The 56,512-nt window shown below is 66.7% G+C and carries 54 protein-coding genes (2 of these 54 only partly in view); 20 read left to right on the top strand and 34 right to left on the bottom strand.

The window, feature by feature from the left end; genetic code table 11:
• The 6 genes from narJ to BS38_RS0109795 all read right to left on the bottom strand — a co-directional run.
• Nucleotides 1-301 carry the start of a nitrate reductase molybdenum cofactor assembly chaperone gene (gene narJ / locus BS38_RS0109820; RefSeq protein ID WP_028270642.1) on the bottom strand. The gene continues 320 nt to the left of window position 1, outside the view, so the window shows 301 of its 621 coding nt (coding positions 1-301); the start codon lies at nt 299-301; its stop codon lies beyond the left edge, outside the window.
• A complete protein-coding gene (gene narH / locus BS38_RS0109815; RefSeq protein WP_028270641.1) occupies nt 298-1,971 on the bottom strand; it encodes a nitrate reductase subunit beta in 1,674 nt (557 codons plus the stop codon). Before narH ends, narJ begins: the two co-directional genes overlap by 4 nt.
• Nucleotides 1,971-5,681 (bottom strand): nitrate reductase subunit alpha, encoded by a 3,711-nt coding sequence (locus BS38_RS0109810; protein ID WP_028270640.1) that lies wholly within the window; start codon nt 5,679-5,681, stop codon nt 1,971-1,973. The genes narH and BS38_RS0109810 overlap by 1 nt, the downstream gene beginning before the upstream one ends.
• A gap of 211 nt (nt 5,682-5,892) precedes the next feature.
• Entirely contained in the window at nt 5,893-6,642 is a 750-nt protein-coding gene (locus BS38_RS0109805; protein WP_028270639.1) for a LamB/YcsF family protein, read from the bottom strand.
• A complete protein-coding gene (locus BS38_RS24855; protein WP_043438265.1) occupies nt 6,626-7,510 on the bottom strand; it encodes a hypothetical protein in 885 nt (294 codons plus the stop codon). Before BS38_RS24855 ends, BS38_RS0109805 begins: the two co-directional genes overlap by 17 nt.
• Nucleotides 7,511-7,635: 125 nt before the next feature.
• Nucleotides 7,636-8,226 (bottom strand): hypothetical protein, encoded by a 591-nt coding sequence (locus BS38_RS0109795; RefSeq protein ID WP_028270638.1) that lies wholly within the window; start codon nt 8,224-8,226, stop codon nt 7,636-7,638.
• Between the two features lie 72 nt (nt 8,227-8,298).
• On the opposite strand from BS38_RS0109795, the gene BS38_RS0109790 reads away from it, so the two are divergent.
• The gene (locus BS38_RS0109790; RefSeq protein WP_028270637.1) at nt 8,299-9,597 is read left to right on the top strand and encodes an MFS transporter; all 1,299 of its coding nucleotides are present in this window, start codon (nt 8,299-8,301) and stop codon (nt 9,595-9,597) included.
• Between the two features lie 66 nt (nt 9,598-9,663).
• Here BS38_RS0109790 and BS38_RS0109785 read toward each other — a convergent pair whose 3' ends face one another.
• From BS38_RS0109785 to BS38_RS0109760, 6 genes are all read right to left on the bottom strand, one after another.
• Nucleotides 9,664-10,128 carry a DUF2871 domain-containing protein gene (locus BS38_RS0109785; RefSeq protein WP_043438261.1) on the bottom strand — a complete coding sequence of 155 codons (465 nt, stop codon included), beginning with the start codon at nt 10,126-10,128 and terminating at the stop codon, nt 9,664-9,666.
• Between the two features lie 110 nt (nt 10,129-10,238).
• Entirely contained in the window at nt 10,239-12,599 is a 2,361-nt protein-coding gene (locus tag BS38_RS0109780) for a glycoside hydrolase family 65 protein (RefSeq protein ID WP_028270635.1), read from the bottom strand.
• 54 nt (nt 12,600-12,653) lie between these two features.
• Nucleotides 12,654-13,394 (bottom strand): HAD family hydrolase, encoded by a 741-nt coding sequence (locus BS38_RS0109775; protein ID WP_028270634.1) that lies wholly within the window; start codon nt 13,392-13,394, stop codon nt 12,654-12,656.
• A gap of 150 nt (nt 13,395-13,544) precedes the next feature.
• Nucleotides 13,545-14,573 carry a LacI family DNA-binding transcriptional regulator gene (locus BS38_RS0109770; RefSeq protein ID WP_028270633.1) on the bottom strand — a complete coding sequence of 343 codons (1,029 nt, stop codon included), beginning with the start codon at nt 14,571-14,573 and terminating at the stop codon, nt 13,545-13,547.
• Nucleotides 14,574-14,730: 157 nt separating this feature from the next.
• Nucleotides 14,731-15,348 carry an alpha/beta hydrolase gene (locus tag BS38_RS0109765; protein WP_028270632.1) on the bottom strand — a complete coding sequence of 206 codons (618 nt, stop codon included), beginning with the start codon at nt 15,346-15,348 and terminating at the stop codon, nt 14,731-14,733.
• Nucleotides 15,349-15,390: 42 nt separating this feature from the next.
• The gene (locus BS38_RS0109760) at nt 15,391-16,611 is read right to left on the bottom strand and encodes a beta-ketoacyl-[acyl-carrier-protein] synthase family protein (RefSeq protein ID WP_028270631.1); all 1,221 of its coding nucleotides are present in this window, start codon (nt 16,609-16,611) and stop codon (nt 15,391-15,393) included.
• A 271-nt stretch (nt 16,612-16,882) separates the two neighbouring features.
• Here BS38_RS0109760 and BS38_RS0109755 point away from each other — a divergent pair, with 271 nt between their 5' ends.
• The 7 genes from BS38_RS0109755 to BS38_RS0109725 all read left to right on the top strand — a co-directional run bounded on the left by BS38_RS0109755 (nt 16,883) and on the right by BS38_RS0109725 (nt 22,805).
• Entirely contained in the window at nt 16,883-17,140 is a 258-nt protein-coding gene (locus BS38_RS0109755) for a DUF6458 family protein (RefSeq protein ID WP_028270630.1), read from the top strand.
• Nucleotides 17,141-17,418: 278 nt separating this feature from the next.
• Nucleotides 17,419-18,228, top strand: a complete 810-nt coding sequence (locus BS38_RS0109750; protein WP_028270629.1) for a DeoR/GlpR family DNA-binding transcription regulator — start codon at nt 17,419-17,421, stop codon at nt 18,226-18,228.
• Nucleotides 18,225-19,223: a 1-phosphofructokinase family hexose kinase gene (locus BS38_RS0109745; RefSeq protein WP_028270628.1), complete on the top strand. Its 999-nt coding sequence runs from the start codon at nt 18,225-18,227 to the stop codon at nt 19,221-19,223. The genes BS38_RS0109750 and BS38_RS0109745 overlap by 4 nt, the downstream gene beginning before the upstream one ends.
• 2 nt (nt 19,224-19,225) lie before the next feature.
• Nucleotides 19,226-21,280: a PTS fructose transporter subunit IIABC gene (locus BS38_RS0109740; RefSeq protein WP_028270627.1), complete on the top strand. Its 2,055-nt coding sequence runs from the start codon at nt 19,226-19,228 to the stop codon at nt 21,278-21,280.
• Nucleotides 21,281-21,336: 56 nt separating this feature from the next.
• Entirely contained in the window at nt 21,337-21,615 is a 279-nt protein-coding gene (locus BS38_RS0109735; protein WP_028270626.1) for an HPr family phosphocarrier protein, read from the top strand.
• Between the two features lie 297 nt (nt 21,616-21,912).
• Nucleotides 21,913-22,536 carry an SRPBCC family protein gene (locus tag BS38_RS0109730; protein WP_028270625.1) on the top strand — a complete coding sequence of 208 codons (624 nt, stop codon included), beginning with the start codon at nt 21,913-21,915 and terminating at the stop codon, nt 22,534-22,536.
• Between the two features lie 2 nt (nt 22,537-22,538).
• Nucleotides 22,539-22,805: a DUF7218 family protein gene (locus BS38_RS0109725; protein ID WP_028270624.1), complete on the top strand. Its 267-nt coding sequence runs from the start codon at nt 22,539-22,541 to the stop codon at nt 22,803-22,805.
• Nucleotides 22,806-22,849: 44 nt separating this feature from the next.
• Here BS38_RS0109725 and ku read toward each other — a convergent pair whose 3' ends face one another.
• Nucleotides 22,850-23,905, bottom strand: coding sequence for a non-homologous end joining protein Ku (ku, locus tag BS38_RS0109720; protein ID WP_028270623.1), 1,056 nt, complete (start codon nt 23,903-23,905; stop codon nt 22,850-22,852).
• A gap of 40 nt (nt 23,906-23,945) precedes the next feature.
• Here ku and BS38_RS0109715 point away from each other — a divergent pair, with 40 nt between their 5' ends.
• Nucleotides 23,946-26,546 carry an ATP-dependent DNA ligase gene (locus BS38_RS0109715; protein ID WP_028270622.1) on the top strand — a complete coding sequence of 867 codons (2,601 nt, stop codon included), beginning with the start codon at nt 23,946-23,948 and terminating at the stop codon, nt 26,544-26,546.
• Nucleotides 26,547-26,717: 171 nt separating this feature from the next.
• Here BS38_RS0109715 and BS38_RS0109710 read toward each other — a convergent pair whose 3' ends face one another.
• Entirely contained in the window at nt 26,718-26,972 is a 255-nt protein-coding gene (locus BS38_RS0109710; protein WP_028270621.1) for a hypothetical protein, read from the bottom strand.
• Nucleotides 26,973-27,048: 76 nt separating this feature from the next.
• Entirely contained in the window at nt 27,049-27,300 is a 252-nt protein-coding gene (locus BS38_RS24850) for a hypothetical protein (RefSeq protein WP_051628825.1), read from the bottom strand.
• A 503-nt stretch (nt 27,301-27,803) separates the two neighbouring features.
• On the opposite strand from BS38_RS24850, the gene BS38_RS0109700 reads away from it, so the two are divergent.
• Nucleotides 27,804-29,408, top strand: a complete 1,605-nt coding sequence (locus tag BS38_RS0109700) for an MFS transporter (RefSeq protein ID WP_028270620.1) — start codon at nt 27,804-27,806, stop codon at nt 29,406-29,408.
• Nucleotides 29,409-29,557: 149 nt separating this feature from the next.
• Nucleotides 29,558-30,625 (top strand): FUSC family protein, encoded by a 1,068-nt coding sequence (locus BS38_RS0109695; protein WP_028270619.1) that lies wholly within the window; start codon nt 29,558-29,560, stop codon nt 30,623-30,625.
• A 9-nt stretch (nt 30,626-30,634) separates the two neighbouring features.
• Here the strand turns inward: BS38_RS0109695 and BS38_RS0109690 are convergent, their stop codons facing one another.
• The 9 genes from BS38_RS0109690 to BS38_RS24835 all read right to left on the bottom strand — a co-directional run bounded on the left by BS38_RS0109690 (nt 30,635) and on the right by BS38_RS24835 (nt 40,814).
• The gene (locus tag BS38_RS0109690) at nt 30,635-31,411 is read right to left on the bottom strand and encodes an SDR family NAD(P)-dependent oxidoreductase (protein ID WP_028270618.1); all 777 of its coding nucleotides are present in this window, start codon (nt 31,409-31,411) and stop codon (nt 30,635-30,637) included.
• A 115-nt stretch (nt 31,412-31,526) separates the two neighbouring features.
• Nucleotides 31,527-33,386 (bottom strand): IucA/IucC family protein, encoded by a 1,860-nt coding sequence (locus BS38_RS0109685; RefSeq protein WP_028270617.1) that lies wholly within the window; start codon nt 33,384-33,386, stop codon nt 31,527-31,529.
• Nucleotides 33,383-33,976 carry a GNAT family N-acetyltransferase gene (locus BS38_RS0109680; RefSeq protein ID WP_028270616.1) on the bottom strand — a complete coding sequence of 198 codons (594 nt, stop codon included), beginning with the start codon at nt 33,974-33,976 and terminating at the stop codon, nt 33,383-33,385. The genes BS38_RS0109685 and BS38_RS0109680 overlap by 4 nt, the downstream gene beginning before the upstream one ends.
• The gene (locus BS38_RS24845) at nt 33,973-35,412 is read right to left on the bottom strand and encodes a lysine N(6)-hydroxylase/L-ornithine N(5)-oxygenase family protein (RefSeq protein ID WP_051628824.1); all 1,440 of its coding nucleotides are present in this window, start codon (nt 35,410-35,412) and stop codon (nt 33,973-33,975) included. Before BS38_RS24845 ends, BS38_RS0109680 begins: the two co-directional genes overlap by 4 nt.
• The gene (locus tag BS38_RS0109670; protein WP_442853341.1) at nt 35,409-36,998 is read right to left on the bottom strand and encodes a pyridoxal phosphate-dependent decarboxylase family protein; all 1,590 of its coding nucleotides are present in this window, start codon (nt 36,996-36,998) and stop codon (nt 35,409-35,411) included. The genes BS38_RS24845 and BS38_RS0109670 overlap by 4 nt, the downstream gene beginning before the upstream one ends.
• Before the next feature lie 228 nt (nt 36,999-37,226).
• Nucleotides 37,227-37,658, bottom strand: coding sequence for an ATP-binding protein (locus tag BS38_RS0109665; protein WP_028270614.1), 432 nt, complete (start codon nt 37,656-37,658; stop codon nt 37,227-37,229).
• Complete coding sequence (locus BS38_RS0109660) at nt 37,658-37,987, bottom strand: STAS domain-containing protein (RefSeq protein WP_028270613.1); 330 nt, start codon at nt 37,985-37,987, stop codon at nt 37,658-37,660. The genes BS38_RS0109665 and BS38_RS0109660 overlap by 1 nt, the downstream gene beginning before the upstream one ends.
• The gene (locus BS38_RS24840; RefSeq protein ID WP_043438256.1) at nt 37,984-39,954 is read right to left on the bottom strand and encodes a glycosyltransferase family 2 protein; all 1,971 of its coding nucleotides are present in this window, start codon (nt 39,952-39,954) and stop codon (nt 37,984-37,986) included. Before BS38_RS24840 ends, BS38_RS0109660 begins: the two co-directional genes overlap by 4 nt.
• A 176-nt stretch (nt 39,955-40,130) precedes the next feature.
• The gene (locus BS38_RS24835; RefSeq protein WP_156037100.1) at nt 40,131-40,814 is read right to left on the bottom strand and encodes a hypothetical protein; all 684 of its coding nucleotides are present in this window, start codon (nt 40,812-40,814) and stop codon (nt 40,131-40,133) included.
• 128 nt (nt 40,815-40,942) lie between these two features.
• Between BS38_RS24835 and BS38_RS0109640 the strand changes: the two genes are divergently transcribed.
• The gene (locus BS38_RS0109640) at nt 40,943-41,680 is read left to right on the top strand and encodes a GAF and ANTAR domain-containing protein (protein WP_028270612.1); all 738 of its coding nucleotides are present in this window, start codon (nt 40,943-40,945) and stop codon (nt 41,678-41,680) included.
• Between the two features lie 27 nt (nt 41,681-41,707).
• Here the strand turns inward: BS38_RS0109640 and BS38_RS0109635 are convergent, their stop codons facing one another.
• The 7 genes from BS38_RS0109635 to BS38_RS0109605 form a co-directional block, all read right to left on the bottom strand.
• Nucleotides 41,708-42,064, bottom strand: a complete 357-nt coding sequence (locus BS38_RS0109635; protein WP_028270611.1) for a GNAT family N-acetyltransferase — start codon at nt 42,062-42,064, stop codon at nt 41,708-41,710.
• The gene (locus BS38_RS0109630; RefSeq protein ID WP_028270610.1) at nt 42,061-43,401 is read right to left on the bottom strand and encodes an acyltransferase family protein; all 1,341 of its coding nucleotides are present in this window, start codon (nt 43,399-43,401) and stop codon (nt 42,061-42,063) included. The genes BS38_RS0109635 and BS38_RS0109630 overlap by 4 nt, the downstream gene beginning before the upstream one ends.
• A gap of 103 nt (nt 43,402-43,504) precedes the next feature.
• The gene (locus BS38_RS0109625) at nt 43,505-43,897 is read right to left on the bottom strand and encodes a DUF1304 domain-containing protein (RefSeq protein ID WP_028270609.1); all 393 of its coding nucleotides are present in this window, start codon (nt 43,895-43,897) and stop codon (nt 43,505-43,507) included.
• 42 nt (nt 43,898-43,939) lie between these two features.
• The gene (locus tag BS38_RS0109620; protein WP_028270608.1) at nt 43,940-44,836 is read right to left on the bottom strand and encodes a class II fructose-bisphosphate aldolase; all 897 of its coding nucleotides are present in this window, start codon (nt 44,834-44,836) and stop codon (nt 43,940-43,942) included.
• A complete protein-coding gene (locus BS38_RS0109615; protein WP_028270607.1) occupies nt 44,836-46,302 on the bottom strand; it encodes a GntP family transporter in 1,467 nt (488 codons plus the stop codon). Before BS38_RS0109615 ends, BS38_RS0109620 begins: the two co-directional genes overlap by 1 nt.
• Before the next feature lie 98 nt (nt 46,303-46,400).
• Entirely contained in the window at nt 46,401-47,303 is a 903-nt protein-coding gene (locus tag BS38_RS0109610; protein ID WP_028270606.1) for an NAD(P)-dependent oxidoreductase, read from the bottom strand.
• A gap of 29 nt (nt 47,304-47,332) precedes the next feature.
• A complete protein-coding gene (locus BS38_RS0109605; protein WP_028270605.1) occupies nt 47,333-48,844 on the bottom strand; it encodes a four-carbon acid sugar kinase family protein in 1,512 nt (503 codons plus the stop codon).
• A 152-nt stretch (nt 48,845-48,996) separates the two neighbouring features.
• Between BS38_RS0109605 and BS38_RS0109600 the strand changes: the two genes are divergently transcribed.
• Nucleotides 48,997-49,707, top strand: coding sequence for a FadR/GntR family transcriptional regulator (locus BS38_RS0109600; protein ID WP_028270604.1), 711 nt, complete (start codon nt 48,997-48,999; stop codon nt 49,705-49,707).
• Here the strand turns inward: BS38_RS0109600 and BS38_RS0109595 are convergent.
• The gene (locus BS38_RS0109595) at nt 49,704-49,961 is read right to left on the bottom strand and encodes a metal-sensitive transcriptional regulator (protein WP_028270603.1); all 258 of its coding nucleotides are present in this window, start codon (nt 49,959-49,961) and stop codon (nt 49,704-49,706) included. The genes BS38_RS0109600 and BS38_RS0109595 overlap by 4 nt on opposite strands.
• Nucleotides 49,962-50,138: 177 nt before the next feature.
• Between BS38_RS0109595 and BS38_RS0109590 the strand changes: the two genes are divergently transcribed.
• Nucleotides 50,139-51,017 carry an SGNH/GDSL hydrolase family protein gene (locus tag BS38_RS0109590; protein ID WP_028270602.1) on the top strand — a complete coding sequence of 293 codons (879 nt, stop codon included), beginning with the start codon at nt 50,139-50,141 and terminating at the stop codon, nt 51,015-51,017.
• Nucleotides 51,018-51,094: 77 nt separating this feature from the next.
• Nucleotides 51,095-51,304 carry a dodecin gene (locus BS38_RS0109585; RefSeq protein ID WP_028270601.1) on the top strand — a complete coding sequence of 70 codons (210 nt, stop codon included), beginning with the start codon at nt 51,095-51,097 and terminating at the stop codon, nt 51,302-51,304.
• Between the two features lie 19 nt (nt 51,305-51,323).
• On the opposite strand, the gene BS38_RS0109580 is transcribed toward BS38_RS0109585, so the two are convergent.
• On the bottom strand, nt 51,324-51,521 hold the full coding sequence (locus BS38_RS0109580) for a hypothetical protein (protein ID WP_028270600.1): 198 nt from the start codon (nt 51,519-51,521) through the stop codon (nt 51,324-51,326).
• A gap of 85 nt (nt 51,522-51,606) precedes the next feature.
• Nucleotides 51,607-52,503 (bottom strand): helix-turn-helix transcriptional regulator, encoded by an 897-nt coding sequence (locus BS38_RS24830; protein WP_051628823.1) that lies wholly within the window; start codon nt 52,501-52,503, stop codon nt 51,607-51,609.
• 216 nt (nt 52,504-52,719) lie between these two features.
• Between BS38_RS24830 and BS38_RS0109570 the strand changes: the two genes are divergently transcribed.
• From BS38_RS0109570 to BS38_RS0109550, 5 genes are all read left to right on the top strand, one after another.
• Entirely contained in the window at nt 52,720-53,565 is an 846-nt protein-coding gene (locus BS38_RS0109570; RefSeq protein WP_197024924.1) for an aldo/keto reductase, read from the top strand.
• Between the two features lie 36 nt (nt 53,566-53,601).
• Nucleotides 53,602-54,573 (top strand): aldo/keto reductase, encoded by a 972-nt coding sequence (locus BS38_RS0109565; protein WP_028270598.1) that lies wholly within the window; start codon nt 53,602-53,604, stop codon nt 54,571-54,573.
• Nucleotides 54,574-54,637: 64 nt separating this feature from the next.
• Nucleotides 54,638-55,468, top strand: a complete 831-nt coding sequence (locus BS38_RS0109560) for an aldo/keto reductase (protein WP_028270597.1) — start codon at nt 54,638-54,640, stop codon at nt 55,466-55,468.
• Nucleotides 55,469-55,601: 133 nt separating this feature from the next.
• Entirely contained in the window at nt 55,602-55,865 is a 264-nt protein-coding gene (locus tag BS38_RS0109555; protein ID WP_011690132.1) for a GlsB/YeaQ/YmgE family stress response membrane protein, read from the top strand.
• Between the two features lie 219 nt (nt 55,866-56,084).
• Nucleotides 56,085-56,512: the 5' portion of a YtxH domain-containing protein gene (locus tag BS38_RS0109550; RefSeq protein ID WP_028270596.1), read on the top strand. The gene runs 64 nt beyond the window's last position; the window shows 428 of its 492 coding nt (coding positions 1-428); the start codon lies at nt 56,085-56,087; its stop codon lies off the right edge, out of view.

Here is a 56,512-nt window from a genome sequence, read left to right as displayed (position 1 = left end):
GCCGGTAGGTCTTCTTGAAGTTGCCCAGCACCTCGCCACGGCGCCGGGTGTCCCCGTCGGTCCAGTAGCTCAGGTGCAGGGCGTGCCGCTTGCCGAGGTCGAATTCACGGACGTAGTGTGCCTGCACCTCCATGGGCGGCGTGGATTCCAGCAGGTCCAGCACCTCGGCGAAGTCCGGCAAAGCACCGGGGAACTCGCCCAGCGCCGACCGCATGAGCGGCACCCTGCCGGTCAATTCCTCATCCGGATAAGACAGGCACCAGGCGGCCGCGAGGTAGACCACCTGCTGGCGCCGGCTCACGGCTGTTCCCCCGGGTGGTGCTTCTCCGGAAAAAGGCCCGGAGGCGCCCCGGTGCCGTCCCAGTTGAGCAGGTTCACCCGGCCGCGCAGGGTGGTCCCACCGGGCGCCTCGTCGGAGGTCTGCCGGTCCCGCAGGGCATTGAAGGTTTCCACCGCCACCGGGACCGGGCGGCCGCTGGCCTCGCCGAACGGGGAGGAATCCTGCATGCCGGGGCCGCCGTCGAAGTCCAGCGAGCAGCCCATCTCCTCCAGGTCGTGGGCCTGTTCCACGTGCGCCTTGGGAATGACGTAGCGCTCGTCGTACTTCGCGATCGCCATCAGCCGGTACATCTCGTACATGGTCTGGCCGTCCATGCCCACGGCCTCCGGGATGGAGTCATCGGGGTCGTTGCCCAGGCTGATGCCCCGCATGTAGGAGCGCATGGCCGCGAGCTTCTTCAGCACCGCGGTGACGCGGTCCGCATCCCCGGCGGTGAAGAGTTCCGCGAGGTACTCCACCGGGATGCGCAGCGCCTCAATGGCGCCGAAGAGGTTGCCGTGATCCTCGCCGTCGTGCCCCTGGTCCCGCAGCAGATCCACCACGGGTGAGAGCGGCGGCACGTACCAGACCATCGGCATGGTCCGGTATTCGGGGTGCAGCGGCAGGGCCACCTTGTAGACCTTGGCGAGGGCGTACACCGGCGAGCGCCGTGCGGCGTCGATCCAGTCCTCGGGGATGTCCTGGGCCCGGGCCGCAGCCTGGACGGCGGGGTCGTTGGGGTCCAGCAGCACGTCCATCTGGGCGTCGTAGAGTTCCTGCGGGTCGGTGACCGCGGCCGCCGCGGTGACGGCGTCGGCGTCGTACAGGAACAGCCCCAGGTACCGCAGCCGGCCCACGCAGGTCTCCGAGCAGACCGTCGGCAGCCCCACTTCCACCCGCGGGTAGCAGAAGGTGCACTTCTCGGCCTTGCCCGTCTTGTGGTTGAAGTAGATCTTCTTGTACGGGCAGCCCGTGACGCACTGCCGCCAGCCGCGGCACTTGTCCTGGTCCACCAGCACAATCCCGTCCTCCACCCGCTTGTAGATCGCGCCGGAAGGGCAGGACGCCATGCAGGACGGGTTCAGGCAGTGCTCGCAGATCCGCGGCAGGTAGAACATGAACGTCTGCTCGTAGGCGAACTTGATCTTGTCCTCGGACTCGCGGCGCACCTTCTCCACGATCGGGTCCAGATGGCCGTTCTCGGCGGAGCCGCCCAGGTCGTCGTCCCAGTTCGCGGACCACGTGATCTTCGTGTCCTTCCCGGTGATCAGGGACTTGGGCCGGGCCACCGGGAAGTCGTCGCCCAGCGGCGCGTCCACGAGGGTCTTGTAGTCGTAGGTCCACGGCTCGTAGTAGTCCTTGAGTTCGGGCTGGACGGGGCTGGCGAAGATCCCCAGGAGCTTCTTCACCCGGCCGCCGGCCTTGAGCACCAGCTTGCCGCGCTTGTTCAGCACCCAGCCGCCGTGCCACCTTTCCTGGTCCTCGTAGCGCCGCGGATACCCCTGGCCGGGGCGGGTTTCCACGTTGTTGAACCAGACGTATTCGGTGCCCGCACGGTTGGTCCAGGCCTGCTTGCAGGTCACGGAACAGGTGTGGCAGCCGATGCATTTGTCCAGGTTCATGACCATGCCCATTTGAGCCATGACACGCATCAGTACTGCACCTCCTGGGAACGACGGCGGACGGTGGCCACCATGTCGCGCTGGTTTCCGGTGGGGCCGAGGTAGTTGAACGCGTAGGCCAGCTGGGCGTAGCCGCCGATCAGGTGCGAGGGTTTCACCAGCAGCCGGGTCACCGAATTGTGGATGCCGCCGCGCCTGCCGGTGGCCTCGGACTTCGGGACGTCGATGGTGCGTTCCTGCGCGTGGTGGACGTACACCACCCCGGCCGGCATCCGGTGGCTGACAATGGCCCGGGCCACCAGGACGCCGTTGATGTTCAGGCACTCCACCCAATCGTTGTCCCTGACCTGGATTGCTTCCGCATCGGCCGGGCTCATCCAGACGGTGGGGCCGCCGCGGGAGAGCGAGAGCATCAGCAGGTTGTCCTGGTATTCGGAGTGGATGGACCACTTGGAGTGCGGGGTGAGGTACCGGACCACCACCTCCATGGCCCCGTCCCGTCCGAGTTTGGGCTCGCCGAAGAGCCGGTGCATGTCCAGCGGCGGCCGGTAGATCGGCAGGGCCTCGCCGATGTCGGTCATCCAGTCGTGGTCGAGGAAGAAGTGCATCCGCCCGGTCAGGGTGTGGAAGGGCTTGAGCCGCTCGATGTTGATGGTGAACGGGGCGTAGCGCCGGCCGCCGGTTTCGGAGCCGGACCATTCCGGCGAGGTGATCACCGGGACCGGGCCGGCCTGGGTCTGGGCGAAGGTGATGAACTTTTCCTCGGAGCCCTCGGACAGGTCCGCGAGCTTCCGCCCGGTGCGGACTTCCAGGTCCTTGAAGCCCTGCACGGACAGCGCACCGTTGGTGGTCCCGGAGAAGGCCAGGATGGCTTCCGCCATTTTCGCGTCGGTGTCGATCGCCGGGCGGCCGTCCGCGGCGCCGCCAAGCATCACGCCGTTGGAGCGGCTGAGCCGGTCCAGGGGTCCGGCGAGTTTGTAGGTGACGTTCTTGACCGTGAAGCCCAGTTTGTCGGCGAGGGGCCCGACGGCGGCCAGCTTGTCCGCGATGGCCGTATAGTCACGCTCCACCACCGAAAAAACGGGCATGTTCTGCCCCGGCACGGCTGGAATGTCCGTCTGCCGCCAGTCCCGCACGATCCCGCCGGGCTGGGCGAGCTGGCCGGGGGTGTCGTGCTGCAGCGGCACACTGACCAGGTCCCGGCGGACGCCCAGGTGGGTCTTCGCCTGCCGGGAGAACTCCTGTGCCAGCAGGTGGAAGGTGTCGAAGTCCGTTTTGGTTTCCCACGGCGGGTCAATCGCCGGGCTGAAGGCGTGGACGAACGGGTGCATGTCGGTGGAGGACAGGTCATGCTTCTCATACCAGGTGGCGGCCGGGAACACGACGTCGGACAGCAGCGTGGTGGAGGTCATCCGGAAATCAGCGGAGACCAGCAGGTCCAGCTTCCCCTCCGGCGCCCGCTCATGCCACCTCACGTCCCTGGGCTTGAGCCCCTCGGCGTGGTCCTTGCCCAGGACGTTGTTGTGCGTGCCCAGCAGGTTCCGCAGGAAGTACTCGTTGCCCTTGGCCGAGGAGCCGAACAGGTTGGAGCGCCACAGCACCAGGGTCCGAGGCCAGTTCTCCGGGGCGTCCACGTCCTCGATGGCCGGGGTCAGCGTGCGGTTCTTGAGCGCGTCCGCGATGTAACCCGGAGTGTCCGGCGCAGTGCCGGCGGCGACGGCGGCCTCCGCCTCGTCCGCGAGGTCCAGCGGGTTGCGGTCGAACTGCGGGTAGAACGGCATCCAGCCGAGCCGGGCGGACTGGGCCAGCGCGTCCGCGGTGTGCATGCCGTCCAGGGCTCCGGTGGACAGCGGGGACTTCAGCGCGTCCGCGGAATAGCCGTCCTGCCGCCACTGGTCGGTGTGCATGTACCAGTAGCCGGTGCCGATCATGGTCCGCGGCGGGCGCGACCAGTCCAGGGCATTGGCCAGCGACAGCCAGCCGGTGACCGGCCGGGTCTTTTCCTGCCCGACGTAATGCGCCCAGCCACCGCCGTTGCGGCCCATGCAGCCGGTGAGCATCACCAGCGCCAGCACGGCCCGGTAGGTGGTGTCGCCGTGGAACCACTGGCAGATCCCGGCGCCCATGATGATCATGGACCGGCCCTTGGACTGCTCGGCGTTGCGCGCGAACTCCCGCGCCACGCGGATGCAGGCCTGTGCGGGGACGCTGGTGATCTCCTCCTGCCAGGCCGGGGTGTAGGGCGTGGACGCGTCCTCGTAGCCGGCGGCCCACTCCCCCGGGAGCCCGTCCCGGCCCACGCCGTACTGGGCCAGCATCAGGTCGAACACAGTGGTGACCAGCTGGCCTTCCACTTCCAGGACAGGCACGCCGCGGCGCAGCACGCTCCCCTCCCCGCCGGCATCCTCGAAGCACGGGAGCAGGATTTCGGCGCTTTCCCCGGACACTTCACGGAGGGACAGGGCGGGGTCGATTCCCTCCAGGTCGAGGTTCCATTTGCCCTCGCCGCTGCCGGAATACCGGAACCCGAGGGAGCCGTTGGGCACCGCGGTCCGCCCGGTCTTCTTGTCGAACAGGACGGTGCGGAACGCCGCGTCCTCAGCCCCGGACTCCCCCGGGAGGTCCCGGGCGGTGAGGAATTTCGACGGCGTCAGGGCGCCGTCGTCGTTCTTCACCAGCCTGACCAGGAACGGAAGGTCCGTGTACTGCTTCACGTAGTCGGTGAAAAACGGCACGTCCCGGTCCACGAAGAATTCCTTGAGCATGACGTGCCCCATCGCCATCGCCAGGGCTGCGTCCGTTCCGGCCTGCGCGGGGAGCCATTCGTCGCCGAATTTGGTGTTGTCCGCGTAGTCCGGGCTGACGGTGACCACCTTGGTGCCGCGGTACCGGACCTCGGCCATCCAGTGCGCGTCCGGGGTCCGGGTCACGGGGACGTTGGAGCCCCACATCATGAGGTAGCGCGCGTCCCACCAGTCGCCGGACTCCGGGACGTCGGTCTGGTCCCCGAACACCTGCGGGCTGGCGACAGGCAGGTCCGCGTACCAGTCGTAGAAGGACGTCATCACCCCGCCGATCAGCTGGATGAAACGGGTTCCCACGGCGTGCGACACCATGGACATCGCGGGGATGGGCGAGAAGCCGGCGCAGCGGTCCGGGCCGTAGGTTTTGATCGTGTTCACGTGGGCTGCGGCCGCGATCTCGACGGCTTCCTGCCAGGAAACACGCACCAGGCCGCCCTTGCCGCGGGCCTGCTGGTAGCGTCGGCGCTTTTCCGGGTCGGCCGCTATCTCGGCGAAGGCCAGCACCGGGTCGCCGAGCCGGGCCTTGGCCTCGCGGTACATCTCGACGAGGACGCCCCGGGCGTACGGGAAGCGGACCCGGGTGGGCGAGTAGGTGTACCAGGAGAACGCCGCGCCGCGCGGGCAGCCCCTGGGCTCGTATTCCGGGCTGTCCGGGCCCACCGAGGGGTAGTCGGTCTGCTGGGACTCCCAGGTGATGATGCCGTCCTTGACGTACACCTTCCAGGAGCAGGAGCCGGTGCAGTTCACCCCGTGCGTGGACCGGACCACCTTGTCGTGGCTCCAGCGGTCGCGGTAGAAGATGTCGCCTTTGCGGCCGCCCTCCCGGAACACCGCCCTGCCGTCGTCGGTCTGGTCCCATTTGGTGAAGAATCGGCCCAGCTTCAACATTGCATCTGATGCGGGTCCATCTAACCCCGCATGGGGTCCGGCAGCCATGCCCTCAAGCTAGGTTGCCGCGTGAAGCTCCGGATAGGGCCGAACGGCACTAGCCCGCCCCCGGCTGAGCGCGAACGGACACTTCAGCACCGGTTGGTAGCGCGAACGGACACATAAGCCCCCGCCCCCGAGCGCCCGACGGGACCGCAAGTGTCCGTTCGCGCTTCAGGGAGGGCCGCAAGTGTCCGTTCGCGCTTAGTTGGTCTGAGGGCTAGGCGAAGGGTTCGAGCTCCACGCCGGCGGCTTCCAGGGCCCTGCGGACGGCGGCCGCCGTCTCCACCGAACCGGGGGTGTCGCCGTGGAGGCACAGCGAGTGCGGCTGCAGCCGGACCACGGTGCCGTCCACGGCCTCCACTTCGCCGTGAATGGCCAGCCGGACCGCGCGTTCGGCGATCTCCCCGGCGTCGACCAGGAGCGCACCGTCCGCTGAGCGCGGCACCAGCGATCCGTCCGGCAGGTAGGCGCGGTCCGCGAAGGCTTCATGGAACACGGGGTGGCCCGCCTCGGCGGCAAAGGACAGGAGTGCCGACCCCTGCAGGCCCAGGATCGGCAGCCCGGGATCGTAGGCCTGGATGGCGGCGATCACGGCCGAGGCCTGTTCGGCGTCGTGCACTGTGCGGTCGTACAGTGCGCCGTGGACTTTGACGTAGTCAACGGATGCCCCGACGGCGTGCGCCACGCCGTCGAGCGCGCCGAGCTGGTACAGCACGGCCCCGAAGAGGTCGTCGAAGGTCATGTCAATGGACCGGAGGCCAAACCCGGGCAGGTCGGGATACCCGACATGCGCGCCCACCCTGACGTCCAGCTCAAAGGCCGCACGGCAGGTGTCCAGCATGGTGACGGGGTCCCCGGCGTGCAGGCCGCAGGCCACGCTGGCGCTGGTGATGAGCGGGAACATGGCGGCATCGTCCCCCATGGTCCAGGTCCCGAAGGACTCCCCCAGGTCAGCGTTCAGATCCAATGAATCCACCTTTCAATGTTGAGTCTCCGCCGGTTGTGGTGCCGGGGGTATTGGTGCTGGCGTCCAGGGCGGCCGGGGATCCGACACCGCCGGTGGTGCCCGCGCCGGCAGCCCCGGGCGTCAGTTCGCCGGGGATGGTGTCCGGCATGGGCCCGAAAGCTTCCTTGGCGCTTGCGACGACGGCGCGTCCCATCACGCGGTTGCCCACGCCTCCCACCACGGCGCCGACGCCGAACGGCAGGGCCCGGCCCAGCAGCGCCGTCCCTTGCCGCTGCAGCAAATTGCGGAGGAACGCACGCTGAATCCGGTCCCGCACCGAGCCGAAGCCGGGGAACGATGTCTTGCGGGCGAACGCTGAACCCCAGGCGTCCGTGGGGCCCTTGCCGCGGCCGGCAGCCTGGCCGCTGAGGCTACCGAGGAGCGCGGTACCTTCCTCGCCCAGCATGATGGCCATGACCAGCGTGCCGGCTTTCTCGGGGTCCACCATGCGGATGCCGTGGAGCTCGGCCAGGGATGTTGCGTACAGCGCGGTGGCTTCGAGGAAGCCGACGGTGGCTGCGGCGGAGAGGCCCAGGGCGGCCACGGTGCCGACGCCGGGGATGACGGCGGAGCCGCCGACGAGTGCGCCGCCGCCGGTCACAGCCAGCAGGTAGTCGCGTTCCAGCTTGTCCGCGAGCTGCGCCGCCGTGGCGCGCGGGTGCCTGCGCTGGAGCCGCCGGAGGTTGGCAAGCACCAGCGGGCGCTGGACTTCGACCGCCCGCAGCAGCATGCCGTGCAATCCGGGCTTGGGCTTGCCTTGGGAGTCGAACACCGCCTTGTGCGCGGTTTTTTGTGCAATTCGCATTGCCGGGTTCTTTCGCATGGCCATCGTCACCTTTCCTGGAACGGGAACAAGCCGCCGGCGGTGGTCCGCAACCGCGGTACGGAACCGTGACTGCTGCCGGGCAACGACAGCTTGTGGCTGTCGCTCTCCCTTAACACTAAGCCACCTTGCTACATCACCCAGGATTCGGCCACCGCTATGTACGCTGACGACGACGGCCCCCGGGGCCCGGGGTACACGGTCGGTGAGCCGGGCCATTCCACGCCGAATTCGGCCAGCCGTCCGGTGCTGCACGGAAGGTAGACATTCGTCAGGGCCGCGCTGGTGCCGCCGAGCTGGAAGTCGGGCGCCGAGAACTGGCGGCGGTCCAGGACACCGCTGATTTCGAGCTCCGCCTTGCGCCCCACGGCCCGGAAGCCGCGGTCCACGTCCAGTTCGACGTCGAACTCGTCCTGGGTGTGCGTGATTTCCGCCAGCGGGAACCTGGCTGCCTCCGGAAAGTAGCGGGTGAGTTCGTTGGCCAGGGTTTCGGCGAAGTAGCCGTTGGGGCCGTAGCTGCGCCAGCCCTGGCGGGTGGCCACCAGGAGGGCGTTGCCGCTGCCCCACTTGGACCATTCGGCCATCCAGAAGGAGGCGAAGCAGCTGGCGGGTTCACCGGGGATGTGGACGCCGTCCGGGTTCACCGGGTGCAGCGCCAGGCCCGGGTTGCTGCCGATGAATGCCATGCTGCGGCGTGATGCGCCTGCCGGACTGTTCCCCATACGCAGAGCCTAGCCCTGCAGGGGTTGGCGGCAGCTGCGGCGCGGCCGGATGGGCGGGCCTAGACTAGCCTTATGCCCACCCCCAGAGCCCTGCGGCCCTTTGTGCACCGGGAGTACCGGGTGCTGATCGCCGCGTTGGCCGTCTCCATTTTCGGTTCCGGAATGTGGGCTGTGGGCATGGTGTACCAGGTGATCCACCTGGGCGGCGGTCCGCTTGAGCTGTCCCTCGTTGCCACTGCGGGCAGCGTGGGACTGGTGGCGTTCGTCCTGGCAGGCGGGATCGCCGCCGACCGGGTGCCGCAGCGGCTTTTGATCATCGCGGTGGAAGGCACCAACCTCGCTGTGATCGCGGCCATCAGCGGGCTTGCCCTGGCGGGGTGGCTGCAGTTGTGGCACCTGGCCGTAGGCGCGTTCGTGCTCGGTGTGGGTGCGGCGTTCTTCTTTCCGGCCTATTCGGCCATCCTGCCCAGGATCCTGCCGCCGGAAGACCTGCTCGCGGCCAACGGCATGGAGGGGACCCTGCGGCCCATCCTGCAGCAGGCGGCCGGTCCTGCCGTGGCCGGCATCCTGGTGGCCGCGTTATCCCCCTCGCACGCAGTCACGGGTGTGGCGGCATGCCACCTCCTCGCGTTCATCATCCTCAACTTCCTCGGCCAGCACGCCCTTGATGCGCCGGGCACCGCGGGCGGCACCGCCGTCGAACGCGCCAAAACATCCTTCTTCCACGACCTCCGTGAGGGCGTCAGCTACACGGCCAGGACGCCCTGGCTGTTGTGGACGCTGCTGTGGGCCTGCATCTCGGTGCTGTTCCTGATCGGCCCTATCGAGGTGCTGATGCCGTTCGTGGTCCGCGACCAGCTGGGCGGCGACTCGCGCATGTTCGGTTTCCTGCTGGCCGTGATGGGCGTGGGCGGTGCGGCCGCGTCGCTGGCCACGGCGTCCTTCGCTCTGCCGCGCCGCTACCTCACGGTGATGATGGTGTCGTGGGGCGCCGGCAGCCTGCCGCTTGCCGCCGTCGGGATCATGGACAGCTTCTGGATGGTCGCTGCGGCGTTGTTCATCTTCGGCGCCACGGGAGGGATCGGCATGGTGATCTGGGGGACGCTCCTGCAGCGCCGGGTTCCTGCCCACCTGCTGGGCCGCGTGTCCAGCCTGGACTTCTTCGTGTCCCTGGCCCTGATGCCCGTCTCCATGGCACTGGCCGGACCCGCTGCGGCCGTGGTGCCCACGTGGGTGATTTTCCTGGTGGCCGGCGGCGTCTGCCCCGTCATGGCCGTGGTGGCATTGGTGGTGGCCAGGATGCCGGCCGATGAGCTGGCCCACCCGCTGGACCGCAGCGCCGGGGACCGGGAAACCGTGGACAGCCCGTAGGCAGCCGCGCCCCGGCCGCCGCGCCCCGCGGCTGCCGTCTCGGTAGCTTGCCGCGCCCCGCGGCTGCTACGCCTTGGCGGCCACAGGCAGCGGCGGCACCGCCGACGGGGCGTCAGTGGCCGCCGCCGTCAACGCCTTCCGCAGGGCCAGGAAGAGCAGCACCAGGCCTGCGGTGAGCAGCATGTGGCCGGTGCCGGCGATCCCAGCGAGCGCTTTGGAGCTGGCATCCAAACCTGCCACGACCAGCGTCCCCTTGACCAGCATCATCCCGCCGGTGACCACCACGCCGGCGTTCCAGATCCAGAAGAACCAGGCGAACAGCCTCGGCGCCGCAGCGGAGATTGCGAAGACCTTCTCCAGCCCGAGCACCAGCAGCAAAACGATGAAGCCCAGCACCAGCCAGTGCGTGTGCACCAGGCCCAGCTGGGAGTCGCCGGTGAAGCCGTTGACCTTGGTGAGTTCCCGATAGTAGAGGCCGGAGAGGACTCCGGCGATGGCATAGGCAAACGAGGCATGGAAGAGTTTTTTCACTCCCCCAGTCTTTCGCCGAAGCACGACGGCGGGATCAACCGTTCGGTTGATCCCGCCCGTCTGTTGGGACTACTGCTGTTGGAACTACTGCTGTTGGGAATACTGCGCGCTTAGGTGCGGGCGCGCACGATCGGGATGGACGCCGTCGGAAGTCCGCTCGGGAAGATGGTGGGCTCCGGCGCGCCGACCGGGGCCAGCGGCACCCGGGCAACGTTTTGGCCCACCGTGAGCAGTTCGCCGCGGACGTTGACGTCCAGTGGTTCGCCCTCGCGGATGCTGAGGCCGATGGATCCCTGGCCCAGCTCCACGAACAGCAGGCGGCCGCGCACCTTCAGGTGGAAGGTCAGGCCCTCCCATTCGTCGGGCAGCCTCGGGTCGAAGAACGGAACGTCGCCCTGGTCCCGGAGCCCCGCAAAGCCGCTGACCAGCGAACTCCACACACCGCCGGTGGAGGCGATGTGCACGCCGTCGATGGTGTTGCCGTGGGTGTCGTCGAGGTCGATGTACGCCGCATGGGTGAAGTGGTCCAGCGCGGCCTTCTCGTAGCCCACCTCAGCAGCCATGATTCCCTGGACGCAGGCGGACAGGGTGGAGTCGCCGGTGGTGATCGGATCGTAGAAGTCGAACGCGCGCCGCTTTTCGTCGGCCGTGAAGTCCTGCCACTGCAGGAACATCGCCAGCACGGTGTCCGCCTGCTTGAGGACCTGGTGGCGGTAGATCACCAGCGGGTGGAAGTTCAGCAGCAGCGGGTACTTCGACCTTGGCGTGCTCCAGTCCCACGGCTCCAGGGTCATGAAGTCGTTGTCCTGCGAATACACCTCGAGGTCCTCGTCGTAGGGCAGCTGCATCCGGATGGCAGCCTGCTCCCAGAGTTCGCGTTCGGCGTCGTCGATTTCCGGGTGGTCCAGGGCCGCTGCGGTGCGCAGGTTGAACCTGGCCATGACGTTTGTGTAGAGGTTGTCGTTCACCACGGCCGTGTACTCATCCGGGCCCGTGACGCCGTGGATGTGGAACAGCCCGTCCTTGCCGAAGAAGCCGAGGGAGACCCACATCCGGGCGGTTTCGATCAGCAGCTCCGCGCCCATGCCGTGCTTGAAGTCCTCGTCGCCGCTGGCCCACATGTACCTGTTGGCGGCGAAGGCGACGGCGGCGGCGATGTGGAACTGCGCGGTGCCGGCGGCGTAGTAGGCGCTGGCTTCGAGCCCGTTGATGGTGCGCCACGGGAACAGTGCCCCGTCAACGCTCAGTTCCTTGGCGCGGACCTTGGCGTCCGGCAGCATCTCATGCCGGAACTCCAGGACCTGGCGCGCGTTGTCCGGGCTGGTGTATGTCAGGTACGGAAGCAGGTACACCTCCTGGTCCCAGAAGTAGTGGCCATCGTAGCCGGAGCCCGTGACGCCCTTGGCCGGGATGCCGGCGACGTCCGCGCGGGCGGTGGCCTGGGCCAGCTGGAAGAGGTTCCAGCGGATGGCCTGCTGCAGTTCGGGCTGGCCGCCCACCACAATGTCCGAGGTGGCCCAGTAATCGCGGTAGTGCGCTTCGCTTTCGGCGAAGATGGCATTGACGGGCTGAAGCGCGTTCTCCGCCGCTTCCGAGGGGTCCTGCGCGGACCCGCCGTCCACGGCGCCCTCGCGGAAGGCCCGCGCCACGGCGTAGCTGGCGGTCTTCTCAAGGCGGAAGGGCTGGTCGGCTCCCACAGCGAGGACATACCGGACGCTGCTGTCGTCCTGGTCCACCAGGGTCTCGAACGGCTGGACCTCGGCCGAGGTCCAGTGGTCCACGGCCAGGCCCACACGCTGCCGGGAGTCGGCGGCTTCCCAGGAAAGGCGGAGCGAGCCGTCCCCGCCGTCGAGCCTTACCGGCAGCAGGACGCGGCCGGCGTGCCGTCCGGCGCGGCGCGGATCGTGGGTGGAGTGGTCCTCCACGGGCTGGTCCTGGCGGTTGATCACGGAGGACGTCACATCCGCGTAGATGTCACGGTCCGCGGCCACTTCGAGGCTGATGCCCAGGGTGCCGCGGGACTGGTAACCCACCGCCCGGCGCTCCGTGGTGGTCACGGTGGCACCTGAACGGCACTGCCAAGTGATCCGGCATTCGTAGATTCCGGTGGCGAAGTCGACGGACCGGCGGTAGTCCAGCACTGTCGATTCGCTCAGGGTCAGCGTTTCGCCGTCGATGATCACGGTGAAGTTGTTGACGTCCGGGATGTAGAGGATCCGCTGGCCGGTACGGGCGAAGCCGAAGGCATTCTCTGCGTGCTTGATGTCCCAGGTCTCGTGGAAGCCGTTGATGAAGCTGCCGGGCAGGTCGGCGTCCGCCGCGGCCCAGTGGGCGCCGCGGATGCCGAGATGGCCGTTGCCCAGGCTGAAGAGGGTTTCCAGGGTTCCGGAGTTTCCGGGAAGGTGGACGGTTTCCACGAGCTGCCAGGGATCGTTCGGAAAACGAGCACGGTCAGAGGTGATGAGTGCCATGGCTGTTGGGGTTCCTTTTGGCGTTGTGCAGGTTGGGAGGTTGGTGCGGCGGGGCTAGAGGAGTTCGTTCAGGTCCTCGACCACCAGCGTGGCGCCGGCGTCCAGCAGCGTCTGCCGGCCGGCTCCGCGGTCCACTCCGATCACCGAATGGAAGGTGCCGGCGCTTCCGGCCTGGACCCCGGACACGGCGTCCTCAACCACAACGCATTCCGCGCTGGGGAGGTCCAGCAGCTGCGCCGCGTACTCGTAGGTGGCCGGGCTGGGCTTGCCGGGCAGGCCGGCAGCAGCCGCGACGACGCCGTCCACCACTACAGGGAAGTGGTGCGCCAGTCCCGCGGCCTGCAGCACCGCCGGTGCGTTCCGGGAGGAAGAGACGACGGCGACCTTGAGTCCCAGCGCCTGTGCTGCTTCCAGGAAGCGCACCGAGCCCTCGTACGGGGCCACGCCGCCGGCTTCGACGATGTCGTTGAAAACCTTGTTCTTGCGGTTGCCGAGGCCATGGACCGTGTCGTTGGCGGGGTCGTCGTCCGAGGGGCCTTCGGGCAGCACGATGCTGCGCGAGGCGAGGAAGTCCCGGACGCCGTCGAACCTGGGCTTGCCGTCGATATGGTCGAAGTAGTCGCTTTCGCGGTAGCTGTCCGCCTCCGGAACGTCCTGCAGGAAGCCGTCGAAAAGCTCCTGCCAGGCGCGCTCGTGGACGATCGCCGTGGGCGTGAGCACGCCGTCGAGGTCGAAGAGGATGGCGGAGGCGCCGGTCCATCCGTGGACGGTGGTGCTGTTTGAAAGCTCAGTCATGCGGTACTCGGTGTCCTTTCAGACGGCGTGCAGGGGGACGTGCGTGGATGCTGCAGGTTTTTGGGGCGGCGGGAATCGCTTGATTCAACGGGGCTTGGTGCAGAAGTGCGGCAGTGCACTATTCGGTGATGGGTGGCTCGGTGCGTGCGCTCAACGCTTCCGGCGCGTGCTCTTGCGTTCAATCAGCTTGGTGTCCAGCACGTGGCTGGCGGGGGCGTTCAACGGCCCCGGACGTTGGAGTCCTTCGATCAGCAGGTTGGCTGCGAAGGCGCCCTGATCGGCTACCGGCTGCGCTACGGTGCTCAGCCCCAGGAACCAACTCATCTGATGATCGTCTATACCTATGATGGACACGTTTTTCGGCGCTGACAAACCGAGCTCGCGCAGGGCCATGAGTGCGCCGAAGGCAGTTTCGTCGCAGCCGGCGAAAATCGCGGAGGGCATCCTGCGGTTTTCGATGAGCTCGGTCATGGCCCGGCGGCCGCCCTCGATGCTCGACCCGGCGTCCATCACCAGGTCCGGGTCCACGGTCAGGTGGTGTTCGGCCAGCGCCCGCCGGAATCCGTTGAGGCGGTCCGTGGCCGTGACCACCGAGCGCTCCCCCGATTCACGGCCGGAGAGAATGGCCAGGTCCCAGTGTCCGAGGCCCAGGAGGTGGTCGGTAGCCTTCCAGGCCGCGTCCTCGTTGTCGATTCCCACGTTGTCCCAGGGAACGTTATGCATGCCCACGCTGGCCACGGCCAGCCCGGAGGACGCCAGCGCATCGATTTCGCAGCTGCTGAGGGCAATGTTCAGCAGCAGCACCCCGTCCACACGCTGCGACAACGCGTCAAGGTCGCCGAAGACCTTGCGGTGCACGCTGGGGGTGTTGCGCAGGCTGATCAGCATGGTGTCGAAGCCGCTGTCAGCGAAGACTTCCTCGGCAGCCTCCACGGCCTGGGTGAAAAACCACGCCGTGGCAGTGGGCGCGATGATGGCCACGGACCCGGTGGTGCCGCCGGCCAGGCGCGATGCCGCCGATGAGGCCCTGTAGCCGAGTTTGGTGGCGGCGTCCGCCACTTTCAGCTGGGCAGTGTCCGAAACGTTGGGCAGCCCGCGCAGCGCACGGGAAACGGTACAGATGGACAGCCCCGACAATGCGGCAACGTCCTGGATGGTCACGCGCGGTGCTTTAGCCATGCAACACGGGCTCAGCCCTTTCTTCTTCGGAAGTCGTGGGCCCGATACATGGCCGAAGAAGAGTGTAAGCGCTTACAAATTTAGCGCGCAACTGGTTTTACCTGCGGGTGCGGATTATTTCGGGCTTCCGAGGGAAACGACGCGCGCGCTTGGTCCCTCAGCGCAGGACGTAGTGGCGCAGGAAGGCGCTCACATCCACCATCTCCGCCTTGGAAATGGTGTGCCCCATGCCCGGGTAGGTGCGCGCCGTCAGCTGCGTGTTCCGGTTCAGCCAATCAGCGGTGTGCTCCACGGCGTCGTCATTGATCACCAGGTCGGCCTTGTCCCGGCCCCAAAAGAACGGCGGCTTGGCGTCGAACGATTCGCTCATGGCCAGCAGTTCGTTGTCCAGGACGAATCCGGACAACCCCACCACAGCCCGGAAGTCGTGGGGCCGGAGCCGCAGCAGCGTGCTGGCCATGGCCATGCCCTGCGAGAATCCCAGCAGGCTCACGCTGCTGTGCTGCGCCTTGACGGAGTTGATCCAGTCGAACACCTTGTTGCTGACCGAAATGACGTCGGCGAAGTCATGGGTCAGGAAATAGTCCAGCAGGAACCAGCCGTAGTCATCGCCGATCACTTTGGGCGCGCGCAGGGCGGCACAGGTGAACTCGGGCGGCAGCTGTCCGAACAGGTCCGACATGCGCACTTCGTCCGTGCCGTAGCCGTGCATCATCACCAGCAGCGGCGTGCCGGCGCGCTGGTTCTCCGGCCTGGACCATACGACTGTCTCCATCGCAACAGCCTAACTTTCCGCCGGCGGTCCCGGCGGCAGGCCTCAGCCTGCGGTGATCACCAGCGAAGCGCTGTGGCCGCCGAATCCGAAGGCGTTGGCAATGCCGGCCTTCCCGGCCGGCCCCGTGGTTGTCTCCGAAACGATGTTCAGGTGGATGTCCGGGTCCGGGTTGTCGAGGTTGAGGGTCCCCGGGATGGCGCCGGTACGCAGCGCCTGGATGGTGACGATGGCGCCGAGCGCCCCGGCCCCGCCCAGCAGGTGCCCCGTGAGGCTTTTCGTGGACGTGACGGGAACGGAAAGTCCGACGACGGCGCCGATGGCTTCCGCTTCGAGCCGGTCCCCCACGGGAGTGGACGTGGCGTGGGCGTGCACGAAGCCGATGTCCGCCCCGGTGAGTCCGGCCGCGGCAATGGCTTTCTGCAGGACGCGGCGCTGCATGGCGGGATCGGCCGCCACGATGTCCACGGCGTCGGAGGTGACGGCGCTGCCTGCGATCACGCCGAGCACTTCTGCCCCGCGGGAACGGGCGTGGTCCCCGCTCTCCAGCACCACGATCCCGGCGCCCTCGGCCATGACGAAGCCGTCGCGGTCCCGGTCGAAGGGCCGGGAGGCGGCCTGCGGGCTGTCGTTGCGGGTGGAGAGGGCCCTGATCTGCGAGAACCCGCTGATGGTCAGGCCGTTGATGCAGGAGTCCACTCCGCCGGCGATCACCACGTCGGCAGCCCCGCTGCGGATCATGTCGGCCGCCTGCGAGATCGCTTCGGCCCCGGAGGCGCAGGCGCTGACGGGAGTCCGCGCCCCGCCGCGGGCTCCGACGTCAATGGAGACCCACGCCGAAGGTCCGTTCACCATGATCCGGGTCAGCGTGTGCGGGGAGACCCGGCGGGGCCCCTTCCCGTCCAGGGTCCGGGTCTGCTCAAGGGTGGTGTCCAGGCCCCCATAGCCGGAACCGATCACGACGGCGAGCCGTTCCGGGTCAACCTCCGGCCGGCCGGCGTGCGCCCAGGCCTCGCGCGCGGCGATAAGTGCCAGGTGGCCGCAGCGGTCCATCCTTTTGTATTCCAAAGTGGACAGCAGTGACTGAACGTCCACCGAAACGCGTCCGGCGATGCGTACGGGGAGCCCCTCTGACCAGCCGTCGTCAAGGGCCACAATCCCGGAACGTCCGGCCAGGAGCGCGTCCCATGTTTCGCCGGCGGTCGAGCCGACGGGGGTCACTGCTCCCAGGCCGGTGACTACTACCGCGGGGACTTGTTCAGACATGGGTAACACTGCTCCTGGGGTCTGTGGACGCTGCGCGCTGTGTTCCGCGTGCGCAATCCACAGTACGCGCGGCACACGTCCGGCCGCCGGTGTTACTTCCCTCCGCAGGCAACATCCCGGTAAATAACGACTGTGACACGGCTCCGGCGCGCGCCTTCGGGTTCATTGAAACAGCGGGAAACGGGCTGTAGCCTGTCGCTAGACAGCATGCTGATCAAGTTTGCCGCACGTCTTTTTGCCCGCAGGTCCCCCGGACAGCTAGGAGCAAGTCATGAGAATCGGTTCCTCCATTTTCCTTATCGCCATCGGTGCCATCTTGGCCTGGGCCATCACCCCCGGCCTCATCCCCTATGTAGACCAGACCCTGATCGGGTATATCCTCATGGCCGTCGGCGTTATCGGCCTGATCGCATCGCTTGTGCTGGCCTCGCCGGGGCGCACCCGGCGGGTGAGCGAAACCCGTTCGGTGGTGGACCCGAACACGGGCGAGCGGATTGTCCGCAATGAGAGCCGGGACGGCAGCCTCTAGCCATGACCTTCCGGTCGCCTCCGTCCGCGGGAAGTTGTTCACGGACACAGGCGAACCGCACCATGAGTATCCCGGGAGCCGGGCCAGACCAACACGGTCGGGCCCGGCTTTCGCCGTCTAACGCCACACCGGAATCTGCGTTCGTGTTGTTTTCATTGACAAACCAACAGGAACAAAGATAAAGTCAAGCAATTCAACATCGTGTGATGGCAGTCACGGAAGCCGGTCGCACCAGCCAGCACCAGGAATACCAGCAGTATTTACGCAATGGAGGGTAAGTGTTCGCCGAGGAGCGCCAACAGCTGATCGCGGGTCTAGTCGCCGAAAGCGGCCGGGCCAGCGTCACTGCGCTTGCCGAGCGCTTCAACATCACCACCGAAACCGTCCGGCGCGACCTCGCTGCACTGGAAGCCGCCGGTACGGTACGCCGGGTCCATGGCGGCGCCGTCGCCCCGGACCGGATCAGCACCACCGAGGAAAGCATCCTGGAACGGACCGTGCAGCGGCAGCCGGAAAAGCTGCGCATCGCCGAGGCCGCCCTTGCTTTCATTCCGCAAAATCCGGCAGGCAGCATCCTGGTGGACGCCGGCTCAACCACTGAAGCGCTGGCCGACCTGATCGCCCTGCGCCTGTCCGACCCCTCGGCCGCCCCCGACTCCGGCGCGGAGAACGAACTCGTGGTCATCACCCACGCGATCCCCATCGCCGCCAAGCTCGCCGGTGAGCCGGGAATCGCCCTCCACCTGCTGGGCGGCCGGGTCCGCGGCCTCACCCAGGCTGCCGTGGGCCAGTCCACCGTGGACGCGGCCCATCGAATCCGTCCGGACATCGCCTTCATCGGCGCCAACGGAATCCACTCGGCCTTCGGGCTGAGCACCCCCGATCCTGAAGAAGCCGCCGTCAAAGCGGCCTTCGTCCAATCGGCACGCCGCATTGTGGTGCTGGCCGATTCGTCCAAGCTGGATGCCGAAACGCTGGTCCAGTTCGCCTCGTTGAAAGATCTGGACACCTTGATTACAGACAGTGAACCCAGCCCGGAACTGGCGGCGGCGCTTGCTGACGCCGGCGTGGACGTGGTGATCGCGTGATTGTCACCCTCACCGCGAACCCGAGCCTCGACCGCACCGTAGCCCTGCCCTCGCCGCTGCTCCGCGGCGAAGTACAGCGGGCCGTCTCCGTCCGCCAGGAGTCCGGCGGGAAAGGCGTCAACGTCTCCCGCGCCCTGGTGGCCTCCGGACTGGAAACCGTGGCCGTCCTCCCCGGCGGCGACTCCGATCCGGTCCTGGCGGGACTTCGTGAAGGCGGCGTCCCCTTCGCAGCCCTCGCCATCCACGAACCGTTGCGCACCAACGTGGCGCTCACGGAGCCGGACGGCGTCACCACCAAAATCAACGAACCCGGCCCGGTACTGAGCGAAGAGCAGCAGGAAGCCCTGATCGGGCTGCTGCTGGAGCGTTCCCGCGGTGCCAGCTGGGTTGTCCTCGCCGGCTCGCTCCCACCCGGAGTCCCGGCCGACTTTTATGCCACCGTCACCCGGCGGCTTCGCTCCACAAGCGCCGGCAACGGCACAACACAGTCGGCTCCGCTCATCGCCGTCGACTCGTCCGGCGCGCCCCTCGCCGCCGCCCTCTCGGGCGATGCGTCGGGCATGCCGGACCTCCTCAAGCCCAACGCCGAAGAACTGGCTGAACTGGCTGCCGCAGCCGGTTTCGCCACGGCGTCCACCGCTGACGAACTGGAAGCGGATCCGGAGGCTGCCGCGGCAGCCGCCGCCGCCGTCGTGCGTTCCGGTGTAGGTGCCGTGCTGGCAACGCTCGGTTCCAAGGGTGCGGTACTAGTGACGGCCGACGGCGCGTGGCTGGCCACGCACCCGCCGGTCAAGGCGGTCAGCACTGTCGGTGCGGGAGATTCCTCCCTTGCCGGCTACCTGCTCGCCTCCAGCCAGGGCGCCGCCCCGGCCGACTGCCTCCGTCAGGCCGTGGCACATGGTGCCGCTGCCGCCTCCCTGCCGGGCTCCACAGTCCCGGCGGTCCACCAAACCACCCCTGATGCCGTAACCATCACGGCCCTCCGGAAGGACTGACAGTGACTCAGCTCATTACTACTGATCTGGTCGAGCTAGACCAGAACCTGGGCAATTCGCCCGAGGACGTGATCCGCCATCTGGCCGGCAGGGTTGCCGCCACCGGACGCGCCACCGAAGCCGAAGGCCTCTTCACGGACGCCTTTGCCCGCGAATCCAAGACCGCCACCGGCGTGCCCGGCGGAATTGCCATTCCGCACTGCCGTTCCACCGCGGTGACGGTGCCCACCCTGGCCATGGCCCGGCTGTCCCAGCCCGTGGACTTCGGCGCCAAGGACGGCCCGGCGGACCTGATCTTCTTCATCGCAGCCCCCGAAGGCGCGGACCAGGAGCACCTGAAGCTCCTGTCCAAGCTGGCCCGCTCGCTGATCAAAAAGGACTTCACCGCTTCCCTGCGCGCCGCCACCACCCAGGCCGATATCGTCGAACTCGTCGAGGGCGCCCTGGCCGACAAGCCGGCCGCCGCTGCCGAGCCCGCAGCAGCAGCCGCAGCGGCCGCACCGTCTGCCGGCGCCGCAACCGGCGCCAAGTCCGGCGGCCCCAAGCGCCTGGTGGCCGTGACGGCGTGCCCCACAGGCATCGCCCACACCTACATGGCCGCCGATTCACTGGTTGCCGCAGCCAAGGAAGTCGGCGTTGACCTGCAGGTGGAAACCCAGGGCTCCTCCGGCGCCAAGCCGCTGGACCCCGCAGTGATCGCAGCCGCCGACGCCGTGATCTTCGCGGTGGACGTGGACGTCCGCGGCAAGGAGCGCTTTGCCGGCAAGCCGGTCATCAACGCACCCGTCAAGCGCGGCATCGACGAACCGGACAAGATGGTGCAGGAAGCACTGGCCGCGGCAGACAACCCCAACGCCCGCCGCGTACCGCACTTCGGCGCCGAGGAGCAGGCTGAGGCAGAAGCCACCGAAAAGGGCGAGCACATCGGCCAGAAGCTGAAGAAGGCGCTCCTCACGGGCGTCAGCTACATGATTCCGTTCGTGGCCGGCGGCGGTCTGCTGATCGCACTGGGCTTCCTGATGGGCGGCTACCTGATCACCCAGTTCGCCGACGTCATTGTGGTGGACAACAGCATCTTCAACCTGCCCACCGAATACCCTGAAAACGCCTGGGGCCCGCTCGGCGCCTACCTCGGTGCCGTGCTCTTCAAGATCGGTGCCCTCTCCCTCGGCTTCCTGGTCCCCGCCCTGGCCGGTTACATCGCCTACGGCATCGCCGACCGCCCGGGCATCGCACCGGGCTTCGTGGCCGGCGCCGTGGCAGGGTTCATGGGTGCAGGCTTCCTCGGCGGTATCGTGGGCGGCCTCCTGGCCGGCTACATCGCCCACTCCATCGGCCAGATCCAGGTGGCCCGCTGGCTGCGCGGCCTGATGCCCGTGGTGATCATCCCGCTGGTGGCCTCCCTGGTCGCTTCCGGCCTGATGTTCCTGATCCTGGGTGCTCCGATCGTCGCAATCACCAAGGGCCTGAACGGCTGGCTCTCCGGCCTCACCGGCGCCAGCGCCATCGCACTGGGTGTCATCCTGGGCCTCATGATGTGCTTCGACCTCGGCGGACCGGTCAACAAGGTTGCCTACTCGTTCGCCGTGGCCGGCCTGGGCGCCGCAACCCTGGACAACCAGGCCCCGTGGCAGATCATGGCAGCCGTCATGGCCTCGGGCATGGTTCCGCCGCTGGCCATGGCCCTCGCCTCCACCGTCCTGGACAAGAAGCGATTCAGCCTGGCCGAGCGTGAAAACGGCAAGGCCGCCTGGCTGCTGGGAGCGTCCTTCATTTCCGAAGGAGCCATCCCGTTCGCCGCAGCCGATCCGCTCCGCGTCATCCCCGCCAGCATGCTCGGCGGTGCCGTGACCGGCGCCATCTCGATGGCCGCGGGCGTCGGATCGAAGGCACCGCACGGCGGCCTCTTCGTCTTCTTCGCGATCGACAACTTCGTGATGTTCGTTGTGTCGATCCTCGTGGGCACCGTCATCACCGCCCTGGCAGTGATCGCCCTCAAGCGCTGGGCCGTCCGCAAGTCCGTTGATACCGTGGAGCCGGTTCCAGTAACTGTCTGACCCGGTTCGGTATTCTGACCAACCACCTGTCTCGACCTGATCACCAAGGAGCACACATGTTCGAACGCACCGCCACCATCGCCAGCCGCGTGGGCCTGCACGCCCGCCCCGCAGCCATCTTTGCCGAGGCAGCCGGCGAGTACCCGCACGAGATCACCATTGCCCGCCAGGGCGAACCGGCTGACGAGGCCATGGACGCCGCCAGCATCCTGTCCCTCATGAGCCTGGGCGCCTCGCACGGCGACGTTGTGGTCCTCCGTGCCGAGGGGGACGGCGCCGACACCGCGCTGGACCACCTGGTCCAGATCCTGGAAACCGATCACGACGCCGAGTAGCGGCATGGCGGGCTAGTACAGTCCGCTTCCGGTACGGCAACCAGCGGCCGGCCCGCTGCGCCACGGTCCTTTGACGGGAACGCGGCGCACGGGCCGGCTGCTGCGTTTAACTCCCCGGTTTCGTTCACTGTTTAGCTCCCTGTTTAACTCCGGGTTTAGCTCCCGGCAGGCTTAACTAAGCCGGCTTAGTACATTCCTTGTTTTTGCCTGACGGCCCCGTTAGCGTGGACAACGTGGCGACACGCCGTTCAACAGACCCATTCGGGGCATGACCCCGGGCTGAAAGAGGATGAGACAGTGGCTACCCTGCAGGAAACCATCGAGGTGGATGTTCCCGTGTCCACCGCCTACAACCAATGGACCCAGTTCGAATCATTCCCCGAGTTCATGAAGGGCGTGGAGTCCGTCGAACAGATCGACGAGACCTCCCTGCATTTCCGGACGGACATCGCTGGAGTCAGGCGCGAGTACAACGCGCAGATCACCGAGCAACTGCCGGACCGGCGGATCGCCTGGGTCAGCACGGACAAGCCGCGCAACGCCGGTGAGGTCACTTTTGAATCCCTCGGGCCGGAGCACTCCCGGGTCACCGTGGCAGTGGAGTGGGAGCCGGAGGGGCTGGTGGAGAAAGCCGGCTCGGCAGTGGGCGCGGTCAGCCACCGGATCAGTGCCGATCTCAAGCGGTTCAAGCACTTCATCGAATCACGCGGCATTGAAACGGGCGCCTGGCGTTCTGCCGTGGACCACGGAGAAGTGGAAGAAACCGAGGAGGAGGCAGGCTTTGCGGCGAACGCCCCGGCGCACCACGCACACCTGCACCACGCATCCCCGCAGCCGCCGCATGCACCCACGCCTTCGCCGCAGCGTCCGGCCGGGGTGGACCCTTTCATTGACGACGCCGAACCATCAGATCCGAACTGACCATGCCTGAGAAAAAGAACCCCAGCCTCAAGGACCCGGAACTGTACGAGGAACTGCGCGAGGACGGCGCCTCGAAACAAAAGGCCGCCCGGATTTCCAACGCCGCCGCACAGAGGGGACGCTCCGCAGTGGGCCGCAAGGGCGGCAAAGCCGGCGACTACGAGGATTGGACGGTGGCCCGGCTCAAAGCCAAAGCCAAGGAAATAGGGCTTAAGGGTTACTCTGCCAAGAAGAAAAGTGAGCTCATCTCAGCTCTTAGGAACTCCTGACCGCGGCAGCAATGGGCTACCGAACCGGCCAGTGCACCGCAGAGTCAGGCCCTTTTACGCCTGCTCTTCGCCGGTTCCTTGGCCGCAGGTTCCGCCGCAGCCGCCTTGCTGGCCGTCGTGGCGGGAGCCTTGGCAGCGGCCGTCTTGGTGGCCGTCGTCCTGGCCGGAGTCTTGGCGGCGGTCGTCTTCGAGCGGGCGGTAGAGGCCTTGGCGCGCGTGGTTTTTACGGGAGCTTCGTCAGTGTCGGCGTCGTCAGTGTCGGCGTCGTCGCTGTCAGCCGCCCCGGATCCGCCCGCAGCCTTGGCCGCGCCGCCGCTCCGCTTCTTTTCCAGGCTTCGCTTGAGTGCTTCCATGAGGTCGATAACCTCACCCTGCCCGGTCTCGGCTGCCTCGGCACCGAACGTCTTTTCCGTGTCCAGGGACTCGCCCTGCTCGATCTTCGCGTCGATGAGTTTGCGGAGCTGCACCTGGTAGTCGTCGGTGAACTGGCCGGGCTCAAAATCTCCGGCCATGGAGTCAACCAGGGCCGCGGACATCTCCCGTTCCTGGGCGGAGATCCGGACGGTGGTTTCCAGGGCGGGGAAAGCCGGTTCCCTGACTTCGTCCGCCCACAGCAGCGACTGCAGCACCAGGACGTCGTCCTTGATCCGCAAAGCGCCGAGCCGGGTCTTCTCCCGGAGGGCGAACTGGACCACGGCCACACGGTCAGTGTCCTCCAGCGCCCGGCGGAGGAGGACGTACGCCTTCGGGGATTTGGAATCCGGTTCCAGGTAATAGCTCTTCTCGAACATCATGGGATCGAGCTGCTCGGACGGGACGAACTGGACCACCTCGATCTCGTGGCTGCTCTCCGCCGGGATGGACTTGAGCTCGTCCCGGGTGAGGATCACCGTGCGGCCGTCCTCCTCGTAGGCCTTGTCGATGTCCGCATAGTCCACGATCTCGCCGCAGACTTCACAGCGGCGCTGGTACCGGATGCGCCCGCCGTCGGCGCCGTGGACCTGGTGGAGCCCGATGTCGTGATCCTCCGTGGCGCTGTAGACCTTGACCGGCACGTTGACCAGCCCAAATGCGATAGCGCCTTTCCAGATGGCTCTCATGGATCAAGTGAACATCAGAGTTGCCCGGAGGTGAAGACTTTTGGCCGGCAGTAGGGAACGTGTCCGGATCCAGGGCCGCGAACTGGTGGTCACCAACCTGGACAAGGTGATGTACCCGGAGACGGGAACCACCAAAGCCGACGTCCTGTCGTATTACACCGCCGTAGCGCCGGTCCTGATCCCCGCCGCAGTGAACCGGCCCGCCACGCGCAAGCGCTGGGTGAACGGGGTGGGCACCGCCGAAGCGCCGGGCGAGATGTTTTTCCAGAAGAACCTGGAGGACTCCACGCCCGGCTGGATTCCGCGCGCCTCGATCCGGCACAAGGAGCGCACCAACCAGTACCCGCTGGTCAACGACGCCGCCACCCTGGTCTGGCTGGCCCAGATGGGCTCGCTGGAAATCCACGTCCCGCAGTGGCGCGTGGACCCGCACGGCAATCCCATGAATCCCGACCGGCTGGTGCTGGACCTTGACCCCGGCGAGGGCGCCGGGCTGGCCGAGTGCGCCGAAGTGGCACGGCTGGCCCGCGCCATCCTGAAGGACGTCGGCCTGGACCTTGTGCCGGTGACCAGCGGCAGCAAGGGCATCCATCTGTATGCCGGCCTCGACGGCACACAGGGCTCGGAGCAGATTTCCGAGTTCGCCCACGAACTTGCCCGCGCCCTGGAGGCTGACCACCCGGACCTTGCCGTCAGCGACATGAAGAAGGCGCTCCGCACCGGCAAGGTGCTGGTGGACTGGAGCCAGAACAACGCTGCCAAGACCACCATCGTGCCGTACTCACTCCGCGGCCGGCTCCGGCCCACCGTGGCCGCGCCGCGCACCTGGCGGGAGCTGGCGTCCCCCGCACTGAGGCAGCTGGACTACAAGGAGGTTATGCGGCGGGTCAAGGACGGCAAGGACCCGTTCGCAGGGGTTTCCGCAGGCGGCGGCCATGTGCAGGGCCATCCCGACGGCGGGGGTTCCGGCGGCCACGGGCACGGCACCGGCGGGCAGGGCACCAGCGGGCACGGCACCAGCGGGCACCGCGGCGGCGGAACGCCCGACGGCGGCAGAACCGACCCGAGGCTGGAGAAGTACCGCTCGATGCGGGATCCGGAAGGGACACCGGAGCCGTTCAGTGCGGACCGGCTCCGGGCGGACCCCGCCGCCGGCACCATAAGGGAAAGGTTTGTGATCCAGGAGCACCATGCCAGCCGGCTGCACTTTGATTTCCGGCTGGAGCGGGACGGCGTGCTGGTGTCCTGGGCGCTTCCGAAGGGCGTGCCCGTCACCGGGGCGCAGAACCACCTCGCGGTCCAGACCGAGGATCACCCGATGGACTACCTCGATTTCGAGGGCACCATCCCCAAGGGCCAGTACGGCGCCGGGAGCGTCAGCATCTGGGACCACGGCTACTACGAATGCGACAAATGGATCGCGGGCAAGGAAGTCATTGCCACCCTCACGGGGTCTGAAGGCGGCGGCCTTGGCGGTACCAAGAGGTTCGCGCTGATCCGGACATCCCGGGACAGCGACGCCTCCCAACGGCCGGAACAAGCGCAGTGGCTGATTCACCTGATGGACCGCAAGGGGCACGCTGCCCCGCCAGCGCCAGGCGCTGCTGCCGGCTCAAGCACCCGGAAAGAAGCACAGGAGGAGGACGGGCCGCCGCCCGCACCCTCGCCTTCATCTGATGCCCCGCCTGTTTTCTTGCCAATGCTGGCTAGCGCCGGGACCCCGGCCGACCTTCGTGGCTTGGACTGGCAGTTCGAACTGAAATGGGACGGCGTCCGGGCACTCATCATCCGCGACGCAGACCGGATCCGGCTCATCAGCCGGAACGGGAACGACGTGTCCGCCAGCTACCCGGAGCTGACCGACAGCGCCTGCTGGCCGGAGCAGGACTTCACCGCCGACGGCGAGATCGTCGCCGTCGGGCCCTCCGGGCGGCCCGATTTCGGGCTGCTGCAGACGCGGATGAAACTGACCAAAGCGGCCGACGTCGCCAGGGCCCGGGCGGGGACGCCCGTCCGGCTGATGGTGTTCGACCTGCTCTCCGACGCCGGCGAGGACCTCCGCAGGCTGCCTCTCCGGAAGCGCAGGGTGCGGCTGGAGCAGTTGGATTGGCCGTCCGGTTGCCCCGTGCACCTGTCCGAAGTCCTGGACGACGATGTGGAGCACATCCTGGAAAGCGCCCGGGAACTGGGGCTTGAAGGGATCATGGCCAAACGCCTTGACGGACGCTATGTCAGCGGCGGCCGCAGCCGGTCCTGGTTGAAGCTGAAGTTCGAGCGCACCCAGGAAGTGGTGGTGGGCGGCTGGCGCCCCGGCAGGGGGTCCCGGAACAGCTCCGTGGGCTCAGTGCTGGTGGGCATCCCCGACGGCGGCACGCTGCGGTATGTGGGCCGCGTGGGCAGCGGATTCAGCGACCGGGAGCTGACGGAGCTGCGGCTCCAGATGGACACGCTGGCGAGGAAGACCTCGCCTTTCACCGACGTCCCTGCCGCCGATGCCTCCGACGCGCACTGGGTCAGTCCCGAACTGGTGGGCGAAGTGACCTTCGGGGAATGGACCGGCGGCGGGAAGCTGCGGCACCCGGTGTGGCGGGGCTGGCGACTGGACAAGAACGCCGACGACGTCGTGGCCGAATCCGGCTGACGCCAGGGACGCAGTAAGCCGGGATTCAGGAAATCCCGGATTCGGACAGACCGGAACAGGAACACGGGAAACCAGAGCTAACCGAAACACGGGAAGGGCCGGGCGGAACCCGTTTTGGGTGTCGCCCGGCCCCGGGTTGGTATTCGGGATTCCGTCTTTTGGGGATTCCGTCTAGGAGGAGTGCGGCATCTGCGGCCTGCCGGTCCGGTGGACTGCGGTCACTGCTGCCTCATGGCCCATCCGGCCGTGGGCGGTGCCGCGTTCCTTGGGATGACGCCGCTTGCCGTTGCCATCCGGCCACTGCCGGCCGCCGTTGACGGGGCCCGCGGGAGCTGGCATCTCGGGCGCGGGCGCCTCGTCCATTGACTCCGCCAGGTGACTGGCAAGCTCCGGTTCGAGCTGTCCCCCAGGATTTTTCTCAGCCATTTTGTGCTCTTCCTTTCCTCGTTGAAATGAAGCGTCCACCAATATTAGGTCTGCGGTTACGGCTTGTCTGCAGTACCTACCAGCGGACTTTTTTCTGGGCAGGGCCTTGCTTGCCGCTGGCATGCGTGGGTTTGTGGCCGTGTGAAACGCTCTGCGACCCGGCGCCGCCACGGGACTTGCTGGCCAGCATTTCCTTCTGGGCATCCGTCAGCCGGGACTTGATGCCCTGGCCGGCTTCCGGCGATCCGGCCTCCCGCGATTCTGTGTCCGGGTCTGTGTCCGCGCCCGATTTCGGTTCGGCGCCCTGGGTGTTGTCTTTGTGGGTCATGGAAGCACTCCTTGTATGACGGAAACGGATAGCTCGGAAGTACGCCTCAACGAGCTTTGTTTGCTGGTGAATGGTGCGGGCGGACAGGCCAGCAGGAACACCGCTGGCGGCCGGCCGCCGGCCTATCCGAAGATCAGTGTTCCCATGGGTCAACCTTAGGCAGTGTTCCGGCCGGTTGGGAACCCCCGGTTCGGATGGATTCGTGCCCCGCTCGCATCACTTGGCAGGTGTGGGCTGAAGGGCATTATTCGGCGAATTTGGGTGCTTTATGGGCCGCTGGCCGAAAAAGGTTTGGTAACGATGCGGAAAATCCGCAGATTCCAGTGCTGGCGCGGTGAAACGGCGCAAAATAGCTTGGGTTCAGGCCGCCGTTCTGCCCTTGAAACCCCGGATCATACGCCACCGAACTCGGAAACACCATGGAAATCGCGTAAAATTGAAAGCCTGCCCAGAGCGGGGCAGCTACAAGTCGCAAGCAAATGACCTCCATAGGAGAAGCCCAAATGCCCACAGACCGAAGCATGACCGACTCTTCAGCAGGCGCGAACAACGCCCGCGGAACCGATAATATTTTGCCAGGAAGTGTGCCCCCGGGCGCGGCGCCCCAAAGCGCCAAGAAGTCGAGGCTATTGCCTCGCCGCAGACTCAAAGTCTCCGATGTCAACGTCGTCAACAAGCCAATGCTTAAGAAAGCGCTCGGCGGAACCATCGTGGGTAACACCATGGAATGGTACGACGTCGGCGTGTTCGGCTACCTGATCACCACCATGGGTCCGGTGTTCCTGCCGGAATCCGATCCGTCCACGCAGACGCTGTTCCTGCTGGGCACGTTTGCCGCCACCTTCATCGCCCGCCCGCTTGGCGGAGTGATTTTCGGCTGGTTCGGTGACAAAGTGGGCCGCCAGAAGGTCCTGGCAGCAACCCTGATGCTGATGGCGGCGAGTACTTTCGCCATCGGCCTCCTCCCGGGCTACGCGCAGATCGGACTGTGGGCGGCCGCCCTGCTGGTGCTGCTGAAGATCGTGCAGGGCTTCTCCACCGGCGGCGAGTACGCCGGAGCCACCACCTTCGTGAGCGAGTACGCCCCGGACAAGCGCCGCGGCTTCTTCGCCAGCTTCCTTGACCTGGGAAGCTACCTCGGCTTTGCCATGGGTGCCGCCCTCGTCTCAGCCCTCCAGCTGACCATGGGCCAGGCTGCCATGGAGGAGTGGGGCTGGCGTATTCCGTTCCTGCTCGCCGGCCCGCTGGGCCTCATCGCGGTGTACTTCCGGAGCAAGATTGAGGAGTCCCCGCAGTTCCAGGCAACCCTGGACGCCCAGGAAGAGCTCGGCAAGGAAGCAGCCAAGTCCTCTGACGTTGCCGCCAAGGGCCCCGTGGGTGTTGTTAAGGCCAACTGGCGCCCGATCATTGTTGCCATGGTCCTTGTGGCCGCGGCAAACACCGCCGGTTACGCCCTGACGTCCTACATGCCGACGTACCTCACCGACGCCAAGGGCTACGACCCCGTCCACGGCACGCTGCTGACGATCCCCGTGCTGGTGGTCATGAGCCTGTGCATCCCGCTGACCGGCAAGCTTTCGGACCGCATCGGACGCCGTCCGGTCCTGTGGATCGGTGCCGTGAGCACGATCGTGCTGGCAGCGCCCGCCTTCCTCCTGATCGGCGTCGGCGACATCTGGTCGACCTTGGCCGGCCTGTCACTGATCGCCTTCCCGGTCACCTTCTATGTGGCAAACCTGGCCTCGGCGCTGCCGGCCCAGTTCCCCACGGCCAGCCGTTACAGCGCCATGGGCATTGCCTACAACTTCTCGGTGGCGATCTTCGGCGGCACCACGCCGTTCATCGTGGCTGCGCTCATCAAGGCAACCGGCAACGACATGATGCCCGCTTACTACCTGATGGCCACCTCGGCCATCGGCGCTGTAGCCATCTACTTCCTGAAGGAATCGGCCAACCGTCCGCTGCCGGGCTCCATGCCCAGCGTGGACACCAAGGCTGAGGCACAGGAGCTGGTGGCCACCCAGGATGAGAACCCGCTGATCAACCTGGATGACCTGCCGTTTGAGGACGAGCTGCGCGAACCCGAAAAGGTTCCTGCGAAGGCCTAGCCTTGTAGCCCAGCTGCCCCGCCGACGAGGCCTGCTTTGCACGATGTTCCTTTGTGACAGCGTGCAAAGCAGGCCTTCCGCGTGTCTGGCAGACTTTTTTGAGGAAGAGCGCTCGGAACGAACGCACAAGAGACCGAACGGAGGTACCCATGGCCCACGTCCTCCGGCGGCATCTCCGCGACCTGCATAGCCTCGGCCCGGCCAACAATGATCATTTGTCCGCCTTGCGCGTGGCGGTCAGCGTGGCCGTCCCCTCCCTCGCCCTCCTGGTTTTCGGCCGCCCGGACCTGATCATCTATGCCGTGTTCGGTGCCCTGACCGGGATGTACGGACGCTCCGAGCCCCACCAGCTCCGCCTCACCCATCAGGCCCAGGCCGCGCTGGTCCTGCTCAGCGGCGTTGGCGTCGGCATTTTCCTGTCCGTCAACCACCTGCACTCCTGGTGGCTGGTGGGTGTGGAAGCCGTCCTGGCCGGCATCGGCTCGGTGTTCTCCGACCGGGTGAACCTGAAGCCCAACGGCCCCTTCTTCGGCATCCTGGCCCTCGGTGCCTGCGCCTCAGTCACCACCAGCATTCCCTGGTTCGCGGCGCTGCTCATCGCAGCCGCCTCCGCGGCGTTTTCAATAGCCGTTGGATTTGGCGGCTGGGTCCGTGGCCGGAAGTGGCAGCCGGGAGCGGTCCGGGCAGCCGCACCGCTCAGCGGAGTACGGCGACAGGCAGCCGTGATCCATGCGGCGCGCTACGTCCTGGCAGTGGGAACTGCCGGCTCCATCGGTGTTCTCAGCGGCAGCGGCCACCCGCATTGGGCCATGGCTGCCGCCGCGGTTCCCCTCGCCGGCGCCGACCTGCCCAGCAGTGTGCACCGCGGCCTCCACCGCATGGTGGGGACATTCCTCGGTCTGGTGCTGGTCGCCGTCGTACTTCTTCCGGTGCCGTGGGCGCCGCTGACGTTTTTCCCCGGGGCTGAAGCCGCCGTGCTGGCGCTTCTGGTCATCATCTTCCAGTTCACCACCGAACTCTTTATGACCAGGCACTACGGCCTCGCCATGGTGTCCTTCACACCCGTCATCCTCCTGATGACGCAACTTGCCGCCCCGGCGGACCCCTACGTCCTCATCACGGAACGAGCCGTGGAAACCGTCGTGGGAGCCGTGGTTGGCATCCTGGTGATTGTGCTGGTCCGGCGGCGGGCCGTCCGCCGGCAACCGCCCAGCTGAACCCAGCGGCTACTTTGCGGGCCGTTTCGCCGGCCCGGACGTAAACCGTGCGGGCAGCATCCGGGACACGGCGGCCACCACTTTGTACCGCTTGGTGGGGATGGACACCGCGCGGCCGCGTTCGTTGTCCGCCAGGCCCTCGCGGACAACTCGGTCCGCGTGCAGCCACAGCCACCGCGGGGCCACGGTTTTGTCCATGCCCATCCGGTCATGGAATTCGGTGTGGGTGAACCCCGGGCACACGGCCGTGACTTTGACCCCGCTGCCGGCGTAGGCCAGGTTCGCCCAGCGGCTGAAGCTCACCTGCCAGGCCTTCGCCGCCGAGTAGCTCCCCCGGTTCGCAAAGGCGGCGACGCTGGCCACGTTGATGACCCTGCCCGAATGACGGGCCAGCATGCCCTGCAGGGCCGCGTGGCACAGTTCCATGGGCGTCTGGACATGCAGCCGCAGGTGCCTGCGTTCCTCGTCGAGGCTGTTCTGGTCGAAGGATCTCAGCAACCCGATGCCGGCGTTGTTGACCAGGATCTCCACCGGCCGTGAAGAGTCGGAAAGGCGTTCGACGACGGCGGCCACCCCGGCGTCGTCGGTCAGGTCCGCGGAGAGCACCTCGGCGGTGATGCTGTAGTTGTTCTCCAGTTCGTGCGCGGCGGCCCGCAGGCGCTCCGCATCGCGTGCAACCAGCACCAGGTGGTGCCCCTGTTCCGCGAGCTGGCGGGCAAACTCGGCACCAAGGCCCGCCGTCGCGCCGGTGATCAGGGCCGTGGGTCCGGGAACTTGTTCGGTCATGGCAGAAGCCTAGTGGCACTGTGCGCCCGGCGCCTCCCTTATCCGGCGCCGAGATGGCACCTCACGGCAGTATCTGCGACCACGACTGCCGTGACATGCCATCTCGGTGAACTTCCTAGGCGAACTTTGCCAGCGGGTTCACCAGCCTGCCGGCCATCTGCAGGCCGCCGGACGGGTCCGCGAGGTCCAGCATCTGCTGGTTGTTGCGCAGCTGCAGCCTGTTGAGGCAGGAGAACTGGAAGTCGGGCGCGAACAAGTCGTGCCGGGCAAACTGGTCCGCGAGTTCGGGGTGCTCCGCCTGGTAATCGCGGATGGACCCGGCCGCGATGCGCCAGAATTCCTCGCCCCGGAGGACGCCGTCTTCCTCGAGGAGGGCGCCGAGGAACCGGAAGATGCAGTCGAACACGTCGGTGAAGATGGCCAGGACCTTCTCGTCGTCGGGGATATCCGCCTTGATCCGCGATACGGCGTCCGGCAGTTCGATCCGGTTCCCCATCACCACGATTTCCTCGGCGATGTCCTTCATGACGGCCCGCACGGGCACCCCGCTGTGGAGCACCAGGATCACGTTCTCGCCGTGCGGCATGAAGGCCAGTTCGTAGCGGTACAGGCAGTGCACCAGCGGCACGAGGTAGGCCTCGAAGTACCGGCGCAGCCACTCGCCGGGTTCCAGTCCGGACTGTTCGATCAGGGCGGAGACCATGGGTGTGCCCGCGGAATCGGTGTGCAGGAGCGAGGCCATGGTGGCAAGTTGCTGCCCCTCCTCCAGAAGCGGCAGCGGGCTTTCGCGCCAGAGCGCGGACAGCATCTTCCGGTAGGGCGAATCCTTGGGCGCGGCTTCCTCGTAGTAGCCGTTGTGGTATCCGATCGCCGCCACCTCCCGGCTCATGGCCAGCCCGCGGGCCTGCAGGGCTTCATCGCCGCCGATCAGGTCCTGGAGCCAGTCATTGATGGCCGGCGTGGCTTTCATGTACTGCGGGGACAGCCCGCGCATGAACCCCATGTTCAGCACCGACATGGCGGTCTTGACGTACGCCTTTTCCGGGGACGCGGTGTTGAAGAACGTCCGGATGGACTGCTGGGCCTGGTAGCCGTCCGCCCCGATCCCGAGGTGCACGATGTGCTGCTGGGCGATCTCGGCCGCGAAGGTCACCGTCAGCTTGTTCTCCCACTGCCACGGGTGCACCGGCATCAGGAAATACGCGGCAGGGTCCAGTCCCAGGGCACCGAGCTCGGCGTCGAAGTAGGCCAGGGTGCCCGCACCCAGTTCGGCGTCAAGGTGGGCTGCATAGTCCAGGCCCTCGCTGGAGGTGAACACCGCCTTGCTCCGGTGGACCGCGATCCATTCCAGCTGCACGGGAGCGCCGGTTTCCGGGGCAAAGGCGCGGTAATCGCTGATGCCGAAACCCAGCCGGCCGTTGTTGGCCACGAAGCAGGGATGGCCCTCGGTCATGCTGCGCTCAATGGCCTGGAAGTCCGTTGCGACGTCGGCTCCGCCGGTCACTCCTGCCGCCAGTTCCGCGGACGACGGCTGGCCGATCCACTGCTTGTAGGCGTGGCTGGCAAGCGTGCTGCTGATCTCTTCAAGGTAGACCGGGAGCATCTCCGGTCTGATCCCCAGGGTGTCGCGGAATTCGGTGATGAACCGGAGCGCATCCAGGGGCGCGTCCTGCCCGTCCCGGTTGCAGGTGATGGAAGCAGCGTCGACGGACCAGTGCTCAAGGTGCAGGATCCTGGCGGAGAACCGGTATTCAACTGCGGCGTCGTCACTGAGCACCCGGTAGTCCCCGGCGCTGGTCCGCTCCGGGCTGATCCGTTCGGCGCTGATCCGCTCCGGGCTGAGGATGCGCTCGTGGGAGAACTCGGCGAGCGCCTTGCGGACCAGGTGCCGGTTGGCGACGGCCCAGCGTTCCGGCGTGAGGTGGGTTGCGGCGTTTGCTGCGGTGAGGATGGATTCAAGTTCTGCGGTGGTCAAAGCGACGCTCCCTGGCGGATCGGGGACTGGCGGATCGGGGATGGCTGGATCGGGGATGAATGACGGGCGGCGCGGGCCGCATGGAAGGCCTCCCGGGTGCAGAAGCTGAGGAGGGCCTGCTTGTCCGGCAGTGCAATCTCCCCTGCCGGCTGGAAACCGAGCCGCTCGTTAAGCACATGGATTTTGTGGTTCCGGGCGTCGGGCTCCACCACCACGCGCTCCACTTTGTCCTTGGCGAAGAGCCGGTCCAGGACCGTCTCCATCACGGCGGCGGTATAGCCGGGGCGCGGCGGACCGGCCGGCGGTGCCACCAGCAGGTGCATCCCGATGTCCCCCGGCTGCACGGCGTACCGGCCGGCCAGTGGAGAGAAAACCGGAAGGTACTCCTCCATCAGGAAGGCGGGAACGCCGGCGTCGAGCCCCAGCAGCGCGTGGTGATGACCGCTGGACTGGATCTTCGAGTATTCCTGCGCAACGTCCTGCACGGACGCGGACTGCATCCCCCAGAAGGCTGCATAGGGCCGGGTTACCCAGCTGTGCAGGAGTTTTGCGTCGGCGTCGGGGTCGAAGCAGCGGAACGTGAAACTCATGCGTTCACCCCCGTCGGCACAGACATGCCCGGTTCAGGCATGTCCGGTTCAGGCCTTCCCGGTTCAGCCACGGCCGGCGCGGGAACCCCGAACTGCTGGAACGCGATGCTTTGTTCCACGGGGTAGACCTCGCGGCCGGTGATTTCGCGCAGGATGCAGGAGTTGCGGTAGGCGGCCATGCCGAGGTCCGGGGTGACGAAGCCGTGGGTGTGGAGCTCCGCGTTCTGGACGAAGATCTCGCCGGGTTCGACGCCGGTGCTGTAGTTGCGCTCGACGGCGAACCTGCCGCGGCCGTCCCGTGCGATCCGGTCCTGCACGCCGGCGAGGAACTCCGGCTCGCGGTAGCCGTAGCCGGTGGCCAGCACCACGGCTTCGGTGTCCAGTTCGTAGTCGGCGCCCTGCTCCTCGTGCCGGAGCTGCAGGGTGTGGGTGCCGGAGACGGGGTCCCACGAGGCCCCGGTGAGGGCAGCGTGCGTCAGCAGCTGCGTGTCCACGATGCCGGCGAGGCTCTTGGTGTAGAGGAGGTCGTAGATGGCGTCGATGAGCTCGGAGTTGATGCCCTTGTACAGGTTCTTCTGGCTCCTGATAAGGCCGTCGCGTTGTTCCTCCGGGAGGCCGTGGAAGTAGTCCACATACTCCGGCGACGTCATCTCCAGGGTGAGCTTGGTGTACTCCAGCGGGAAGAACCGGCCGGACCGGGTGACCCAGTTGAGCTGGTACCCGTGGACGTCGATCTCCTGCAGCAGCTCATAGTAGATTTCCGCCGCGCTCTGGCCGCTGCCCACGATGGTGATGCTCCGCTGCTTCTGCAGCTCACTCTTCCTCGACAGGTACTCGGCGTTGTGGAGGACCAGTCCCCCGCCGTTGGCTGCCGCCTCGACGATTCCGTCACAGGCCGCGGGGACGTACGGCGACGTCCCGGTGCCCAGCACCAGCCGCCGCGCACGCAGCACCTCCGGCCCGGCGGGACCGTCCACGGAGAGCGTGTACACGCCGTCGTCGTACGTGATCTCCCGGACGTCCGTGCCGAACCGCACCGACCGGAGCCGGCCGGCCACCCACTGGCAGTACTGGTTGTACTCGGCGCGCAGCGGGTAGAAGTTTTCCCGGATGTAGAAGCGGTAGAGCCGGCCGGTCTGCTTGAGGAAGTTCAGGAACGAATACGGGGAAGTGGGGTCGGCCAGCGTCACGAGGTCCGCCATAAACGGGACCTGCAGGTGGGCCGGTTCCAGCATCATGCCGGGGTGCCAGTCGAACGAGTCGCGGCGTTCCAGGAAGACGGCATCCAGCCCGTCGATGGGCTCGGTCAGCGCGGCGAGCCCCAGGTTGAAGGGCCCGACGCCGATTGCGGCGAAGTCGTAGATGCGCCCCTCACTCGAGGTGCTGGAGCTTGGGGTGCTGGAGCCTGAGGTGCTGGAGGGAGTGGACGTGCTCATGCTGCAGCCCCCTGTCCGGTCAGCAGCGCTTCACCCGTGCGGCGCAGCATGCTGATGATCGTGTTGATGTCTTCCGGAGTGGCCTCGGCGTTCAGCAGGGTGAACTTCAGGTAGTGCCGTCCGGCCACCTTCGTTCCGGCAACCACTGCCGCGCCGGAGGCGAATACCGCGGCGCGGATCGCCGGGTTGAGGGTGTCCGCGGCGTCCTCGTCGAGGCGCGTCCCGTCGGCCAGGAGCGGGCGGTAGCGGAACACGAGCGTGCTGAGCTGGGGTTCGGCAACGAGCTCGAAGTCGGGATCAGCGGCCAGTGCCTGCCCGGTGCGTGCGGCAAGGTCTATCGCCTCGTCCAGCAGGGCGCCGACGGCGTCCGCGCCCATGATCCGGAGGGTCAACCAGAGCTTCAGGGCGTCAAAGCGGCGCGTGGTCTGGATGCTCTTGTCCACCTGGTTGGGAATGTCCGCCAGCGCGGCGCTCTCCGGGTTGAGGTAATCGGCGTAGTAGGTCACGTGCCGCAGCATGGCGCGGTCCCGGACCAGCAGGGCACTGGAGCTCACCGGCTGGAAGAAGGTCTTGTGGAAATCCACGGTGACGGAGTCGGCCAGGCCGATCCCGTCCAGCCGGTGGCGGTAGCGGCCGGAGAGCATCAGCCCGCCGCCGTAGGCGGCATCCACGTGGAACCAGGCCCCGTACGCCCGGGCCAGGGCGGCGACGTCGACGAGCGGGTCCACCGCGCCGAAGTCGGTTGTCCCGGCGGTGCCCACCACAGCGATCGGGACCAGCCCGGCGTCGGCCGTTTGCGCCAGCGCACCGGCCAGCGCGGCGGGGTCCATCCGGTGGTCCGGCCCGTAGGCCACCGGCACCACGGCGTCGTACCCCAGCCCCAGCATGGAGGCCGACTTGCGGATGCTGAAGTGGCTGTCTTCGGAAGCGAAGACCCGCAGTTTCTCCAGCAGGGCGGGAAGCCGGAGGGACTCATTGCCCGGGAGCTTCCGCAGCCCGGCCACGGCATGGTTGCGGGCAATAAGCAGCGCCTGGAAGTTGGACTGGCTGCCGCCGGAGGTGAACACGCCGTCGGCAGCGTCACCCAGGGACAGCCGCTCAGCCGTCCAGTCGATGAGCCTGCGCTCGATCATGGTGGCGCCCGCGCTCTGGTCCCAGGTGTCCATCGACGAATTCACGGCGGACAGGATGCTCTCCCCCACCAGCGCCGGGATCACCACGGGGCAGTTCAGGTGGGCCGCGTACTTCGCGTCATGGAAGTAAACGGCGTCCTTCAGGTACACCTCTTCAAGTTCCGCCAGCGCGGCAGCCGTGTCCGGCAGGGGGCGGTCCAGGTCAACCGCACCGACGCGCGCCTGCAGTTCCCCGGGTCCGACGCCGGTAAACGGCTTGGTGGTCCGCTCCAGCTTGGTGGCCACGGCGTTGACGCCCTGAAGCACCTGAGCCACGTAACGGGGCGCATTTCGGGAGTTGAAAAGGTGGTTGGTGGCGGCGAGGGCAAGCTCCACCCGGGAGCCGAAATCGTGCCCGCCGGCAGGGGCGGGCAGGTCCAGGGGTTTCTCGTCCACACGGGGCAACAGCGTCACAAGGTTTTCCTTTTGGTAGGCGTTTGGAGGCGCGCTAACGTAGCAAGGCAAGCCTTACTTAGGTAAACCTTTTAGTCAAACTTTTGTGAGCTAATTATGAAATCGGCGGATTTGCGGGGTTTTGCCGGCTCAATGGAGCGTCATTGACTGTCGTTCGGGAGGTGATTGAGGCAGAATTTGCCGCTCCAGGTGCAGCCGTGGCCGGTATAGTGCGCGGCCGTGGCCGGCTCAGTGCGCGGCGGTGGCCGCCGACTTGCGCCGGCAGAGCAGTGTCCAGCGGTTCCCGCCGTCCTCCTTGGCGTAGGAAAACTGGTCCAACGCCACCTTGGCCAGGGCAAGTCCGCGCCCGCTCCCGGACATGTCATCCGGCATCTCGGCAGCGGTGAGGTCGATGCCGGCGGGCCTGGCGTTGTCCGTGAATTCGGCAAAGAGCCGCTCCGGCTCGCACTCCACTGCCAGGACGAACCGCACGGGGTCCGTGCCGGCCGGGCGGGAGTGCTCGATGATGTTGGATGCCACCTCGATCAGCGCCGTTTCAAACCTGATGCGGTCCATGGGTTCAATGCCGGGTTCGCCCGCCCAGACGTCCTCGAGCAGCTCATGGATCAGCTCCAGGCTTTCGGGCACCGCGGCGGCGCGCAGGCTGAACTCGCTGCTCATCAATAGGCTCCGTCCACCGAGGCGACCGGCTGCAGCACCCTGTTGAGGTTGGTCATTTCCAGGACAGCCGTGATCTGTGCCGTGGGGTTGGCCAGCCGGAGGTCTCCGCCCGCCTGCCGGGTCTTCTTCAGCCCGGTAATCAGGGCGCCCAGGCCGGACGAGTCAATGAAGTCGGTGCCGGCAAGGTCCACCACCAGCCGGACCGTGCCGTCGCCGATCAGGGCATCAATGTTGGCGCCGAGGTGCGGTGCTGACACCATATTGAGCCGGCCCACCGGACGGATTACGCCCACCCCGTTGGCCAGGGTCTCGTTGTTGAATTCGATCATGGATTTCCCTCTTTCTTTTTGGTGCTGTCCAGCCAGGCATCATAGCCGGGGTAGCGGACGGCCTCGATGACCACGCTGAAGATCAGCAGGTCGAAGGCTATCCACACAAAGTTGACGGTGCTGCCCAGGAGATCGCCCTGGCCCAGCAACAGCCGGATCACACCCACTCCGGCCGCCAGGACCAGGACAGCCATGGCTATCAGCTGCGGCCGGACCAGGTGCCACGGCAGCCGGCTGCGTGCCTGCAGTGTCTTGGGGGTGACCCGGAAGTCCAGGTCCCGGCCCAGGAACACGTTCCCGAAGGCGGAGGTGACGGACTTGATCCAGGTGGGGAACAGCGCCAGCGAATACTGCTGGCCGCGCCACGTCTTCACCCCGCGTCCCACCACCATGAACAGGATCTGGTTGATCACCAGGAACGGGATGAGCCGGAGGAAGAATTCGTTGCTCAGGGACTGGACCGGGAGGATCCCGAGGGTCAGGTAGATGACGGGGGCGGCGATGTAGGCCACCGCGGCGAAGCCGGACAGATAGCTCCACATGGTTGCCAGGTACATCAGCCGCTGGGCCAGGCTGAGCCCCTTTTGCATAAACGGGTTCTCCCGGAACATGACCTGCATGGTGCCCTGGGCCCACCGGAGCCGCTGGGTCAGCATCGAGTCAAGGTCTTCGGGGGCCAGGCCGTCGGCCAGCCGTTCGTGGTGGTAGGCCGATTCCCAGCCGAGGGAATGCAGCCGCATGCAGGTGGCCATGTCCTCTGTCACCGAGATCGTGGCCAGCGGCATCACGGCCTGCGCCTCGCCGGCTTTCTCGGCATTGACGGAATCGATCAGGACGCGGACGGTTTCCACCGCTCCCAGCGGGGACCAGTCGCGCTGGGACAGCCTGTCCAGGGCAACGTCGTCGACGACGGCGAGGGAGCCGTCCACGTCGATGGTGCGGGACAGCCCCTCAATGGAGTTCAGTTCGGCGTGCAGCGCCGCGAAGTCTTCCGCCACCAGGTTCCGGGCCACGGCGTCCACGCGTTCCTGGAACCGGTAGGTGACGTCGGCAATGGCCTGCCCCTCGCTAAGCTCGCGACGGACCTGCTGCAGGTCCGTCGCCAAGGTGGAGAGCGCGGATGCCAGCCGTTCCTGCCCGGGTCCAAGCTGGCGCCTCGCTTTGGCCACCACCTTGTCCGCCGTTTTGAGCGCCTTGTTCAGTGCCAGCTCTGTTTCCGAGACGTAGCGCATGACCCCCAGCTGCATCAGCGCTTCCCGCCGGATGATCGCGTTTGAACCGCAGAAAAAGGCCGCGTTCCAGCCGTCCTTGCCCTGCTGGATGGGCCCGTAGAAAAGCGGCGCCTGGCTGCCCAGCGGATCGTTGGGCGGAACGTTGACAAACACCTGCGGGGTCTGGACCAGGGCCATCCTGCGGTTGTTGAAATAGCCCAGCGTGTTGTCGAGGATCTTCGGGTCCGGCACCTGGTCCGCGTCGAGGATCAGCATGAACTCGCCGTCCGTGGCGAGCAGTGCGTTGTTGAGGTTGCCGGCCTTGGCGTGCCGGGGACGGTTGGCCCAGTCCTCGGACCGGGTGATCCAGCCGATGCCCTCCGCCTCGGCGATGGCCCGCAAGTCGGCACGGTTGCCGTCATCGAGGATCCAGGTCCGGTGCGGATACGCGATGTTCTTGGCTGCCCGTGCCGTTCCCATAACGAGGTCGAACGGCTCGTTGTAGGTGGTGATGAAAACGTCCACCGTGAGGCCGGCCGGCGGCGGTGGCGGAGTGTCCCGCTGCTTGTACCGCCACATGGTGACGCCGAACAGCAGGGAATCGAGCAGGGAGTAGGTTTCCGCCAGGACCAGAGGTACCGCGATCCACCAGGCTTCCCAGTTGATGGAAACCATCCAACGCCAAATGATGTAGTTCAGGCCCAGGATGGCAGTAGCCAAAACAATAAGCCTGATGGTCAGTTGCCGTGGTGTCATGGCCCGGCTGTCCCCCTGGATCCTCGTCCGTTCAGTCAGCCGCCCGGTGGGGATCCGGCTCCGAAGTGAGACCAAGGGAACGTGGAAGGGCGGACTGTCCTGAGTCAGTCCAACCTTATCCGCCCGGCCGAAAAAGGGCTAAGGTGCGGAGCGGATGATGACGGCGGACCGGGCTGTCAGCCCGCGGCGATTTCCTCCTGCGACGGGCCTTCGGGCTCCGTCAGGTGCCGTACATGGAGTTCCTCGGCGGCCAGTTCGTACCAGGTGTGTGCACCGAAGGAAGGGCTCGGCGTGTCCAAATGACGGTACAGGGCGTCGGCCAGCTTCCCGAGGGCGTCATCGGACAATGCCCGGACCGTGGAGGCTGGATCCAGGTTGCCCTCGAGGTATTCGGAGAGCTCCAGGCCGTCGATGGTGCGCTGCTCCCCGGCCGCTGCCAGGTTTTCGTCGATGTCCAGACCGGCAGAAGCGTCGGAATCCAGCAGGGCGTTGATTTCGCTGTCCAGCGTGGCCTCTTCGCCGCCGGCCAGCCCGGCATGCTCCAGGCAGATGGGAACTTCCGCCGGCTCATTGAGGGTGAGGCGGAACGCGTCGGAGCCGCTCACACTATGCCCGGTATTCGCGGCGCTCTCAGCCTTGCCTCCGGCGATGTGGCGCAGGTACATCAGGACCTCGGGGTCAAGGTGGGACGCATTGTGGAGGTCCACCGTGATGTCCTGCTGCGGGGAGAGGCGGCGTCCGCGGCGCATGATGTGAAGCAATACGGGGTAATTGGCCTGGGTCAGGCAGCCTGAGACTTCCAGGGTCACTCGTCCGGGATCAACGTCCACACGGACCAGCACACGCAATTTATGGTTCAAGGCTTCTCCCACAGAGACATCCAAGAGCCAGCTTCATAACTCACCTAAACCATACGAAATTGTTGACCGCGCCACAAGCTGCCCTCCGCGCCGGGTCTTTCACTTCCCACCGGACCTAGACTTGGGGGATGGACGAGATCACGCTGGACGCATCCGTGGCCGAACAGCTGCAGGATCTGGTCATCAACAGCGACGACGTCAACGGGTTCCTTGCGGAGCTTTGTGAGCTTTCAGCTGCCGCCCTCTCACGCACCCTCGGCCGGGATGTTTCCTGTGCCGTGACCCTGAGCCGGCACCACAGGACCACAACGGCGGCCTGGAGCAACCCGGCGGCCCGCCTTTTCGACGAGATCCAGCACGGCTTCGGCGAAGGCCCGTGCCTCCACGCCATGACGACGGGCACCACGGTACTGGTCCGGGACACCCGCACGGACCCCCGCTGGCCGGAATACGGCCACGCCATTGCCTCCATGGGGCAGTTCAGCATGCTCGGAGTACCGCTGACGCTTGACGCCGGCGCTGCCGCTGCACTGAACGTTTTTGTTGCGGCCCCGGACATCTTCGACGCCGCCGCGGTCCAGAAAGCCGAACAGTTTGCCGCCCAGGCCGAGAAGGCGCTCCGCCTCGCGGTAAGAATCGGCATGCAGCAGAAGCTGGCCGCGGACCTGCGGGCGGCCATGGAGTCCCGCACCGCCATCGACCTTGCAGCCGGCATCATCATGGGCCAGAACCGGTGTTCGCAGGCGGAAGCGATGTCCATCCTCACCAAGGCCTCCAGCGGCCGGAACCTGAAGCTTCGTGACGTGGCGGAAAAGCTCGTGGCATCGTTCGCCCCGGAATCGCCGTCCACCCACTTCGACGACTAAGCCTGCCCTCCCCAGACGGGCCCAACGCTAGGACGCGGTTATTTGGTCCGTGGGCGGCTGCTCGGGCCAATCGATGAACTGTTCGTACGCGTCGTGCTTCTTCAAGTAGGCGTAGATGAAGGGGCAATGCGGGATGATCCGCTTCCCTGCGGACACCACGTCATCGAGGGCGAAATGGGCCAGCACCTTTGCCAGCCCCTGTCCCTTGAATTCCGCCGCCGTGTCGGTGTGGATGAAGTCCACATGCCCGGGTCTGTCCACGAAGCGCGACTCGACCGCCAGCTTCCCGCCGACAAGCAGTTCGTAGCGGTGCAGGTCATCATTCCGGATGGTGGTGACGTCCGGACTGAACGTGTCTTCGCTGGATACGGTGTTCTCCGTCATGGTTCGACATTGGCACTTAAAGGCGCCTGTGGCAATGGTCCGCTACGGCCTCCCGGCGCGGACGGACGCGGCGGAATCCGGCCGAGCAGGAGCACCGCCAGGGCGAAGCACGCCGCTCCCCCGCCCAGCAGGGCGAGCGTCAGTCCGTTGAGCGCTGCGTCGGCCACCGGTACAAACACGACGACGACGGCGGTCACCACCGCGGCGGGAGGCCGGCGGCGGGAGTGGACAGACGCCGTCGGACGTTCTTCCAGCCGCCCGAACACTGCCAGCACCGGGAGCAGGAGAGCGATGACGCCGAGCAGGACCAGCGGACGCGACCACCACCATGCTGCGGTCCCGGCCGGCGGTTTGGGAAAATCGGTCAGCAGGAGCAGCCCGGACATGGCTGCCAGCAGCGGCAGGTGCCACAGGTAAACGGTCATGGCGCGCCGTCCGGCCAGCCCCACCACGGCCCGGACCCACCGCGCCGACGCGACACCCGTGAGCACCGGCCGGGAGAGCTGGAGCGCCGCAGCCTGGGCCGCGCCAAGCAGCAGCAGGCAGAAGTTGGGCGGGTTCAGGTTCACCAGCATGTTGCCGCGGTACAGCCCCAGGCCCGTCACCAGCCCCAGCAGGACGTTGCTGGCGACGATGACGCCCACCAGCGTGGAGGCGCGGATCCTCTCCCGTGGCGCATCGGCGAGCACGAACCCCAGCTGCTGGACGGCGCACCACAGGAACAGGATGTTGGCGTACGCCAGCAGCGGCAGGGTGCCGCGGAAGCAGTCGACTGCCACCACCAGCGCGGTGAGGCCGGCCAGTGACAGCCAGGGGGCACGGTCATGGAGCGCCGCCAGCAGGGGAATGTTCAGCTGGGCCGCCAGATATGCGGCCAGGAACCAGAGGGGCATTCCTGCGCCGGTGACGATCAGTTCCACCACTTGCGGTTCCACGCCGAACAGCCGGGCCGCCCACAGCCCGGCGAACATCACGGCCAGCAGGGCGGCGGCCGGCCGGATCAGGCGCAGCAGCCGGGCCTGGGCGAACTCGAGTCCGCTGCCGCCGCGGGCCTTGAGCCGCCGCCAGGACTGCAGTCCGGTGATGCCGCCGGCAACGAAGAACAGCGGCATCACCATAAAGATCCAGATGATCGGCTCGAACCAGTCCTGGAGCGCGAGGGTGTTTTCGGTGGTCACCGTGCCGTCGGGGTGGAGTACCGGGCTGACCATCATGGTGTGTCCCACCACCACCAGGGCCAGGCAGAAGAAGCGGGCAAGGTCGATCACTGCGTCGCGGTCCGGTGCGGGCGCGACCTGCCCTGCGCCTGCCTGCTGCGGCTGCTGCGGAACACCCATTGCGCTCCCTACCGAGGCGGAACGATTCCCTGCGTACTGTCCATTGTCCGCCGGGCGTCCGTCAAGGACCAGAAGCTACGCCGGGCGGCGCATTGGCGCGGGCTTAGCCGAGCAGCAGCCCCAGGAGGCCGAGCACGACGGCGAGCAGCGGCGTCGTGCCTTGCGTGGCGGCCGCGCGGAGGTACTTCCGCCCGGTCAGGGCGAGGACGGCGGCCGCCAGCAGCATGGAACCGCAGGAGGCGAAGATGAGGGTCCAGCCGGCTACCGGCTGGCCGAGGATGACCGCGCCCGCGCCGATCAGCGCGCCGACGGCCAGGAACAGGTTGTAGAAGCCCTGGTTGTAGGCCAGCGAACGGGTGGTCTCGGCGTCGGCCTGTGAGGCGACGCCGAAGCGCTTCCAGGTGGCCGGCCGGGTCCAGGTGACGGACTCCATCGTGAAGATGTAGACATGCAGCAGGGCAGCGACAAACGCGAAAACGAGGGAGGCCGGGATCATGGCTCGATCCTAGCCTCCCCCGTTGGGAGTTTTACTGTTCCGCTACTTCGTGAGCGTGGACAGCGCGCCGGCGGCGAAGTCCCTGGCCGAGGCGTTCCACTTCCCGAGGAGTCCCTGGAGATTCTCGCCGTCGGCACGGTGCGGACCGGTTTCGGCTTCCAGCGTGGCCAGCACGCCGGTGCGGAGTTCGGTGTTGAAGTTCACCTTGCCCACGTTCATGGCGGCGGCCTTGACCAGCTCTTCGGCCGGGATTCCGGACGCGCCGTGCAGCACCAGCGGGATGTGGGTCCGCACTGCGATGTCCTGCAGCACGTCCCACCGCAGCTGCGGCTCCCCCTGGTACTTGCCGTGCACATTGCCCACGGCCACGGCCAGCAGCTGGGCGCCGGTGCGGGCCACGAAGTCTTCCACCTGGGCGGAGTCGGTCAGCCCGGCAGTGCCGGCAGCTGTGCCTGTGGCGCTGCCTTCCGTCAACGGACCGGAGGCGTCCGCTCCGAAGGCGCGGTCCTCGTCACCGGCGAGTCCGCCCAGTTCCGCTTCGATCACGACGTCGGCATGGCCCTGCGCCGCCAGCACGGCCCGCGCTTCGCGGACCAGCGCGACGTTGTCCTCGTAGGGCAGCGACGAACCGTCGGCGAGGACCGAGTCCGCCCCCGCTGCGACGGCGTCGGCGATCACCTGAAGATCGGAGGCGTGGTCCAGCTGCACGGCAATCGGGACGCCGGCGGAGTCGGCCAGTCCGCGGAGCGCGGCGATGAGGCGCAGCCCGTTGGGGGTTGCGGCGGTCTTGGGAGCCACCAGCAGGATGGCTCCGCGGCCGGCCTCTTCCGCCGCCTCCACCACGGCCAGGGCTGTGGTGAAGTCGTAGCAGGTGAAGGCCGGCACGGCGGCGCCCTGCTGGAGGGCGGAAACCACCAGGTGGTCGAGTCGGGCTCGCATCAGGCGCTCAGGCCTCCCACCAGGATCCAGGCGACGAAGGTCAGGGCGAAGCCGGCCAGGCCCAGGATGGTGGTCAGGACGGTCCAGGTGCGGAGGCCGTCGGACACGGTGAGCCCGTAGTACCGGACCACGGTCCAGAAGCCGGCGTCGGTCACGTGGGACAGGCCCAGGGATCCGAAGCCGATCGCGATGACCAGCACGGCGATCTGGGCGGGAGTGTAGCCGCCTTCGGCCACGGCCGAGGTGAGCAGGCCCGCGGTGGTGACGATGGCCACGGTTGCGGAGCCCTGCGCGGCACGGAGCGCCAGGGAGATGATGAAGCCGAGGACGATCAGCGGCAGGCCCAGGTGGTCCAGGGTCTGCGAGAGGGCCGCGCCGATGCCGGAGGTGCGCAGGACTTCACCGAACACACCGCCGGCGGCAACCACCATCAGGATGGAGGCGATGGGAGGCAGTGCGCCTTCGAAGATCTCGCCGGTTTCGCGCAGCGACCAGTTGCGGCGGACAGCCAGCAGGAAGAACGACAGGCCAACGGCCACGAGCAGTGCAAGGAACGGGTTGCCGACGAACGCGGCCACGCCGTACCAGAAGTTGTCCTTGCTGATGGTCAGGGTGCCCACGGTGCCGAGGAGGATCTGCACGATGGGTGCGGCGATGAGGAAGATGATCAGGCCGGGGCGCGGCGGGGCAACAGCCTGGGCACCGGGGCCGTCGTGGCCCACGTGCACCAGGGAAGCGGAACCGAACTCGTCAACCTGTGCTTTGACGCTCGGGAGGAGCTCGTATTCCTTGCGGTTCATGATGCTGGCAACCCAGTAGGAGAGGAACCCGAGGGGGATGCAGATGAGCAGGGAGATCAGCGTGATGAGCCCGATGTCGGCTCCGAAGACGCCTGCCCCGGCGACGATGCCCGGGTGCGGCGGCACGGCGACGTGGATGGACAGCATGATGCCGGCCATGGGCAGGCCGAACTTCACCGGGTGGACCTTGGCGATCTTGGCGAACGCGTAGACGATCGGGACCAGGACGATCACGCCGACCTCGAAGAACACCGGAATGGCCACCAGGAAGCCGACGGCGGTGAGCGCCACTGCCACGCGCTTGGCGCCGAGCTTCGCGGTGAAGTGCGAGGCCAGCGACTGCACGCCGCCGGACACCTCGATCATCCTGCCCAGGATGGCGCCGAGGGCGATCAGCAGTGCGACCTTGCCCATTGTGCCGCCCACGCCCGTGGCCACGACGGTGAAAACGTCCTTCAGCGGAATCTGCGACGCGATGGCCACGAGGATGCTGACCGTCAGCAGGGCCACGAAGGCCTGGATCTTGAAGCGGATGATCATGACCAGCAGGAGTGCGATGCCGAGAGCGGCGATGGTCAGCAGCAGCGGAGTACCCAGCTCCACGGCCGGCTTGATGGCGGGGGCATCAGCGGCCCGCACTATCAAGGAGTTCATCAGGGGGTTCATGGGGAATTGTCTCCTTTGACGTCGCCGGCAACGCCTGGCGAGGTGGTTCGACGACGACGACGGAGGGGGGACCGCCGTCGTCGGGCTCTAGTTGGGGATTATGCGGTGCGCTTCGTGGGGGCGACAACCTTGATGACGGCGGAATCGTCCGCCGCGGCGAGGCCCTGGGCCTGGCCCAGGAGGTACAGCTGCTCGGCCGCGGCGGCAACGGGGGCGGCCAGGCCGGCGGCACGGGTGGCCTTGCCCACGATGCCCATGTCCTTGACGAAGATGTCCAGGCGGCTCAGCACCTCGGCACCTTCCTCGTTGTAGGCCTCCAGGATGCGCGGGCCGCGGTTGGAAAGCATGAACGAACCCGCTGCACCGGCTTCGAGGGCCTTGAGGGTCTTCTCCTGGTCCAGGCCGAGGGCATCGGCCAGGGCCAGGGCTTCGGCGGCTGCAGCGATGTGGACGCCGCAGAGCAGCTGGTTGACGGTCTTGAGCGCCTGGCCGTCGCCGGGCTTGTCGCCCACCACGGTGAGGGTGGAGGCCAGCAGTTCCAGGGCCGGACGGGCCTTCTCCTGGGCCTCGGGCGATGCGCCCACCACGATCAGCAGGTCGCCTTCACCGGCGCGCTTCGGGCCGCCGGAAAGCGGCGCATCGACGAGCTCGACGCCGTATGCGGCCAGGCGGTCCACGGTGGCGGGGATGGCGTCGGTGCCCACGGTGCTGCCGAGGATCACGACGGCGCCCGGCTTGAGCACGGAGGCCACGCCGTTCTCGCCGAAGAGGACATCGTTGAGCTGCTCGCCGTTGCGGACCGCCAGAAGGAGCGCGTCTGCGCCTTCGGAAGCTTCGCGGGCGGAGGCGAAGGTCTTGATGCCCGCTTCTGCGGCGAGTTCCAGGCGGGCTTCGGCGATGTCGAAACCGTGGACGGTCAGCTCGGACGCGAGGCGGGTGGCCATGGGCAGGCCCATGGCGCCAAGGCCCAGGACGGTGATGGTGTAGTTGCTGCTGGTCATGGTGTTCTCCATTGAAATTATGTCGGGATTCAGAAGGTGTTGCTGAGCTTGCGCGTGACGTCTGCGAGGGACTGGTCGTCGCCCACGTTGCCGGCGAAGACGATGTACGGGATGCCCTTGGCGGGGCCGTCCACCGGCTCCCACAGGCTGACGATGCCCGGGAGCATGGGGCCACGGACTATCGCGTGGCGGATTTCCAGGCCGTGCGCGGCGACGTCCGAGGACGTGATGCCGCCCTTGGCGATCACAAACCGCGGCGGGAAGGTCTTGAGCGTGCGGTTCACGACGGCGACGACGGCGGCGGACACTGTGCGTGCGATCCGCAGGCTTTCGGCGGCGTCGTCCGTCTTGATCAGGAGGCGGCTGGTATGAACGATGACATCGCCGGTGCGCAGCGACTCCACCACCGTGTCCACCGTCTCGTCCAGGTAGCTGGCGGCGCTATCGCCAAGCAGCTTTTCGACGTCGATCTCCACGATGCGGGCCGCGCTGTGCTGTTCCGTCAGTGCCTTGAGCTGGCGGGTGGTGACGCCGACGTGGGAGCCCACCACGATGAGCCCGCCGGCTTCGGAGGGGGTGTTGCCGGCGTAGGCCTCTTCGCCGCTGAGCTGGGCGCGGATTTCCTGGCCGATGCGGCCACGGACGAAGGGCGGACCCACGCGGTAGAGCAGCTTCTTGCCACGGCGTTCTGCTTCTTCCAGGCCGAGGGAAAGGGCGCGGAAGTCATTCTCGGTGACGATGTCGGCCACAATCGGCGTGGAATCGGTGGCGGACTCGATGGCGTCCGCGATGGCCTTGGCGGAGATGGCCGGATCCGCGGCGGCAGCACCGGCACGGATGATGTTGAGGTCCAGGACAATCACGGAGTCAGCGGCGAACCGGCCCTGCGACTTCTCCTCGACGTACTTGGCCATTTCGGAGTTGGCGAACCCGAAGCTTGCGTCCCTGGCGAATTCGGTCTCGGCCACGGGGGTGAGCGTTCCCGCTTCCGCCCCGGTGCCGCGCATGTAATGCACACCGCCGATGGTGACGCGGCCGGCGTCGGGGAATGCCGGAACGATCACAACGCCGTCGGTGGCCTCGCCGGTCTCGGCGGCGACGGTGGCGGCAATGACATCAGGTTCCAGCGGGTAGTGGCCGCGGAGGGTGGAGTCGCTGCGGCTGACGAAACCGAGGCGCAGCGCTTTTTCGTCCGCGGAGCCGGCCGTGTTCCCGGCTGCGGCCAGCGCGTTGCGGACGATTTCTTCGTTCCGCGCGGCGGCCTCGGCCGGGTCCAGGCTGCGGGTGTTGGTCAGGACATAGACGGCGGACTTGAGGTTGTTCTCCCGGATGTGGGAGAAGGCCCAGGTGAAGTCGGCAACGTCCCAGCGGGTGAGCACGGGCAGGTCCGCAACGGACTGCGTGCCGGTGGGGTCGTCGTCGAGCACGACAAGCACGCGGGGGGAGGCTGCCGAAGACGCCGCTACAGCGTCGGCAACCAGCTCAGCGGGAATCTGGACCTCTGCCGGGAAGGCTGCCAGTACATCTGCTTCAAGGGGCACTTTGCACTCCGTTGTGTATGAAATCTCTGCTGCGGTTAGGTATTTGTAAGATGTCAGACATCTAACATTTGAATGCTAGTGTGGCACAAGGCACAGGGACGCGCAAGTAGACTTGTCGGACAAATCGTCGCTCACCGCTGAACGGGGGAAAATTGGCACGTAAATCACTGGTCGGCGTGGTGGCCGATGAGCTCCTCGACCGGATCATCGCCGGCGAGTTCCCCCCGGGCTCCAGCGTCCCGGGCGAGCTGGAGCTCAGCGCGAAGCATGAGGTCAGCCGGATGACCGTGCGGGAAGCCATGAAGACGCTTGAGGCGCAGCGCATCCTGAGTGTGGAGCGGGGGCGGGGCACGTTCGTTAACCCGCTCAACCGCTGGGCCTCCCTCGAAGCAGTGCTCCGCGCGGCGTCAGAAGGCGTGAATGATGCCTCCGCCGCCATCCAGCTGATTGAACTGCGACGGATGCTGGAAACGGGCGCGTGCGAACTGGCGGCGAGCCGCATCAGCGATGCGGACATCGGGATTCTGCATGGCTACGTGGCCGCCATGCGCAAGGCGCATGACTCCGACGATTTGCCGGGTTTCGTGGAAGCCGACCTCGCGTTCCACGACGTCATCCTCCGCGCCTCCGAGAACGTTTTTGTTGCCGTCCTGTTTGAGCCGCTGCACCGCGTGCTGGAGAAACGCCGGACCGAAACGTCCAAGTTCCGTGACATCCAGGAGCACGCCATCGGCCACCACCAGGCCATTGCCGAGGCACTGGAGTCGCGGGACGCCGCACGCTCCCGCAGCGCCATGGACGCGCACATGCAGCAGACGCTCGATGACCTGAAGTCATACGTGCTTGAGGCGAAACCGGCCTAGGCGAGGGAGAGGAAGAGCTTCTCCAGCTCGGCCCTGTCCAGGCTGGGGTCTTCCTGCTGCATGCATTGCTGCAGGCCCGTGGCGATAATGGAGAACCCGGCCCTGTCCAGGGCGCTGGACACCGCGGCCAGCTGGGTGACCACACTCTTGCAGTCGCGGCCCTCCTCAATCATCCGCGTGACGGCAGCAAGCTGCCCCTGGGCGCGGCGCAGGCGGTTGATGACCGGCTTCATGTCGGCGGGATCGAGTTCCATTGCTTCCTCCGTGGCTCTAGGACTCCCTCCATCTTATACCCCCCTTGGTATTTGTTTGCCTTCCTGCAAGAGGAATCACACCGGCTGCCGGCCGTCGCAACACCTGCGGAAATGCGACCTTCGGCCCTGTTTTAGGGCTGGGCGGGGGATCACCATGGAAACGTGAGTACGTTCAGTATTCCTGGACCGGCGCGGACACCCCCCGCGGCGAGCACTCCGGCTCCGCACCCCTGGAACCGATACGTGGCACTGGGAGATTCCTTTACCGAGGGGTACGGCGATCCGGAGCCACGGAGCCCCGGAGGTGTCCGCGGCTGGGCGGACCGGGTCGCCGAAGAACTGAGCCAGGGCCACCAGGACTTCGCCTACGCCAACCTGGCCGTCAGGGGCCGCCTGCTCCAGCAGATCGTGGATGACCAGCTGGGGCCGGCCCTCGAGCTGAAGCCGGACCTGGTCACGCTCTCCGCGGGCGGCAATGACATCGTGTTCCGCGGCAGCGACCCGGACAAGCTGGCAGAGAGGCTGGATCCGGCGATCGCGCTGCTGAGCGCCACCGGAGCAACAGTGGTGCTCTTCACCGGCCCGGACTGGGGAAGCACTCCGGTATTCAGCCGCATCCGCGGCAAGGTGGCCATCTTCAACGAAAACATACGCACCATTGCGGCCCGGCATGACGGCGTGGTGGCCGACCTCTGGAGCCTGCGCCAGTTGGCCGCGCCGCACATGTGGGATCCTGACCGCCTCCATTTCTCCCCGCTGGGCCATCACACCATCGCGGCCATGGTGCTGGAGACACTGAACGTCCCGCACACCCTGAAACCCCTGGAGCCCAAGGTGCTGCCGGTCGGCAGCTGGCGGCAGGCCCGAAGCAGCGACCTGGTCTGGGCCAAGGATTACCTGTTCCCCTGGGTGGTGCGCCGGGTCCGGCAACGCCCCGCGAACCTGGGCCTGACAGCCAAACGACCGGAACCCGGTCCCGTGTTCGGTCCGGGCGTGGCGCACGGGCCGCTTCCGGCAGGTCCGTTCCCCACCGGCCCGATGGCCGCGAAACCCTAGTCGCGCCGCCGCTCGTCCGCTAATCTGCAGGGACGGCCCGCAGTTCCGGGTGTCAATGGAGATTATGAGGAGCGAAGTTGTCGAATCACACCTACAGCATTTCTGAAATTGTCGGAACTTCAAGCGAGGGCGTGGACGCTGCCGTCCGCAACGGGATCGCCGAGGCCGCGAAGACCCTCCGCAACCTGGACTGGTTCGAAGTCAAGGAAATCCGCGGGCATCTGGAAGACGGAAAGGTGGCCGACTGGCAGGTAACCATCAAACTCGGTTTCCGCCTGGAGCGCTAACCCCGGCGTCCGGGAGGGTTCAGCGGGACGTGTCCCCTGCCGTAACGCGCCGCCACACGGTGGGAGCGCCGTTGTAGGACGGGAAAACGTGTCCCTCGAAGAAGGTTTGCCCATCATGCGGCGCGCCCACAGGGGCCCACAGTCCGGAAGCCGGGCAGTGGGTTCCTGTGGCCCCGGCGGTGGCCACTCGTTCGCGGAGCAGTGCGATGCGCTTCATCGTTGAATCCCATCCTTGGTAGTAAAAAGGTCTACCCCAAGGCTAGGAAAACCCCCGGCACTCCCCAATGGGCGTTTGCCCAGAATCAGACGGGTTCATGTGGCAACTGCACAGCCACATCGGCCGGCCCGGCGGACACGCTGTCCATACCGGCACCAAAACTGCTCAGCAGCGTCAATGAATCAGCCGACGGCGACCCCGGCTTCGCGGAAAACACCCGGAGGACCTGGTCCGGATCATCCGGAAGCACCAGGTTTTCAAAGTTCAGTTCCAGGTCTCCCACCGCCGGATGGCGGAGCCTGACGCTGCCCGCCGACGGAGCGGCCACACGGTGCCCGGCCCACCATTGCCGGAAGTGTTCGCTGTGCACCGCGAGTTCGCCCACCAGCTGATTGGCCTGGGCATCGTTGGGGTGGCGGCCAACGTCCCCGCGAAGGGCGCCGACCGCATCTGACGCCACGGCCTTCCAATCGCGGAACAGCTCACGGGTACGCGGATCGAGCATCAGCCAGCGCGTCAGGTTGCGCTCCCCCGCGGGCATGGCAGGGAAGTCGGCAAACAGCAGGAAGGCCAGCCTGTTGCCGGCCAGGACGTCGCTCCGGCGGCCCAGGACCAGCGCGGGAACGTCACCCACCGCATCCAGTAGCTGGCGCAGCGCGGGGCGGACACTCTGGACCGGGACAGGCGACCCCTGCGAGGCCGCACAGTTCTCCATCAGGTCCATCATGTGCGCGTGCTCGCTGGAATCGAGGCGCAGCGCACGCGCCACGGAATCAAGCACCGCCCTGGACGGGTGGATGTTGCGGCCCTGCTCCAGGCGCGTGTAGTAATCCGTGCTCACATCCGCAAGCCGCGCGATCTCCTCGCGGCGCAGCCCGGGAACCCGCCGGGCACCCGAGGTTCCGGCCAGCCCGGCGTCCTCCGGCTTCAGCCTCGACCTCATGGCCTTCAGGAATTTTCCAAACTCGGCGCTCTGACCCATGCCTTCCATTGTGCACGGCCCGCAAGCCTCCGTTCTACAACGAACGTAGGACTGGCAGTCCTAGGAAAAACAGGAACAGGCATCCCTGCTGACACGGCAGGGCAAAGTGCATAGGCTCGAAGCCTGGCCAGCACGAAAGCGGTTTCCCGCGAGCCTGCCTTTCCGCGAGCCCGCCTCGGCCCGTTCGACAATCCCCACTATCGGAAGAAACTGACGATGTCCCAGACGAACCAAAACACCATTCCGCAGCTGACCCTCAACAACGGAGTCCGGATCCCGCAACTCGGCTTCGGCGTGTTCCAGGTGCCGCCGGAAGAAACGCAGCGCATCGTTGAAGATGCCCTGGAAGCGGGCTACCGCCACATTGATACCGCTGCCGCCTACCGGAACGAGGCGGGAGTCGGGGCCGCCATCGCCGCCTCGGGTATTCCCCGCGAGGACATCTTCATCACCACCAAGCTCCGCAACGGCGAACAGGGCAGCGCGCACGAGGCGTTCCAGAACAGCCGTAAGGCTCTCGGCGTCGACTTCGTTGACCTTTACCTGATCCACTGGCCGGTGCCTTCCCAGGGGCTTTTCACCGACGCCTGGAAGGCGATGGAGAAGCTCTACGCCAACAGCCAGATCCGAGCCATCGGCGTCTCCAACTTCCTCGCGGAACACCTGGACACGCTCCTCCCGGCGGCGGATGTTGTCCCGGCAGTGAACCAGTTCGAAAGCCACCCCACCTTCCAGCAGCAGGATCTGGCCGCGAAGTGCAGGGAACTCGGCATCGCCGTGGAGGCGTACAGCCCGCTCGGCCAGGGCGCGGACCTGAATGCAGCAGCCGTCAAGGATCTCGCAGGCACACACAACGCCACGCCCGCCCAGATCGTGCTGGCGTGGCACCTCGCCCAGGGCACCATCGTCATCCCCAAGTCGGCCGATTCTCAGCGGATGCGGGAAAACCTGGGTGCCGTCGCCGTCGAACTTTCAGCCGCCGAACTCAGCGAAATCACCGCCCTGGAGTCGGGCGCCCGCGCGGGCGCCGATCCCGCCGTCGCCGCCTTCAGCCAGATGTAACCGACCCCCACCCACAGACAGATAGGATCCCCCGGCATGCAGTACACCCACCTCGGCCGCTCCGGCCTGCAGGTTTCCCGCCTGTGCCTTGGCACCATGAACTTCGGCCCGCAGACCGAAGAAGCGGCCGCGCACTCCATCATGGACTCCGCGTTGGAGTCCGGCATTAACTTCTTTGACACCGCGAACGTCTACGGCGGTGCCGGCCGCCGCGGCTGGACTGAGGAAATCATCGGCCGCTGGCTCGCCCAGGGCGGCGAGCGCCGCGAACGCACCGTACTGGCCACCAAGCTCTACGGCACCATGACGGACCGGCCCAACGAGTCCAAGTTGTCCGCCCTGAACATCAGGCGGGCGCTGGACGCCAGCCTCAAACGGCTCCAGACGGATTACATCGACCTCTACCAGTTCCACCACGTCGACCGGAACACGCCCTGGGACGAGATCTGGCAGGCCATGGACGTCGCGGTTCAGCAGGGCAAGATCCTCTACGCGGGCAGCAGCAACTTCGCCGGCTGGCACATCGCCCAGGCACAGGAGTCCGCCGCCCGCCGCAATTTCACGGGCCTGGTCAGTGAGCAGTCCATCTACAACCTCCTGACCCGCAACCTGGAGCTGGAAGTCATCCCTGCCGCGCAGCAGTACGGGCTGGGGCTGATCCCCTGGTCGCCGCTGCACGGCGGCCTGCTGGGCGGCGTGCTGAAGAAGGAGCGCGACGGCGTCCGCCGCACCGAAGGGCGGGCGGCCGAAACGCTGAAGAAGCACCAGGACCAGATCCGCCAGTACGAGGACCTGGCCGACGACCTCGGCCATGAGCCGGGCGACGTCGCCCTCGCGTGGCTGTTGCACCAGCCCGCGGTCACCGCACCGATTGTCGGTCCCCGCACGCAGGAACAGCTCGACGCCGCCATCCGGGCCCTCGACGTGAAGCTCGACGATGATGCGCTCAAGCGCCTCGACGACATTTTCCCGGGCCACCGCACCGCTCCGGAAGACTACGCCTGGTAAATCGTTGGCAGACCGTGCCTTTTGACATCTGTGCAAACCGGCCCCGATAGGAAAGACTTTTGAAATGGCGCTTTCACCAGTGATTGAGCTCAATGACGGCTACCGGATTCCCCAGATCGGACTGGGAACCTGGCCGCTGGACGACCAGCAGGTGGCTGCCGCCGTCGTGGACGCCGTGGAAGCCGGGTACCGGCATATCGACACCGCGGTGAAATACGGCAACGAAAAAGGCGTGGGGAACGGCATCCGCAGCAGCGGCCTGGACCGGTCGGAAGTGTTCATCACCACCAAACTGGACGGTGAATTCCAAGGCCAGGACAGGGCCGTGGCGGGACTTGACGGGTCACTCAAGCGCCTCGGGCTGGACTACGTGGATCTCCTGTTGATCCACTGGCCGCTCCCCCGGCGGGACGAATTCATCTCAACGTGGAAAACTTTTGAGCGGTTGCAGGCCGACGGAAAAGTGCGGTCAATCGGCGTCTCCAACTTCAAGCCGGCGCACCTGGAACGGCTTATGGCCGAGTGCGATGTGGTGCCGGCCGTCAACCAGATCCAGGTCAGCCCGGCCGTCACCCGGATCGTGGATATCTCCTACGACAGACGGCATGGAATCGTCACCGAGTCGTACAGCCCGCTGGGTGCGGGCGGCGACCTCCTGAACGCCCCAGTACTGGGAAAGATCGCCGAAAAGCATGGCAAAACCCCCGGCCAGATCGTGCTGCGATGGCATGTGGAGCAGGGCCTCGTTGCCATCCCCAAGTCGGCCAATCCACAGCGCATGAAAGAGAACCTGGACATCTTCGGCTTTGCTTTGGACGCGGACGACACATCAGCCATAGCCACGCTGGACGGGGGTGACGAGTCCGGGGTTAATTCCGACGTTCAAGGTCACTGAAAACGGCGCTCCCAGAAATTCACAGGTCCGCCGACTGGCAGATTAATACTAAGCATGATTAGTATTAGCGTAGAAGGATGTAGCGTGCTCGGGATCCGGGCACCTCCTCAATGAAAGAAGAAGGAACGATAAAATGGGTTTTTTCGCATTTCTGATTCTGGGCCTTATCGCCGGAGCAATCGCTAAGGCAATCCTCCCCGGCCGTCAGGGCGGTGGCATTTTCATCACCCTGCTGCTGGGCGTCGTAGGTGCATTCCTCGGCGGCTGGATTGGCAGCCTGCTCTTCGGTGTTGGCATCAACGAGTTCTTCTCGCTGTCCACTTGGCTGCTGGCCATTGGCGGCGCGATCATCGTCCTGCTTGTTTACGGCATGATCACCAAGCGCACGGCCCGCTAAAGCGGAATCCGGCCTGAGAAACGGCCCCGGGATTTTTCCTGGGGCCGTTTTTCCATTAACGGCCACCCCATCCACGGCCTTGTAGCTACGGGCTTATACCTACGGACTTCCACCTACCGACTTATACCTACGGGCTTAGACCGACGGGCGTTCCCCCCTGGGGGTCCACCCGCACACGGATTCGCCGCAGTACGGATTCTCACGGAGCAGGAGCACATCATGAAAGCAAAACTTCTTTTCGGTACCGGAGTGGCAGCGGGCTTCGTCCTGGGCTCCAGGTCCGGCCGCGCCGCCTACGAGAAAATCAAGGCGAGGGCCGCGGCGCTCTGGGACAGCAAACCGGTCCAGGACAAAGTCGCGGCAGCAACAGAGGCGGTTAAGGAAAAGGCGCCCGAAGTGTCCGACCAGCTGACCGAGGCAGCCCGCCGTGCAGGCACCGTCATCAGTTCGGCTGTCCACCGCGACAAGGCAGCCACGGACCACACGGCTGCGACCGGGGCTCACGCGGCAGCAAGCGACTTGCCCGCCGGTGACTACGTGCCGTCCCACAGCACACATCCGGAGACGATCAATCTGGGCACCGCGGATGGCAGCGTCCCCGACGTCACCAGCGACCCGGCCCGCAATGACTCAACCGGCCAGGACTG

This window comes from Arthrobacter sp. UNC362MFTsu5.1 (assembly GCF_000685965.1).
In the GTDB taxonomy this organism is placed as follows: domain Bacteria; phylum Actinomycetota; class Actinomycetes; order Actinomycetales; family Micrococcaceae; genus Arthrobacter.
The sequence above is the reverse complement of the archived record's forward strand: the minus strand, read 5'-3'. Positions and strand labels throughout refer to the sequence as shown.

Excerpts from the sequence above, each read along its gene's own strand:
- BS38_RS24855 (WP_043438265.1), bottom strand. The coding sequence starts at position 7,510 with ATGGCCATGCGAAAGAACCCGGCAATGCGAATTGCACAAAAAACCGCG.
- BS38_RS0109665 (WP_028270614.1), bottom strand. The coding sequence starts at position 37,658 with ATGAGCAGCGAGTTCAGCCTGCGCGCCGCCGCGGTGCCCGAAAGCCTG.
- BS38_RS24850 (WP_051628825.1), bottom strand. The coding sequence starts at position 27,300 with ATGACCCACAAAGACAACACCCAGGGCGCCGAACCGAAATCGGGCGCG.
- BS38_RS0109755 (WP_028270630.1), top strand. The coding sequence starts at position 16,883 with ATGAGAATCGGTTCCTCCATTTTCCTTATCGCCATCGGTGCCATCTTG.
- BS38_RS0109690 (WP_028270618.1), bottom strand. The coding sequence starts at position 31,411 with ATGACCGAACAAGTTCCCGGACCCACGGCCCTGATCACCGGCGCGACG.
- BS38_RS0109725 (WP_028270624.1), top strand. The coding sequence starts at position 22,539 with ATGCCTGAGAAAAAGAACCCCAGCCTCAAGGACCCGGAACTGTACGAG.
- BS38_RS0109700 (WP_028270620.1), top strand. The coding sequence starts at position 27,804 with ATGCCCACAGACCGAAGCATGACCGACTCTTCAGCAGGCGCGAACAAC.
- BS38_RS0109780 (WP_028270635.1), bottom strand. The coding sequence starts at position 12,599 with ATGGCACTCATCACCTCTGACCGTGCTCGTTTTCCGAACGATCCCTGG.
- BS38_RS0109610 (WP_028270606.1), bottom strand. The coding sequence starts at position 47,303 with ATGACCAGCAGCAACTACACCATCACCGTCCTGGGCCTTGGCGCCATG.
- BS38_RS0109695 (WP_028270619.1), top strand. The coding sequence starts at position 29,558 with ATGGCCCACGTCCTCCGGCGGCATCTCCGCGACCTGCATAGCCTCGGC.
- BS38_RS0109635 (WP_028270611.1), bottom strand. The coding sequence starts at position 42,064 with ATGACGGAGAACACCGTATCCAGCGAAGACACGTTCAGTCCGGACGTC.
- BS38_RS0109770 (WP_028270633.1), bottom strand. The coding sequence starts at position 14,573 with ATGGCTAAAGCACCGCGCGTGACCATCCAGGACGTTGCCGCATTGTCG.
- BS38_RS0109560 (WP_028270597.1), top strand. The coding sequence starts at position 54,638 with ATGGCGCTTTCACCAGTGATTGAGCTCAATGACGGCTACCGGATTCCC.
- BS38_RS24830 (WP_051628823.1), bottom strand. The coding sequence starts at position 52,503 with ATGGGTCAGAGCGCCGAGTTTGGAAAATTCCTGAAGGCCATGAGGTCG.
- BS38_RS0109595 (WP_028270603.1), bottom strand. The coding sequence starts at position 49,961 with ATGGAACTCGATCCCGCCGACATGAAGCCGGTCATCAACCGCCTGCGC.
- BS38_RS0109775 (WP_028270634.1), bottom strand. The coding sequence starts at position 13,394 with ATGACTGAGCTTTCAAACAGCACCACCGTCCACGGATGGACCGGCGCC.
- BS38_RS0109810 (WP_028270640.1), bottom strand. The coding sequence starts at position 5,681 with ATGGCTGCCGGACCCCATGCGGGGTTAGATGGACCCGCATCAGATGCA.
- BS38_RS0109580 (WP_028270600.1), bottom strand. The coding sequence starts at position 51,521 with ATGAAGCGCATCGCACTGCTCCGCGAACGAGTGGCCACCGCCGGGGCC.
- BS38_RS0109640 (WP_028270612.1), top strand. The coding sequence starts at position 40,943 with ATGGACGAGATCACGCTGGACGCATCCGTGGCCGAACAGCTGCAGGAT.
- BS38_RS0109795 (WP_028270638.1), bottom strand. The coding sequence starts at position 8,226 with ATGGGGAACAGTCCGGCAGGCGCATCACGCCGCAGCATGGCATTCATC.
- BS38_RS0109570 (WP_197024924.1), top strand. The coding sequence starts at position 52,720 with ATGTCCCAGACGAACCAAAACACCATTCCGCAGCTGACCCTCAACAAC.
- BS38_RS0109625 (WP_028270609.1), bottom strand. The coding sequence starts at position 43,897 with ATGATCCCGGCCTCCCTCGTTTTCGCGTTTGTCGCTGCCCTGCTGCAT.
- ku (WP_028270623.1), bottom strand. The coding sequence starts at position 23,905 with ATGAGAGCCATCTGGAAAGGCGCTATCGCATTTGGGCTGGTCAACGTG.
- BS38_RS0109555 (WP_011690132.1), top strand. The coding sequence starts at position 55,602 with ATGGGTTTTTTCGCATTTCTGATTCTGGGCCTTATCGCCGGAGCAATC.
- BS38_RS0109760 (WP_028270631.1), bottom strand. The coding sequence starts at position 16,611 with ATGTCTGAACAAGTCCCCGCGGTAGTAGTCACCGGCCTGGGAGCAGTG.
- BS38_RS0109765 (WP_028270632.1), bottom strand. The coding sequence starts at position 15,348 with ATGGAGACAGTCGTATGGTCCAGGCCGGAGAACCAGCGCGCCGGCACG.
- narH (WP_028270641.1), bottom strand. The coding sequence starts at position 1,971 with ATGCGTGTCATGGCTCAAATGGGCATGGTCATGAACCTGGACAAATGC.
- BS38_RS0109680 (WP_028270616.1), bottom strand. The coding sequence starts at position 33,976 with ATGAGTTTCACGTTCCGCTGCTTCGACCCCGACGCCGACGCAAAACTC.
- BS38_RS0109615 (WP_028270607.1), bottom strand. The coding sequence starts at position 46,302 with ATGAACCCCCTGATGAACTCCTTGATAGTGCGGGCCGCTGATGCCCCC.
- BS38_RS0109735 (WP_028270626.1), top strand. The coding sequence starts at position 21,337 with ATGTTCGAACGCACCGCCACCATCGCCAGCCGCGTGGGCCTGCACGCC.
- BS38_RS0109630 (WP_028270610.1), bottom strand. The coding sequence starts at position 43,401 with ATGGGTGTTCCGCAGCAGCCGCAGCAGGCAGGCGCAGGGCAGGTCGCG.
- BS38_RS0109620 (WP_028270608.1), bottom strand. The coding sequence starts at position 44,836 with ATGCGAGCCCGACTCGACCACCTGGTGGTTTCCGCCCTCCAGCAGGGC.
- BS38_RS0109660 (WP_028270613.1), bottom strand. The coding sequence starts at position 37,987 with ATGATCGAATTCAACAACGAGACCCTGGCCAACGGGGTGGGCGTAATC.
- BS38_RS24845 (WP_051628824.1), bottom strand. The coding sequence starts at position 35,412 with ATGAGCACGTCCACTCCCTCCAGCACCTCAGGCTCCAGCACCCCAAGC.
- BS38_RS0109565 (WP_028270598.1), top strand. The coding sequence starts at position 53,602 with ATGCAGTACACCCACCTCGGCCGCTCCGGCCTGCAGGTTTCCCGCCTG.
- BS38_RS0109710 (WP_028270621.1), bottom strand. The coding sequence starts at position 26,972 with ATGGCTGAGAAAAATCCTGGGGGACAGCTCGAACCGGAGCTTGCCAGT.
- BS38_RS0109790 (WP_028270637.1), top strand. The coding sequence starts at position 8,299 with ATGCCCACCCCCAGAGCCCTGCGGCCCTTTGTGCACCGGGAGTACCGG.
- BS38_RS24840 (WP_043438256.1), bottom strand. The coding sequence starts at position 39,954 with ATGACACCACGGCAACTGACCATCAGGCTTATTGTTTTGGCTACTGCC.